Consider the following 57,082-nt stretch of genomic DNA (forward strand, 5'->3'; position numbering starts at 1 on the left):
GGCTGGCTCCCATCGCGCTTGCGCAGTTCCGCGGCCACGTCCTGCAACTGCTGCACCGCGCCGTCGGCGCTGCGGAACAGGCGTTCGCCTTCGGGCGTGAACGCCACGCCGCGATGCTGGCGCACGAACAGGCGTACCTGGAGCTGGTCTTCCAGCGCGCGGATCTGGCGGCTGACGGCCGACTGGGTCAGGCACAGGTCGTCGGCGGCCTGGGTGATGCTCATGCGCCGGCCCACGGCCACGAAGCCCTTGAGCAGATCGAGCGGAAACAGGCGGACGAGCGGGACGGACATGGCAAAGCCTCACGGGGGCGCTGGCGAGCCCCATTACAGCACGGAAATCCGCCCTGCTGCCATGCGCGGATGGCATGGCAGAACGCCTGAAATCTCGTTTGAACCGGCGCCCGGAATCGCTTGAAATAAAGCCGATCCGAACCGCCGCCACTGGAGCCCGCCATGTCGCTTCGCCAGTCTTCGCATGATGTCCGTGCATTGCAACCGGACGCGGCGCCGCCCTGGTGGCGCGGCACCGCCTTTCTGCTGCTGGCGGCCGGGCTCGTGATGGGCCTGGCGCTGGGGGTGCGCCACGTGCAGGGCCTGTTCCTGCTGCCGGTGATCGCCGAACGGGGCTGGACCCGCGAGACTTTCGGCTTTGCGATGGCCGTGCAGAACCTGGTGTGGGGCATCGCCCAGCCGCTGACCGGCATGGTGGCCGACCGCTTCGGGTCGTGGAAGGTGATGCTGGCCGGGCTGTTGCTGTACGCGGCCGGACTGTGGGGCATGGCGCTGGCGCCGTCGTCGATGGCATTCGCGCTGGCGGGCGGCATCTGTATCGGCATCGCGCAGTCCGGGACGACGTTCGGCGTGGTCTATGGCGCGCTGAGCCGCATGGTGCCGCCGGCGCAGCGCAGCCGCACGCTGGGCATTGCCGGGGCGTGCGGGGGCATCGGGCAGTTCCTGATGGTGCCGTCGGCGCAGGCGCTGCTGTCGGTGGCGGGGTGGCAGCTGACGTTGATGATCTTTGCCGGGGCGGCCCTGCTGCTGGTGCCGTTGGCGCTGCCGTTCCAGGATCGTGCGACGGGCGGCGATGCCAGGGGCGACCAGCCTTCGATGCGGGCCGCCATCGGCGAGGCCTTTGGGCATCGGGGGTTCTGGCTGCTCAACCTGGGCTTTCTGGCATGCGGCTTCCAGCTGGCGTTCATCGCCAACCATCTGCCGGCCTACCTGCGCGACCAGGGCATGCAGCCGGCCAGCGCGATGATTGCGCTGGCCCTGATCGCACTGGCAAATATCGCGGGCACCTACGCCTTCGGCTGGCTGGGCGGGCGGCACGTGAAGAAGTACCTGCTGGCCGGCATCTACCTGACGCGCACGTCGGCGATGGCGCTGTTCCTGCTGCTGCCGCTCAGCCCGCTGACGCTATACGGGTTTGCGGCCGTGATGGGCTTCCTGTGGCTGGGCACGGTGCCACTGACCAGCGGCATCGTCTCGCAGGTGTTTGGCGTGCGGTACATCACCACGCTGTTTGGCTTTGTGTTCCTTGGTCACCAGCTGGGGTCTTTCCTGGGGGTGTGGCTGGGCGGGCTGGTGTTCGAACTGACGCATTCCTATGATCTGGTGTGGATGGGTGCGATGGCGCTGGGCGTGATCGCGGCGGCGTTGCATTGGCCCATCGACGACCGCGAGATCGTGCGCGCGCCATGGCAGGGGCTGCGGCCTTGAGCGCCCTGCATGGAATAAAGGGCTGGCCTGGCGTGTTTACGCATCAGGCAGGCTGCGTGCCGGGCGCGGGAGGTGGAGTATGCTTGGCACGCACGTCCTGTCATTCCCGTATCCGGAGGCCGCCATGCCGTTTCGTTTTTCCCTTTGGACGGGTGCCGTCGCGGCAGCCCTTGTGCTGAGCGCATGCGCATCGCTGCAGCCGGTGGAGACCGGCCAAAAGCTGATCGGCAGCCCGCAGGCCGCCGTGCAACAGGCGTTCGGCGCCCCCACCGATACGTTCCAGATGGCCAACGGCACCCAGAGGTGGATCTATTCCAAACAGCCGTACGGCTACGAAATCTACGCGGCCGACTTCGATGCCAGCGGCAAGCTGACGAATTTCCGCCAGACGCTGACCGAAAACGAGATCTACACCGCCCGGCCCGGCCAGTGGACCAAGCAGGATGTGCTGGAACGCTGGGGCAAGCCCAAGGAGCCGATCCAGTACTACGCGCTGATGAAGCGCGAGGCGTGGTCGTACCGGATGTACCTGCCCGGCTACCTGCCGGCGCACTTCAGCGCCTACTTTGACGACAACGGCGTGCTGGACCGGACGATGATCATTCAGGACTCGCGCGGCGGCGAACGCAGCCGGAGATAGCCGAACGGCTATTAACGGCGGGCCGGGTGGGGCGCCCGGCCCTCCGCATGGCGCCCCGCGGGGCGCCCCGAGTGGCGCCATTGCAACAATCCACATTGAAGACGCAACGAATTCCCGGGTGAATCGCTCGTCCGTTGTATAAACACGAATTATTCGCATTACTATTCGTGTTGATGTGCGGCCCACGCCGCCTCGTGCACGTCGAGCCAGCACACCGCCCATAACAGTCCCGGGAATTCCGATGCTCTTGCACCGTCCGTCCAACGGGCGCGCCAGCCTGCGCTTGCGCGTTTCTGTCCGTTCTCCGCTGCCAGCCACCGCGCTGTCGCCTGTTGCCGCCGCAGTGCTGGGCCTGTCGTTGTCGCTGTCCGCGCCCGCCCATGCGCAGGTCCCGGCCCAGCCGGCCGAGCAGGGCGCCACCGCCACGCTGCCCACGGCCACCGTGGTGGCCGACCGGTCCGGCGAGGCGGTCAAGGTCGAGCGCGTGAGCAGCGGTGCGCTGGGCGACCGCAAGGCCGTGGATACGCCGTTCTCGGTCAACGCGGTGTCCAGTGACGAGATCCAGCAGCGCATGGCACAGACCGCCAACGATGTGTTCAGGTACGACCCCGCCGTGCAGGTGCTGGGCGACAACGCACGCACCGAGAACTCGTACTTCTCCGTGCGCGGCATTCGCGTGGACATGCTCAACGGCACGAAGGTGGATGGCCAGAACTTCGTCACGTGGGACGCCGACATCCCGCTGGAGCCGTTCGAGCAGGTGGAGCTGCTCAAGGGCCTGTCTGGCTTCATGTACGGCTTTGGCTCGCCGGGCGGCATCATCAACTACGTGGCCAAGCGGCCCACCAACACGCCGCTGCGCGAGGTGACCCTCGGCTACCAGACCAACAACGTCTGGAGCGAGAAGGTCGACGTGGGCGGCCGCTTCGGCAACGACGACCGCTTCGGCTACCGCATCAACGCCGTGAACGAGGACGGCAACACCAGCGAACAGGGCGTGCACGTGCGCCGCCAGACGTTTTCGCTGGCCACCGACTTCCGCATCACGCCGGACCTGACGTGGAATGCCGACATCATGTACTGGAAGCGCAAGTCGCAGGGCACGATCTTCGGGCTGTCGTTCGGCACGGACACCATCCCCGCCGCCAGCAGCGTGGCGCGCAACCTGGCCCAGCCGTGGTCGTCGCACGAGACCGACACGCTGACCGTGGGCACCGGCGTGGACTACCGCATCAACAGCGACTGGAAGACCAGCTTCAAGTACCGCTTCGCGCGCCAGAACCGCCTGAATGCCGACAGCTTCCTGTTTGTCACCGACGACGCAGGGAACTACTCGGACACCAACTACCGCTGGAAAACCGCCTACTACTATCAGGCGTACGACGCGATGGTGCAGGGCAAGTTCGACACGGGGGGCCTCAAGCACGAGATCGTGGCGGGCCTGGGCTACCTCTCGCAGGTGCGCGAGCTGGACAGCGGGCTGGGCGGCAACGGCATCTTCATGGGGATGAACAACCTGTACAACCCCATCGCGCTGGACGAGCAGGCCGGCGTGGGCAAGGACTACATTCCGTACCGCGACTACAAGATCCAGCAGAAATCGGTCTACCTGAGCGACACGGTGCAGATCACGCCGCGCCTGTCGGTCCTGGCCGGCCTGCGCTACAACATGTTCTCGCAAGACAACTACAGCCCCGAAGCGGTCCGGACGTCGCGCTACAGCGCCAACCCGATCACGCCCACCGCGGCGGTGATGTTCAAGACGGACGATTTTTCGACCGCCTACGTGAGCTACGTGGAGTCGCTGGAACCGGGCGGATCGGCCGGCCCGACCGCCGCGAACTTTGGCGAAACCTTCGGCCCGCTCAAGAGCCGCCAGTACGAGGTGGGCTTCAAGACCGACCGCGACAAGTGGGGCGCCAACCTGGCCCTGTTCCGCGTGGACAAGGGCTACGAGTACACCAACACGTCGAACGTCTTCGTGCAGAACGGCAAGCAGCAGTTCACGGGCGTGGATACCAGCGGCTGGTGGCGCGTGGCGCGTGACGTGCGCCTGATGGGCGGCGTGCTGTGGCTGCACACCAAGACCACGGACGTCGACGATCCGCAGGTCAACGGCAACCGGGTCTTCGCCACGCCGAACTACATCGTGACCGGCCGCGTCGAGTACGACACGCCGTTCGTCCCCGGCCTGACGCTGTGGACCGGCGCCAAGGTGACCGGCTCGATGTACGTGAACTCGGCCAATACGCAGCAGATTCCGTCGTACACCACGGCCGACATCGGCGCGCGCTACACCACCCGTATGGCCGGCAAGCCGGTGACCGTGCGCGCCGTGCTGAACAACGTGTTCAACCGCCGCTACTGGACCACCACCTATGACGGCTTCGTGCTGCCGGCGGCCACGCGCACGTTCCTGATGAACGCCTCGCTGCAGTTCTGATGGATTGAAATGCAGGCGGCCGGCAGGGGCCGCCGTTCTCAGCCCCGGCGCACCGCCGTGACCTTGCCGCCCATCACGTCGAGGGTGCGCCGCTGCGGGTTGTAGTCCATCGTGCCCGGCATATGCTGGCCTTCGCGATTGCCGAAGCGCCATGCGCAGCCTTCGAGCAGTTTGGCCGCTTCGGCTTCGGTCTTGCCGATCAGCGCGTTGTCGCCGAGCTTGTCGGCCTGGCAGCCCTCGGGCGTGCCACGGCCGCCTTGGGGCCCCGGATTGGCCACGCCGGCAATTGGCAGCTGCGGCGGCTGCGGCTGCGCGGCGCAGCCCGCCATCATCGTGGCCATTGCCATGGCGCCCGTGAGGGCCATCCCTTTCCAGTTCGGTGCAGTCATGCAGAGGCTCCTTGGCCGTATGAGGGAGCCCCGATTCTAGCGGACCCTGCGTTCAGGGCGACTTGCGCGCCGTGGCGCGTCCGCGCCCGCGCGGTGCGGGGGCCGCGAACATCGACATGTCGCGCACGATGCAGCCCAGCAGCGTGTCGGCGGCCACGCCCAGCGGCCGGCCCGCCTTGACCAGCAACCGCGCCTTGGCCGCCTCGAACAGCGGGTGGGCGATCGGCAGGGTCACCAGTTCGCCCGAACCCAGTTCCCGATAGGCCGCAAACGCGCCGATCAGCGTGATGCCGTGGTGGCGCTTGACGAAGTGCCGCAGCACGGCCAGCGAATTGGTGGTCAGCGTGGGACGGATCTGGATGTTCTCGGCGTACGCCAGCATCTGCACGATCTGCCCGAGCCCGAACGCCGGCGGCATCATCGCCAGCGGGTAGTCGGCAAGCTCGCGCACATCCACGGTGGTGCCGCGCAGCGCCAGGGGGTGCCCGGCATGCACCAGCAGCACCACCGGCTGGGACGACGTGGCCACCCAGCGCACATCGGCATGCGACGGCGGGTTGTAGGCCAGGCCGATATGGGCGCGGCTTTCGGCCACCTCCTGCAGCACGTTGTTGACGGGCAGGATGTCCACCGTGACGTCGAGCCGGGGGTATTGCGCGCAGAAGTCGGTGAGCACCTCGTCCATCAGGCCATCGACATAGCCCTCGCTGGTGGCAATGCGGATCTGGCCGTGCTGCAAGCCACGCAGCGCCTGCAGGCGGTCTTCGAACAGCTCCTGCTGCGCCCGGCAGCCCTGCCAGTATTCCAGCAGGTGCAGCGCCACTTCGGTGGGCTGCACGCCGCGCGCGTGGCGGTCGAACAGCGGCGCGCCGACTTCGTCCTCCAGCAGGCGGATCTGGCGCGTGATGACCGATGGCGATGTGTTGATGCTGTCGGCCGCGCCCCGGATCGATCCGTGCGTGAGCACCTCGTGGAAATAGCGCAGCCTGCGCTGGTTCAGTTCTCGCATGTCGAAAGCCGAGCTGTTGCCGATTGGGCAACGATAGCCGACTTAAGTTGCTCTTGCTCTGCTTTTTCATCTGACCGACGATCCTTCGACAACAAGAAAAAGCGACAGCACAACGTTCATCGCATCCAAAGGACGACCACGGGAGAGACCGCATGTCCACCACACTGCCCCCACGCACCACGCCGGCGCACGACCGCGCCGCGCAACAGGCGCTGTACCGCAAACTGAACTGGCGCCTGCTGCCCTTCCTGCTGCTCTGCTATACGTTCGCCTACCTGGACCGCGTCAATATCGGCTTCGCCAAGCTGCAGATGCAGAGCGACCTGGGCTTCTCCGACGCTGTGTACGGCCTGGGTGCCGGCATCTTCTTCTTCGGCTATGTGCTGTTCGAGATCCCCAGCAACCTGCTGCTGCCCCGCATCGGGGCACGCAAGACCATCAGCCGCATTCTGGTGCTGTGGGGCCTGACGTCGGCCGGCATGATGTTCGTGCGCGACGAAACCACGTTCTATGTGATGCGCTTCCTGCTCGGCGTGTTCGAGGCGGGTTTTGCGCCGGGCATGATCTTCTACCTGACGTACTGGTACGGCCAGCAGCGCATGGCGCGCGTGATGGCCGTGGTGATGCTGGCGGGCCCGCTCGGCGGCATCTTCGGCTCGCCGCTGTCCACGTGGCTGATGACTGGCCTGTCGGGCACGCATGGCCTGGCAGGCTGGCAGTGGATGTTCCTGGTGGAAGGCCTGCCGTGCGTGCTGCTGGGCGTGCTGGCGCTGCGTGTGCTGGCGGACCGGCCGGCCGATGCAACGTGGCTGACCGATACCGAAAAGCGCATGATTGCCGCCGAACTGCACACGCCCGGCGCGGGCCACCATTCGTTCGGCCAGGTGGCGCGCGATCCGCGCGTGTACCTGCTGGCCTTCGCCTACTTCACGATGATCTGCGGCATCTATGCGGTCAGCTTCTGGCTGCCGTCGATCATCAAGGCCGATGGCGTGACCGACACCATGCAGATCGGCCTGTATTCGATGATCCCGTATATCGCGGCCGCCATTGCGATGGTCGTGATCGGCCGGCGCTCGGACCGGCGCGGCGAGCGGCGCCTGCATAGCGCCGTGCCCGCCTTCATCGGGGCCGTGGCGCTGGCGGTGGCCACGCTGTCCAGCGGCAACCTGGCGGTGTCGCTGTTGTGCATGACGATCGCCACGGCGATGATGTGGACGGCCTACACGGTGTTCTGGGCCATACCGTCGCAATACCTGAAGGGCGATGCCGCCGCGGGCGGTATCGCGCTGATCAACACGATCGGCCTGGTCGGCGGCTTCCTGAGCCCGACCATCATCGGCTGGGTGCGCACGGCCACCGGCAGCATGCAGGCCGGCCTGCTGGTGATGGTGGCGCTGCTGGTGGCCGGCGCGGTGACGCTGGTGGCCAACCGCATGCCCGCGCCGCAAGGCAGTCCGGCCACGGTTTGACGACAACATGAACATGGAGAACCCTTTGGCACCCCGAATCCTGATCGCCGGTTTCCAGCACGAAACCAATACGTTTGCGCCATCCAAGGCCACCTACGCCAGTTTCGAACGCGGCGAGGGCTTCCCGGCCATGGCGCGCGGCGACGATGTGCTGGCGCTGCGCGATGTGAATATCCCCGTGGGCGGATTCATCCAGGCCGCGCAGCGCAACGGCTGGGCCCTGCGCCCGGTGATCTGGGCCGGCGCCAGCCCGTCGGCGCATGTGACCGAGGATGCGTTCGAGCGCATCGCCGGCGAAATCGTCGCGGCGGCACGCGCGGGTGGGTTCGATGCCATCTACCTGGACCTGCACGGCGCGATGGTGGCCGAGCATGCAGACGATGGCGAGGGCGAATTGCTGGCCCGCCTGCGCGAGGTGATCGGCCCGGCGGTGCCGCTGGTGGCGTCGCTGGACCTCCACGCCAATGTCACGCAGCGCATGCTCGACGCTGCCGATGCGCTGGTGGCGTATCGCACCTATCCGCACGTCGACATGGCCGAAACCGGCGTGCGCGCCGCCGAACTGCTGCAGCCGCTGCTGGCCGGCCCGCGCCGCTGGCGTGCCGCGGCCCGCCGCCTGCCGTTCCTGATTCCGATCAACGGCATGTGCACGATGCTGGAGCCCGCGCGCGGCCAGTACGCGGCGCTGGCCGAGCTGGAGGCGGGCGGGGTGGTGTCGCTGTCATTCGCGCCGGGCTTCCCGGCCGCCGACTTTCCCGAGTGCGGGCCGGTGATCTGGGGCTATGGCGACGATGACGCCGCCGCCGAAGCCGCCGTGCAGGCACTCTACGACCGGATGCTGGCCGAGGAGGCCGCGTGGGAGGTGCCGTTCCTGTCCCCCGATGACGCGGTGCGCCAAGCCATGCGGATGGCCGAAGGCGCCACGCGTCCGGTGGTCATCGCGGATACGCAGGACAACCCCGGTGCCGGCGGCGACTCGAACACGATGGGCATGCTGCGCGCGCTGCTGCGCAACGGCGCGCAGGGCGCGGCCATCGGCCTGATCTGGGACCCGGCCGTGGCGGCCGCCGCGCATCGCGCCGGGGTGGGCGCGGTGATCGACGTGGCGCTGGGCGGCGTGTCGGGCGTGCCCGGCGACGAGCCGCTGCAGGGGCGCTTCGAGGTGCTCAGGCTATCGGACGGCGTCTGCCGCTTTGGCGGCCCGATGATGCACGGCATGCTGGCCGATGTGGGGCCCGTGGCGCTGCTGGGTATCGGCGGCGTGCAGGTGGTGGTCAGCGGCGGCAAGGCGCAGATGCTGGATCGCAACCTGTATCGCGTGGGCGGGGTCGAGCCCGAGGCGATGAAGATCCTGGTGAACAAGAGCTCGGTGCATTTTCGCGCGGACTTCCAGGGCATCGCCCACGCCGTGCTGGTGGCCAAGGCGCCGGGGCCGATGACGGCCGACCCGGCCGACCTGCCGTGGACGCGCCTGGCGCCCGGCATCCGCCTGAAGCCGATGGGCGAGCCGTTCCGCGCCTGAAGCCCGTTCCGCGCCTGAAGCCGGAAGCCTGACGCCGGGCGATCACGCGCCGGCGCTCAGAGCTTCTGCAATGCGGCCAGCCGGAAGATCTTCGCCCACAGGTTGGCGGCGTCCCGGTCGGCTACCGGTATCACCCATTCGCCCTGCTTGCCGTGGCGCACGCCGACGACCACATACCAGCGGCCCTGGCGCGCCTCGGGCCGGGCGGCCTCGATGTCCGCGAAGATCAGCACCTGGCGCTGGCCGTTCATCTCCAGCACGCAGTTCTTGCGTTCGGCGTCGACCTTGAGCGCCCCCCATTCGCCGCGCAGGGCCAGGATGCGTTCGCCCTTGACGCGCCGGCCATGGATGGCCCGGTAGCGGCGCAGCGCCGCCACGCACAGCGCCGCCAGTATCGCCAGTATCAGAATGTCGGCGGCGGCGCCGGCCAGCATGCCGGAAGCGGCCGTCACGAGCTGGTAGAGCCGGACCAGGCCATAAACGAAGGCAACGAGGATCGCGATGCCTAGGAGGATGAAGGGCACGTCGTGATTCCTGAAGGGTGGCGGGTAGGGTGTATGCGGGCAGCGTCGGGGTATGCCCCGGCGCCAGTGTCGGACCGTGCGGGCCTATAATGGTTCGCCCCGCATCGCCGGACGGGGTTTGCCATCCGGTTCGGCCCATCGTCAATGCCATCGTATCCTCTCGTCCTTTGCCTGACCATTGCCGTGGTGTGCAGTGTGGGCATGGCCGTCGCGGCCTGGCCGCGCCGCGATGACCCCACCGTCCGTGCATTCCTGGTGCTGGCGGCGGGCGTCACGATCTGGAGCGGCGGCCGGTTGCTGGAAATCAGCGAGACGGCGCTGCCAGGCCGGATCTTCTGGGCCAAGTTCCAGTATGCGGGCATCGTGGCGGTGCCGATCGGCTGGCTGGTGGCGATGGTTCACCTGAGCCGGCCACGCTTTGTCGTGCCGTGGTCGATGCTCTGGGTGCCGGTGTTCTTCGCGGTGCTGACGCTGGCGCTGGTATTCACCAACGAACGCCACCACCTGATCTGGACGTCGATCGAACTGATGCCGCCGGGCGTGTCGCCGGGCGCGGTGTTTCGCCACGGCATCGGCTACACCGCGGTGGCCGCCTGGACCTACGCGATGCTGGGCCTCAGCATGTATTTCCTGGCCACCGCCGAGGTGCCGAACGCGGCGCTGTCGGTGCGCGGCCGCAACGTGCTGATGGCGGGGCTGCTCCTGCCGCTGGTGACGCACATCGCCTACCTGTACCGCTGGACCGGCCCGCTGGGCGGCGACCTGACGCCGGCCACCTTTTCGCTGATGACCCTGCTGGTGTGGGTCTGCGCGCTGCGCAAGCACCTGGACGATACCGGCCACTACGCGCGGCTGCGCGTGTTCGACACGATCCGCGAGGGCTGCGCGATCCTGGGCGCGGACGGACGCATCGTCGAGTTCAATCCCGCCGCTGCCCGGCTGGTGCCCGACCTGCGCCGTGGCCAGATGCCGCCGCCGGCGTGGCACCACGCGCTGAGCGACCCCGACGAGCTGGCGCCCTTCATTCCCGATGGCCTGGGCTACGAACTGACGGTGGAGCCCGTGTGCCGGATGGACGGCAAGCAGATCGGCCTGCTGGTGTTCATGCGCGACATCAGCCGCTACCAGTCGCGCGAACAGGCGCTGGCCACGCAGCTTGGCGAAACGGCGGAGCAGCTGTCGCGCGTGCAGGCCGACCTCGATATCGACGCGCTGACCGGCATTCCAAACCGGCGTTACTTCCAGCGCGAATCGCTGGCCGCCGTGGCGCGCGCGCATGAGCGCGACAAGGAAATCGGCCTGCTGATCCTGGACGTCGACCTGTTCAAGCAATTCAACGACCTGTACGGGCACCCCTGCGGCGACGACTGCCTGCGCCAGGTGGCCGAAGCCCTGACCGGCGTGCTGCGGGGCCCGCAGTTCTGCGCCCGGCTGGGCGGCGAGGAATTCGCGGTGGTGCTGCCGGATTCGTCGGCGGACGAAACGCGCGCCATCGCCCGCAGCATGGTGGCGGTGGTGCGGGACCTGGCCATTCCGCACAACGGCACGCCCGTGCAGCCATACGTGACGATCAGCGTGGGCGCGGTATGCGCGGTGCCCGAAGCCCCGCGCCTGGAGCCGCTGCTGCACCGTGCCGACAGCGCGATGTACCGCGCCAAGCGGGCGGGGCGCAACCGCTACGTGGTCGACGGCAGCCTGTACCTTGGGGTGCAGAACAGCTGATTTTGACGATCGCGTGAAAAAGGGCTTGCAAATCGCCAGAGCTTATGTAGAATTCGCGTCTCGCTTCAACGCAGCAATGCAGCGAAACGAAGCCCAGATGGCGGAATTGGTAGACGCACTAGGTTCAGGTCCTAGCGGTGGCAACACTGTGGAGGTTCGAGTCCTCTTCTGGGCACCAATTCGAAAGCCCTGCTCAACGAGCAGGGCTTTTTCATTTCCGGCCCAGAAAGGGCAGTCCCTGCGGACTGCCCGCGGGGACTCGAAAAGCTTGCGCTTGCCAGCGCAAGCCGGGGTCGCGCCTGGGTGACCGAGTCCTCTTCTGGGCACCAATTCGAAAGCCCTGCTCAACGAGCAGGGCTTTTTCATTTTGGCGAAGCGTTTGGGCTTTCGCCGGGCTGGCCCTCTCCCCCGACCCCTCTCCCGCATCGCGGGAGAGGGGAGAACACCCAAGGCATGTCGACGGCGGCGGTTTGCTCCCCTCTCCCGCACGGCGGGAGAGGGGCGGGGGAGAGGGCGGGCGTATCAAGCTGCCACGCCGCCCACACCTTGGCCCACCGCAACGCGCGCGTGCTGCGTCGCGGCCTGCCGGACCACGTCCCCCACCATCTCGGCCGTCACTGCCGATAGCGTCCAGCCCAGATGTCCGTGCCCGGTGTTGTAGAACACGTTGGCGGCGTGGCCACGGCCTACGCGCGGCATCATGTTTGGCATCATCGGACGCAGGCCGGCCCAGGGCACGACGCTGCGCGTGCTGACGCCGGGGAAGCAGGCATGCACCCAGTCGACCAGCGGACGGATGCGGTCGGCGCGAATGTCGCGGTTGATGCCGTTGAACTCGGCCGTGCCGGCCACGCGGAAGCGGTCTGTGCCCAGGCGGCTGGTCACGAGCTTGGTTTCGTCGTCGAGCAGGCTGACCGTCGGCGCGCTGGCCTGGCTTTGCGCGTCGTTCAGGTTCACCGTGATCGAATAGCCCTTCACCGGATAGATGTTGACGCGGTCGCCCAGCTGCCGGGCAAAGGCGCGGCTGGCCACGCCCGCGCACACCACCACGCCATCGAATTCGCGCGATGTGGGCAGGTTGTCTTCCGCCGACACCACGGTCGCGCGCCGGCCCGTGGTGGCCACCGACCGCACATCCTGGTTGTACAGCGTATGCACGCCCAGGCGCCGGATCGCCGCGGCCAGGCCGCTGGTGAACTTGTGGATGTCCCCCGTGGCGTCGCTCTCGGTGTAGTAGCCGCCGTAGTAGTCGCCGGCCAGCGTGGGCTCGATGTCGCGCATCTCGGCCGGCGTGACCGCGTGGCGCTCCAGCCCGCCTTCGGCCAGCAGCTTCGACACCCGGCCGGCATGCTCGAAGCCCGCCTTGTTGCGATAGATATGCAGAATGCCGCGCCGCTTCAGGTCGAAGTCGATGCCTTCGGCGTCGGCCCAGGCAAACAGGTGCTGGCGCGCGGCGATGGCCAGGCGCGCGGTCTCGACCGTGTTGGCGCGGTAATGCGGGATCGACGCCATGAACTCGGCGAACCAGCTCAGCTTGTGCCAGGTGGGGCGCGGATTCACCAGCAGCGGCGCATCGGCGCGCAGCATCCATTTGATGCCCTTGGCCAGTGTGGACCAGTGCGTCCAGACCTCGGCGTTCGAGGCCGACAACTGGCCGCCGTTGGCGAACGACGTTTCCATGGCCGCATAGCGATGCCGCTCGAACAGCGTGACGGAGAACCCGCGCCTGGCCAGCGCGTACGCGGTCGTGACGCCGGTAATACCGCCGCCGATCACTGCAATGGATTTCATGTGGAAGGTCTTTCAGGACGTCATGGGGTGGCAGTCCGCGGCGCACCATGCGCTTCTCGCGGACGCCCCCTCTGTCCTTGACCTGAGAGATTCGCGAGCCGGGGCTCGCTTGCTCCTTCGGTACCGCCGGCCGACGTACAAGCCGGGGTTCTTCAGAGTTCCATGGCGATACCGGTCCTTTTGCCTGAGAGTTTCCGGGGCGGTTGCTCCTTCGGCGCCGTACTGCCTGGCGGCAGCAACGGGCTCTCCCGATATCGCGGGGTACAACGGTGGCCACTATGCCATAGAAATTAAAGATTCGGCTATCAGGTTTGTTGCCGTCAGGCCGAAGGCACCAGGAAGCGTTGCGCCAGCCGCACCCAGGCTGCGGCGCCCAGCGGCAGCACCTGGTCGTTGAAGTCGTAGCCGGGGTTGTGGACCATGCAGCCGCCGAATTCGCCTTCGCCGTTGCCCAGGATCAGATAGCAGCCGGGCACCGCATCGAGCATCCAGGCGAAGTCCTCGCTGCCATTGAGGCCCTTGGGCGCCTGCGTGACCACGTGCTCGGCGCCCACCAGCTCCTGGCAGACCTCGGCGGCCAGCGCGGTGGGGCCGGCCGCGTTGACCATCGGCGGCGTCAGCTGGCGATAGTCGATCTGGGCCGTCACGCCGTGGGCCTGTGCGGTCAGGCTGACAATCTCGTGGATGCGGGCTTCCACCAGCGCGCGCGTTTCGGGCCGCGCCGCGCGCACATTGAGGCCGAGCTTGACCTCCTCCGGAATCACGTTGTGCGTGGCACCGGCGTGGATGAAGCCGACCGATACCACGGCGGTGTCGTCGGGCGCCACGTTGCGCGCCACCACCGTTTGCAGCGCGGTGATGATGGCGGCCGACGCGGCAATGGGGTCCTTCGAACGATGGGGCATCGCACCATGGCCGCCGACGCCGCGGATCGTGACATCGGCCACGTCCGACGACAGGCTGACCGGCCCCTCCAGCACCCGGAACGACCCGGCCGGCACGCCGGGCATGTTGTGCAGCGCGAAGACCGCATCGCACGGAAAGCGCTCGAACAGGCCGTCTTCCATCATCGCGCGCGCGCCGCACAGGTTCTCTTCGTCGGGCTGGAAGATCAGGTTCAGCGTGCCGTCGAAGCTGCGCGACCTGGCCAGCGCGTGGGCGGCGGCCAGCAGGATGGCGGTATGGCCATCGTGCCCGCAGGCGTGCATGCGGCCGGGCGTCTTGCTGGCGTAGGGCAGGCCGGTGGCCTCGACGATCGGCAGGGCGTCCATGTCGGCCCGGATGCCCAGCCGTCGTGTGCCGTTGCCGACCTTCAACTGGCCCACCACGCCGCTCTTGCCAATGCCGGTGTGCACGTCGTAGCCCCAGCTTTCCAGCAGCGTGGCCACCAGCCGGCTGGTGGCGCCAACTTCGAAGCCCAGTTCGGGCTGCGCATGGATCTGGCGGCGGATATTGACGAAGGTCTCGGTGTCGATGGCAGGCAACAGGTGCGGCAGCAGCTGAAACGGGGTCAGGGTCGGTTCTCGGGTCATGGTGGTCTCGGAAAGTCAGGCTCGCGGCGTCGCGACGGATATCGACAGGGATCAGTGTTCGCGTGTCTCGGCGATGCGCAGCACGGCCACCAGGGCCAGCACGCCGCACGCCATCATGTAGAAGGCGGGGGCCATCGGGTTGCCGGTCTTCGCGAGCAACCATGTGACGACGAACTGCGACGACCCGCCGAACACCGTCACGCCCACGCTGTAGATCACGGCCAGGCCCGTGGCGCGCACGCCGGCGGGCAGCATTTCCAGCAGCATCAGGAACAGCGGCGTGGTGCCCAGGTTGATGCTGGCGGTCAGCAGCGCGGACAGGCCCAGCACCAGCGGGACGCTCGGGTAGTGGTTCATCAGCCAGAACGCGGGATAGACGGCCATCAGGCTGAACAGCAGCGACCCGGCCACCAGCGGCTTGCGGCGGTCAAGGCGGTCCGCCAGCGTGCCGGCAATCAGCGACACCACCAGCAGCGTGACGCCCGTGACACAGCCCGACAGGAACGACAGCGACGCCGGCATATGCAGCACGCGGATCATGTACGTCGGCATGAAGAACACCACCAGGTACATCGTGGCCGTACCGGCGGTGCCCGCCAGGATGCCCAGCACCACCTTGCCGGCGTGACGGCGGAACAGTTCGCCGACCGGGCTCGGGGCATGGGCGTCGGCCTCGTGCGTCTCGTCGAGATTGGCGCGGATATAGAGACCTACCGGCGCGATCAGCAGCCCGAGCAGGAACGGCACGCGCCAGCCCCAGCTTTCCAGCGCGGCGGTGGGCAGCAAGGCATAGAGCGTGGCGCCCGTGGCGGCGCCCGCCAGCGCGGAAATGCCCTGGCTGCCGATCTGCCAGCTCACGCGCCAGCCGCGGCCCTTTACGTCGCCGCCTTCCATCAGCATCGCGGTGGAGGCGCCAATCTCGCCGCCCAGCGAAAAGCCCTGCAGCAGCCGCCCCGCCAGGATGGTCAGCGACCCGAACACGCCAGCCGTGGCGTAGGTGGGGGCCAGCGCGATGCACAGCGTGCCCAGCACCATCAGGCCGATGGTCAGCGTCATGGCGGCCTTGCGGCCATGGCGGTCGGCATAGTTGCCGATCAGCACGCCGCCCAGCGGCCGCATGACAAAGCCGATGCCGAACGTGGCCACGGCCAGCAGCAGCGACCCGTACGGGCTATCCGACGGAAAGAACAGCTTGCCGATCAGCAGCGAGAAGAAGCTGTAGACCGTGAAGTCGAACATCTCCAGCGCATTGCCGATGGAGCATGCGGCGATCAGGCGGAACTGGCTTTGCTTAGCCCTGGCCGGGGTGGCGGAAGTGGCGGGGGCGGCGACGCTGGCAGCGGAGAGCGGCGTGCCGGCGGGCAAGGTGGCGTCGTTCATGTGGGGGCTCCACGAACTGGGTTGCGGAAATCGTGGCGCCCTGGCGGGCATCCATCGCTGAAGTTGTACGTCCTTGGCGATGCAGTATTCCGGCAAACACGCCGCCCCGAAAATCATTTATTGTCATCGTGATAACGAAATGGCATCACCGGCACCATCACTGGCCACGTACCATCAGGACTAGTACCTACGCGGCGCATTCCGGTGTGCCATGCACGGCAATTGCGCAGGCGCGCACCATCGCAAGGCATCGGCGGCAAGCCGGTGGGGAGAAACCCTGATGAAGCTGCAACAACTGCGCGTGCTGCTGGCGGTGGCCCAGCACGGCAGCATCCACGAGGCCGCGCGTAGCCTGCATACGTCGCAGCCGGCGCTGTCGAAGGCCATTGCGGAGCTGGAGCGCGAACTGGGCGTGACGCTGATGTCGCGCTCGGTGCGGGGGGTGAGCCTGACGGCCTATGGGCTGGCGCTGGTACGGCGCGCCACGGTGGTGGAGCAGGAACTGCGGCACGCGCTGGAAGATATCGAGTCGATTCGCGGGCACGCCGAGGCGCAGCTGCATATCGGCTTTACCGCCGTGGCGTCGAGCGGCGCGCTGCCCGATGCGATGGCGGCGTACCGGCAGAGCTATCCGAATGTGACGCTGCGCGCGCTGGAGTTGCGACCGCAGCAGATCCTGGAAGGGTTGCGCGAGGGGCGGCTCGATCTTGGCCTGATCTCGACCAACAGCGGCCCCGGTGGCGGCGGCATGCAGTGGGAGCCGCTGTTTTCGGTCGGCATGGGCCTGGCCGTGCGGCCCGGGCATCCGCTGCGCCGTGCGCGACGCCTGCGTGCGCTGCTCGATGCGGACTGGCTGACGCTCGATCCGCTGGACGATCCCGGCAGCCCCCTGGCAAGCCTGATGCGCCTGCACCGCCTGGACATGCCCCGGCGCATCGTGCAGAGCGCGTCGAACCTGCTGGGGCTGCAGCTGGCAACGCGGACCGACCTGATCAGCGTATGGTCGAACTACGTGTTCGATGGCACGGGGCCGCTGAAGCTGGACCCCGCGGCCCTGGTGCGCTTGCCGATCGCCGACGAGCTGCCCGACTTCCAGCTTTTTCTGGTCTATCGCTCCGAGGACCTGATGACGCACGCCTGCGCGCAATTCACGCGCGAGGTGCGGCATGCGGCCAAGCCGCGCCGCGCACGCTGAGTCAGGCCGGCTCGCGCGGACGTGGCGGCCGGCGGCTACTTCTTCAGCAGTTTCAGCAGTTCGTGGGCCCCGGCCTCGGACGACGCGGGGTTCTGGCCCGTGACCAGTTGACCATCGACCACGGCGTAGCTGCCCCAGTCATCGGTGCGCGAGAACTGCCCGCCGTTTGCCTTCAGTACGTCTTCCACCAGATACGGCACCACACTGGTCAGCTGCACGGCCTCTTCTTCGGTATTGGTGAAGCCGGTGACCTTGCGGCCCTTGACCAGCGGCTCGCCGTCGGCCCGCTTCACGTGGCGCAGCACCCCCGGTGCGTGGCACACCAGGGCCATGGGTTTGCCGGCGCGGTCGAAGGCTTCGATCAGCGCGATCGACCGCTTGTCTTCGGTCAGGTCCCACAGCGGGCCGTGGCCGCCGGGATAGAAGACCGCGTCGAAGTCGTCGGCCTTGACCTGGTCCAGCGTCAGCGTGGCTGCAAGTTGCTGCTGGGCGGCCGGGTCGCCCTGGAACCGGCGCGTGGCGTCGGTCTTGAAGTCGGGTTCGTCGCTCTTGGGATCGATCGGCGGCTGGCCGCCCTTGGGTGTCGCCAGCGTGACGTCGACGCCGGCATCCTTGAACACGTAGTACGGCGCCGCGAATTCCTCGAGCCAGAAGCCGGTCTTCTTGCCCGTGTTGCCAAGCTGGTCATGCGAGGTGAGCACCATCAGGATCTTCATTGTCGTTCTCCGGGTTGGTTGGCGCCGCGGCCACGCACGCGCAGCGGCGTTGGCAACCATCGTAGGCAGCGCGTGGCAATTCCGAAAGCCCGACGTTTCCGGTTTTCAGGGCGAGGGGTCGGCGTCGCGCGGCTTGCGTCCGGTAAGCATCGCGGCGATCAGGTTCTCGCGGCCCTTGAGGCTCATCGCGATGGCCGCCGCCACATGCAGCGCAATCAGGCCGAGCAGCGTATTCGACAGCCAGCGATGAATGTCGATGGGCCAGTCCTCGCCCCAGAACGGGTCGAGCCGCGACATCCAGCCGGTGACGGCCAGCGCCAGGATCAGCGCCCACATGGCCAGCATCGTCACGGCGCCCAGCGGGGTATGGCTGACGAAGCGCGGCGCGCGGCCGCGCATCAGTGCACGGCCATAGGCGAGTACGCCGGCGGGACGCGGCAACCAGGCCCGGAAGCGCGCATGCTCGGTGCCGACGAAGCCCCAAACGATGCGGAACAGCACCAGCCCGGCGGCCACGTAGCCCAGGATGCGGTGCAACGGGTCGCCGGAGTCGTCGATCAGGTCATAGCAGACGATGGCCGCCACGCTCCAGTGCGTGAAGCGGACGGCCACGTCCCAGACGCGAATCGTGTCGCGCGGATAAACGCGATCCGCCGGGGTTGCCATGCTTACTTCCCGATTTCCGATTTGACGACGTCCAGCGTCTTGGTATCGAAGTAGATTTCGGCCTTCTTGCCGTCCTTCGTGGTGCCGTAGATCTCGTAGCAGTTGCCGTCGACCTTGAATTTCTTGATGTTGTAGCCCTGGGCCTCGATCCTGGCTTTCGCGTCGGCCTCGGGCATCCATTCGGACTTCGGATGCTTCTCGCATTTGGCGCCTGCGAACGCGGCAGTGGAAAACAGGCCGACAAAGGCTGCGGCGACGATCTTGTGCATGGCTCAACTCCTCGGACAAATAAGCCCATCTGGGCGGGTGCAGGCATCGTAGAGCCTAATGAGATCGATTCTCAATATAGGTTTTCCCGATGCCGCGTGGCTGCCATCGCACAGTCGCCAGTAACGTCACGTCGGTGTCACGTTCTCGTAATATCCCTACATTGAACGTGGACTTCATCATTGTTCGTCTTGTGGGACAATCGCGGCCCATCGGGTAAGGGTTTTCCCGGTGCCGAGCTTCGAAAGGTTTCGCATGAAAACGATTGACTGGAAGGACTGGGAAATCTTCTGCCGCGTGGTGGAAGGGGGCGGCTTCACGCAAGGGGCCGAACTGGCCGAAGTTCCGAAGTCATCGGCGAGCGCCGCCGTGGCGCGGCTGGAAGGCCAGCTTGGCGTGCGACTGTTCGAGCGCACCACGCGCCGTGTACGTGTCACCCAGCGCGGCCAGCAGCTCTATGACCGCGTGGCGCCATTGTTCGGCGCACTGCGCGAGATCAGCGCCGAGGCGGCCTCGGTCAGCGCCGAAGTGAGCGGCTCGATCCGGATCGCCACGCCCTACGAGGTGGGTTCGCAGCATCTGTCGCCGACAGTGAACCGGTTGCTCAAGCAGCACCCGTCGCTGCGCGTGCAACTGGACATGAACTGGGACCAGCCCGACCTGATCCGCCACGGCTACGACCTGGCCTTCGTGATGACCGATACGAGCCTGCATGACAGCTCGTTCGCCAGCAAGCGCGTCGTGCTGATCGAGCGCGCGTTCTATGCGGCGCCCTCGCTGATTCGTGAGCGCGGCCTGCCGCGCGCGCCGCAAGACCTGCAGGGCTGGCCGACCGTGGGCAACCTGGACGATTCGAACTGGGAATTCCTGCGCGATGGCGTGGAGACGTTCTCGCTCGATGTGGCGCCGCGCATCTGCACGCACAACGCCGAGGTGCGGCTGAAGGCGGCGGTCGATGGCCTGGGCGTCACGCGCCTGTCGCCGCGCTTTGTCCACGAGCAACTGGTGCAGGGCCAGCTGGTGCGCGTGCTGCCCGGCTATTCGTCGTCGCCGCTCAAGGTGTATGTGCTGATGCCGGCGCGCAAGCTGATGCCGGCCAGCGTGCGCGCCTTCCTGAACGCGCTGGAAGAAACGCTGGGGGTGCCGGAGAACGCGCGCCGTCCCACTTCGCGCCTGGGCGCCACCTTGCTGCCGGACACCGCCGAGGCGCCGGACGCGGACGACGCCGCGCCCACGATCCTGACGCTGGAGTGACCGGCCGGCGCCCGATTCAGTAAGGCTGGTCGCCGCTGCGCAGGTCGAAGCCGAGCGTGTCGGCAATCTCGAGCATTTCGTCGTCGTCCTCGCTGCGCGTGATCCAGCCCGCGTAGGCGTCGCCGCCGGTATCCCAGTTCCACAGCGTGTAGCCGGCCACGCGCAGCTGGTCGGTGGCCAGCTCCATCAGCTCGGGCACGCTGGTGCCCTCCAGGAAATCCTCGTCCTCGGGGTCGTCGGTGCCCCAGTTGATCTCCAGGTCGATGCGCTCGCAAAGCTGGTTGAGACAGCCGATGAAGGATTCGACATCCTTCCAGTCGACATGGAAACCCGCCTCCCAGTCGATGATCTCCTTGATCTGGAAGAGCAGCATCTCGGCGTCGGCCTCGTCTTCCTCTGCGTCGTCCAGGGCTTCCTCGAACAGCGCCAGATGCCGCGTGGTCTGCTGGGTGTCTCCCAGATTGATCAGCGCAAACAGGCGGCTTACCGCGTCCTGCGCGTCGTCGTCCAGTTCTATTGCCATCTGTGGCTCCTTTGTGGTCCGGCTGCGCCTGTCATGCGGCCACTTTCCCGATCTCGCGATGCCCCCGCGGCGTCACGCGCAATGCCCGTGACGCCTGGGTAGGCTCGATCCAGCCTTTCTCCAGCATGGTTTCCAGCAAGGCGGCACCGAGCGCGCCGCCCAGATGGGGCTTGCGCTCGCTCCAGTCGGGACAGGTGCAGGCGAACTGGCGGCGCTTGCGCCGCGTGGCAACGAGATCAATACCCAACTGCGCCATGGCCTGCGAGCCGTCGCCGGTCAGGTCGATCCGCGTGCCATCCACGGCCAGCCATCCCGCCTGCGACATTCGTTCGAACAGACCCACCGCAAGTTCCCCGGCCAGGTGGTCATAACAGGTCCGGGCCTGCCTGAGCGCCGGCGGCGTCCCGCGCGAAACGGGCACGGTCCGCATGCGCGGCGGCTGGCTGACCAGCGACGCCGTGGCCAGCGCCTCGATGGCCACACCGATTTCCGGCGCGGCAAGACGGTAGTAGCGGTTGCGCCCGCGCGATTCCACGGCCAGCAGGCCGCCTTCGGACAGCCGTGCCAGATGGCCGCTGGTGGACGACGCCGACAGCCCGGCGATCAGCGCCAGCTCGCCCGCGGGCCGGGCACTGCCATCCATCAGCGCCCACAGCATCGCCGCGCGCCCGGGATCGGCAAGCAGGCCGGCCAGCTGGCTGATGCCTGGAGCGTATTCCATAGTTCATGCATGGGTGAAGGGACTGATGCAAGTATAGGCAATTCGTGGCGCAACCGTGCGCCGTGGCCGCCGGTCAGAACAGGCGGTCCAGCCAGCCGTGCGGGTCCGCCGCGCGGCCTTGCTGCAGGTCGACCAGTGCGCCCTTCAGGCGCGTCGTGATCTCGCCCGCCCCGCCGTCGCCAATGGTGAAGTTGTACGCGCGCCCCTTCACCTTGCCAATGGGCGTCACCACCGCCGCGGTGCCGCACGCAAACGCTTCGCGCAGGCGCCCGCTCTGTGCATCGGCATGCCACTGGTCGATCGCGTACGGCTCTTCGCGCACGGTCAGGCCAAGGTCGCGTGCCAGGGTGATGAGCGAATCGCGCGTGATGCCGGGCAGGATCGTGCCGGTCAACGGTGGCGTCTGCAGGGTGCCGTCGTCGAAGACGAAAAAGACGTTCATGCCGCCCAGTTCCTCGATCCAGCGCCGCTCCACGGCGTCGAGGAATACCACCTGGTCGCAGCCCTCGCGGGTGGCTTCCGCCTGGGCGAGAAGGCTCGCGGCATAGTTGCCGCCACACTTGGCCTCGCCGGTGCCACCGGGCGCGGCGCGCGTGTAGGTGTCCGACACCCACAAGGTGACCGCCGCCGAGGCGCCGCCCTTGAAGTACGCGCCCACCGGGCAGGCGACCACGCAATACAGGTATTCGGCGGCAGGCTTGACGCCCAGCACCACTTCGGTGGCGATCATGAACGGGCGCAGGTACAGCGCCGAGCCTTGCCCGGAGGGAATCCACGCACGGTCCAGGCGGACCAGTTCCCGCACCGATTCCAGGAACAACTCTTCGGGCAGCGCAGGCATGGCCAGGCGGCGGGCCGAGTTCTGGAACCGGCGTGCATTCGCATCGGGACGGAACAGCGCGCCGCCGCCGTCCGGCAGCCGGTACGCCTTCAGCCCTTCAAAGATCTCCTGCGCGTAATGGAACACCAGGGTGGACGGATCGAACTGGATGGGGCCGTGCGGTCCGATCTTCGCGTCGTGCCAGCCCTTGCCCTCGGTGTAGCGGATGGTGGCCATGTGGTCGGTGAAGACGCGGCCAAACGCCGGGCTCTCCAGCAGGCGCTCGCGCTCGGCCGCCGGCAGGGGGCTCGCGCTCGGCGCAATCGACAGGTTGGATCCGACAGCGGTATTCATACAGTCTCCTAGGGGTGCAGGGGGGGCGCCACGCGCCCAGACCCCGAATTTTGCGCCATGCGCGGTGTTTTGTGGTGAGAAACGACCATGTTACTGGCCCTTGTCCATGGGCGCGACGTAGGCAATCCGCTCTTCCTCGTAAAGCCGATAAATCATTTCGAGCATTTCCTTGATGTCCCGGGATTCGTCCATGGCGCGCATGCTCATGATGATGGGCGACGTTAGCGTCGTGTCATCCAGCGCCATATAGCTCACGTCATCGCGCTTCAGCCCATAGACGCTGCTCGGCACGACCGAGATGCCTTCTCCGGCGGCCACGAGTCCCAAGGCGATCTGCAACTCGCGCACCTCGTAGATACGGCGCGGCGTGAGGGCGCGTTCCTGAAACGCCGATAGCACCTGGTCGGCATAGCTGGGTCGGGGCGCTTTGGGGAAGACGATCAGCGTTTCGTAGATCAGGTCCCGCAGCGAAAGCACCGGTTTCGATACCGATAGCGAATGGCCGACTGGCAGCGCGACAATCATCTTCTCTTCGCGAAGCACGACGCGGCGGATGTTGGGATCTTCATGCCGGATCCGGCCGAATCCGACATCGATGCGGCCGTCCTTCAGCGCGCGAAGCTGATCCATGGTGGACATCTCGTGCAGGCTCAGTTCGACCGACTTGTTCTCGTCCCGGAACCGCCGGATGATCTTCGGCAGCATGCCGTAGAGCGTGGAGCCCACAAAGCCGACCGAAAGGCTGCGCTCGATGTTTCCCACGCGCCGTGTCATCGATTCCAGCTCGTTCGTCTGGGCAATCAGATGCACCGCGTGGGAGTAGAAGAACTTGCCCGTCTCGGTGAGCTTGAGCGGCCGGGAGTTCCGCTCGAACAACTGCACGCCCAGGGCTTCTTCGAGCTGCTGGATCTGGCGGCTGAGCGGCGGCTGCGCAATATGGAGCCGGCGTGCCGCGCGCGTGAAGTTCCGTTCTTCGGCCACCGCTACGAAATAGCGAAGATGCCGTAGCTCCATACAATACCTCCAGGATATAGCCCGATACTAAAACGGTGTTGGACTCCCCCGTTTCGCGCCTCTATTCTGCTTTTACGCTCGGTTTCGCCGCCAGATTATACCTTTCGAGTAGCTTTGGATCGGCTTGAAACGAGGGTTAACCCCACCAGAAAAGACAAAAGTCAGGAGCAGACATGAGTCCCAAAGTATTCGACACCAAGGAAGTGCAGGACCTGCTGAAGGCCGCTGCCAATCTGGGAAGCGACGCGGGCAATGCGCGCGCCAGGCAGATCACGCACCGTCTGCTGAGCGACCTTTTCAAGGCCATCGACGACCTCGACATGACGCCCGACGAGATCTGGGCCGGCGTGAACTACTTCAACAAGCTTGGCAAGGACGGCGAGGCGGCGCTCCTGGCTGCCGGGCTTGGTCTCGAAAAGTATCTCGACATCCGCATGGATGCAGCGGACCGCGCGGCCGACATCCATGGCGGCACGCCGCGCACCATCGAAGGCCCGCTGTATGTCGCCGGTGCCCCGGTGCGCGACGGCGTCTCGCGGATCGACATCAATGCCGATGAAGCGGCGGGGCCGCTCGTCATCCGGGGCACGGTATCCGGCCCGGACGGCAAGCCCGTGGCCAATGCCGTGGTCGAATGCTGGCACGCCAACTCCAAGGGCTTCTATTCGCACTTCGATCCGACCGGCGCCCAGGACGACTTCAACCTTCGCGGCGCAGTGAGAACGGGCGTTGACGGCAAGTACGAATTCCGCACGCTGATGCCTGTCGGCTACGGCTGTCCGCCGCAAGGCGCGACGCAGCAACTGCTTGATGCGCTGGGCCGCCACGGCAACCGCCCGGCACACGTGCACTTCTTCGTGACCAGCGACAAGTCGCGCAAGCTGACGACGCAGATCAACATCGAAGGCGATCCGCTGATCTGGGACGATTTTGCGTATGCAACACGTGAAGAGCTAGTGCCGCACGGCGTCGAAAAGACCGGCGGCGTTGCGCTGGGCCTCAAGGCCGACGCGTACAAGGAAATCGCGTTCGACATTGCGCTGACGCCGCTGGTGCAAGGCAAGGACAACCAGCTCGTCAACCGCCTGCGTGCCGCCGCCACGGCGTAACCCCGCGCTGCGGCCTGGCTGAACCAGGCCGCTCCCCCTTCCGCACGAATCCTCTGCACCAATGCCACGGCTTCGCCACGAAGCCGGCATAGGGAGACAACGCATGTCCGCAACCCTCGACAAGACCCGACAACTGGACGATCTGCTGAGCAACGCCGTCCAGGATGACAAGGAAAACGGCGTGTTCCGCTGCCGCCGCGACATCTTCACCAACGCTGATCTGTACGTACTCGAGATGAAGCACATCTTCGAGGGCAACTGGGTGTACCTGGCCCACGAAAGCCAGATCCCCAATATCAACGACTACTACACCACCTGGATCGGCCGCCAGCCCATCGTCATCACGCGCGACAAGGCTGGGGAACTGCACGCGGTCATCAATGCCTGCGCGCACAAGGGCGCCATGCTCTGCCGGCGCAAGCACGGCAACAAGGGCAGCTTCACGTGTCCGTTTCACGGGTGGACATTTTCCAACGCGGGCAAGCTGCTGAAAGTGAAGGACGAGAAAACCACCGAGTATCCGGTGCAGTTCAACAAGGACGGCTCGCACGACCTGCGGAAGGTTGCGCGCTTCCAGAACTATCGTGGCTTCCTGTTCGGCAGCCTCAGCGCCGACGTGATGCCGCTGGAGGATTACCTTGGCGAGACCAGGGTCATCATCGACCAGATCGTCTCGCAGGCACCAGAAGGGCTGGAAGTGCTGCGCGGCAATTCCTCCTACATCTACGACGGCAACTGGAAGATGCAGATGGAGAACGGTTGCGACGGCTATCACGTCAGCACCGTGCACTGGAACTACGCCGCAACGATGGGCCGGCGCAGGGTCGAGGGCACCAAGGCCGTGGATGCGAACGGCTGGAGCAAATCGGTCGCGGGCGTGTATGGCTTCGAACATGGCCACATCCTGCTGTGGACCAACACGATGAACCCGGAAGTCCGGCCGGTCCATCAGCATCGCGAAGAGATTGCGGCGCGCGTTGGCGAGGACAAGGCGCACTACATCGTCAACCAGACGCGGAACCTGTGCCTGTATCCGAACGTGTTCCTGATGGATCAGTTCAGCACCCAGATTCGCGTCGTCCGTCCGCTTGGCGTCGACAAGACCGAAGTCAGCATTTTCTGCTTCGCGCCGAAGGGCGAGAGCGCCGAAAGCCGCGCCATCCGCATTCGCCAGTACGAGGACTTCTTCAACGTGTCGGGCATGGGCACCAGCGATGACCTCGAAGAGTTCCGCGCCTGCCAGGCCGGTTACGCTGGCACGACGTCGATGTGGAACGACATGTCGCGTGGTGCGCCGTTGTGGGTCAACGGACCGGACGCGAACGCGAAGGGCATGGGGCTGAATCCGCTCATCTCGGGCGAGCGAAGCGAGGACGAAGGTCTCTTCGTGGTGCAGCATGAATACTGGATGCGGGTGATGCGCGAAGCCCTGCGCAAGGAACAGGCAGAGGCAGCGGTATGACCATCGACCATCAAACCATCTGCAATGCCCTGTACCAGGAGGCGCGCTTTCTGGATGACCGTCAGTGGGATGAATGGCTGGCGTGCTACGCGGACGACGTCACGTACTGGATGCCCGCCTGGGATGACGATGACAAGCTCACCGAAGACCCCCAGCGCGAGATTTCCCTCATGTACTACGCGGACCGTGGCGGCCTGGAAGACCGGGTGTTCCGTATCCGGACCGAGCGCAGCAGCGCATCGATGCCGGAGCCGCGCACCAGCCACAACGTCACCAACGTCGAAGTGCTGGCCGAACGCGATGGCGAAATCGACGTTCGCTACAACTTCCACACGCTGAGCCACCGCTACAAGGTGACGAACCAGTATTTCGGCACGGTCTACCTCACCTTCCGCAAGGTGGGCGATCGCCTGCTGATTTCCAGCAAGAAGATCGCGCTCAAGAATGACTATATCCGCCAGGTGCTCGACGTCTACCACGTCTGAGCGCGTGGATCGGATCGAGACAGGACGCAGGAGGCAACATGTCCAGCTACAACATTGCACTGAATTTTGAAGACGGTGTCACCCGCTTCGTCGAATGCAAGGCCGGCGAAAAGGTCCTCGATGCCGCATTTCGCGCCAGGATCAATCTGCCGATGGATTGCTCCGACGGCGTGTGTGGCACCTGCAAGTGCCGCGCAGAAAGCGGCAGCTACGACCTGGGCGACGAATACATCGAAGATGCGCTGAGCGACGACGAGAAGGCGGGCGGGCTGGTCCTGACATGCCAGATGGTGCCGCAGAGCGACTGCGTCATCGCCGTCCCGGCATCGTCGGCGATGTGCAAGACCGGGCAAAGCAAATTCGCCGCGACGGTCACGAAGCTCGAACAGCACAACGACGCAGCCGTGGTGCTGGAACTGGACGTGGACAGCATTCCCCCGGTCTTCCTGGCTGGCCAGTACGTCAACATCGATGTACCCGGTAGCGGCCAGCATCGGTCGTATTCGTTCTCGTCCCCACCAGGCGCATCGAAGGTCAGCTTCCTGATCAAGAAGATACCCGGCGGCGTGATGAGCACCTGGCTGGAATCGGCCCGCCCCGGGCACAAGGTGCAACTGACCGGCCCCCTTGGCAGTTTCTATCTCCGGGCCGTGGAACGTCCCTTGCTGTTTCTGGCGGGCGGCACGGGCCTGGCCCCTTTCCTGTCGATGCTCGAAGTGCTGGTTCGCGCGAACTCGCAGCAGAAGGTGCATCTGATCTACGGCGTGACGCGAGATCTCGATCTGGTGCAGGTGGAGGCGATCGAATCCTACATCGCCAGGTTGCCCAATTTCACGTTCAGCACCGTGGTTGCGGATGGCCAATCGAACCACCCGCGCAAGGGCTGGGTGACGCAGCATATGCCGGCGGAATGCCTGAACGGCGGCGACGTTGACGTGTACCTGTGCGGCCCCCCGCCGATGGTCGATGCCGTGCGCAAGTTCTTCGACGACAACGGCGTGAAGCCCGCCAGCTTCCATTACGAGAAATTCACGCCCAACGCGGCGCCGGTGACGCCATGAGCGCCCGTCGATTCGAAGGCAAGGTGATGGTGGTCACCGGGGCTGCCCAGGGCATCGGGCGGGGCGTGGCACTGCGCGCCGCGGCGGAAGGTGCGAAGGTCCTGCTGGTTGACCGCGCCGACTTCGTCCCGGAGGTCGCGGCCGAGGCGGCGGGGGCTGACACGGCCGCCTTCATGGCCGACCTGGAGACCTACGAGGGGGCAGCCGCTGCGATGGAGTTCGCGATAAAGGTATTCGGTCGCATCGACATCCTGGTCAACGGCGTGGGCGGGGCGATCCGGATGCGGCCGTTCGCGCAATTCGAGCCCGCACAGATCGATGCGGAGATTCGCCGTTCGCTCATGCCCACCCTGTACGGCTGCCACGCAGTCCTGCCGCATATGCTCGCGCAAGGCGGCGGCACGATCGTGAACGTCTCGTCGAACGCCACCCGTGGTATCCGCCGCGTGCCGTACTCGGCGGCGAAGGGTGGGGTGAATGCCCTGACACAGTCACTGGCCATGGAGTATGGCGAACACAATATTCGCGTGGTCGCGGCAGCGCCGGGGGGCACCCAGGCCCCGCCGCGACGCGTCCCCCGCAATGCGGCAGGAGACACCGAGCAAGAGCGGCGCTGGATGGGCGAGGCGGTCAAGCAGGTTACCGAGTCGACGTTCTTCCGGCGATACGCAACGCTCGACGAACAGATCGCGCCGATTCTCTTCCTCGCGTCCGACGAAGCCGGCTACATCACCGGTGCCGTGCTGCCGGTGGCAGGCGGCGACAACGGCTAGCACCCGCCCGGATCAAAAAATGGTCATTGGCGTGGTGCCGCGCCTGTCCCCGCCGTGCCGTCGGCCGGCAGACTGAATCCGAATACCGCTCCCTTCGGACGGTTCGGCCATGCCTGCAATTTGCCGCCGTGGGCTTCCAGGATCGTGCGGCAGATCGACAGGCCCATGCCCATGCCTTCGGGCTTGGTCGTGTAAAACGCCTCGAACAGTTCGTCGGGATCGGCCGGCAGGCCCACGCCGACGTCATGCACGGTCACCAGCACCTCACCCGCCGGGTTGACCGACGAACGTACCGTCAGCTCGCGCGCATGCGCATCGATGCCGCGCATGGCCTCGATGGCATTGACGGCCAGGTTCAGGAACACCTGCTGAAGCTGAACGTTGTCGGCGGACACCATTGGCAGCGCCGGCAGCAGTTCGGTCCTGAGCATGACCCTGTGACGCGTCAGCTCGCCGGCCAGAAGCGGCAGTGTCTCGGCGATCATCGCATTGAGGTCGATCCGTTGCGCCTGTGGGCCGGCCTTGCGCAACATGGCCCGCATGCCGACGATGACATCGCGCGCGCGCTGACCCTGCTGGACGATGCTGTGGAGCGATTCCACGGCCTCGGCGACGTTGGGGGTCTCGCGTTTGAGCCAGCGCAGGGCGACATTGGCTTCGATCGTCAGCGCGGCCACAGGCTGGCTCACCTCGTGTGCGATGGACGCCGTCAACGCGCTGAGCGTCATGACGCGGCTGACGTGCGCCAGCTCCGCCTGGGCCCGGTGCAACGCTTCGTCGGCTTCCCGGCGCTGCTCGCCAAGCCGGCTGTTCTCGATGGCGCTGGCCGCCTGGAACGCCAGCAGCTTGATCACCTCGATCCGTGCCGGCACGAACGCGCCCGGCGCCAGCCCGTTTTCCAGATACAGCACGCCAGTCAGCTTGCCCTGGTTCAGCAGCGGCAGGCACAGCATGGAGCGCGTCCGGCGCTGGCGTATGTAAGGGTCGGCCGAAAAGGAGGGCTGGGCCGCGGCATCGTCGATCACCACATGCTCGTGGCACTCCAGCACATGCCGGACGATGGACAGCGGTATCTCCGCGGCCTCGAGCGGCAAGTCGGTCAGCGCCACGGCGGTGGTGTCGTCGCGAACGGCAGCTTCGGCTGCCACGCGATGCGCCGTGCCGTGCGGCAGGATCAGCAGCCCGCGTGATGCCCCCGCGTGCGCGATGGCCGTGCGCATCAGCGTGGCCAGCAACCGATCGAGGCGGGTCTCGCCGGACACCGCCTCGGAGATCGCCATGACCGTGGCCAGGTCCAGGTGTTGAAGCGGCGCACCGATGGTGCCCATCAACGGCGTCGAAGCGGGAACGGCACTGGCGTCGGCAGCCAGGGCGGGATGCTGCCGGTCGAGCTGCCAGACCTTGGCGTCGGCGCCCCAGTGCAGGTAGCCATGGCGAGCCTGTCGCAGATAGACCAGCGCCACGTTGTCGAGCCGCCTGCTGAGGTAGAAACGTGCCGCAAGCTCGTTGGCCAGCGCCTGCATGTGGATGAGGTCGCTGTCCCGGGCGGCGCCGATGGCCGCTTCGAAGCCACGCATCGCGTCGATGTCGCGCCCCTCCAGCCTGGCGATTTCCGCCTCGACCAGCAGGGCCCGGTGCGCGAACGTGGCCGGACAGCGCCGGGCCCACTGGGCCAGCTGCCGATGGTGGCTGGCCAGCAAGGGAAGGTGCGTGGCCAGATCGTCCGCGACGGCGGGATTGCAGCATGCCGCACGCGCCAGCGCCGCGTAGAAGTGATACTCGGCCTGCTCGAAATAGGCGGGAGACGTCCACAGCAGCGCGCGGGCCCGTTCGGCCGCATCCAGCGCCTGCGTGGCTTCGCCCGCCAGATAGCGCGCCTGCAGCTTGCGGATCCAGTACCAGCACGACGCAAGGCGCAGCCCCACGTCGCTGTCGAGCCGCGCCTCGAACGCTGCCTCGCTGAAATCCCTCGTATCGAAGCGTCCGAACACGGGGGTCAGCCCGCGCAAGGTCCGCACGAGCTGGCGCTGCGCGGCAAGGCGGTCCGCCACCAGCGCGAAGCGCGGTCCCCACGCGAACACGCTGCCCGTATCCGCATCGTGCTGCACGCGCCCCAGCGGGTCGCCAACGGCCAGCGCGTGGGTCATCAGGTTGCTGCGAATGTAGGCGGCGTAGGTGAGGTCGCCGATCTGCGCGGTCAGCGCCAGCGCCTGGCGCAACAGGGCGCGTGCCACGCGCAGCGGTTGCGTCCAGTGCAGCAGGTTGCCGCCCGCAACCTGGTACACGCGGGCGCGCACCCGCTCGACGCCTTGCTGCTCGGCCACGGTCAGTGCCAGGCGCTGAAACGCGATGCCGGCCGACTCGTCCGGTGCCGCCGCCGTGCGCAGCATCGCCAGCCATGCATAGGCCAGACACGATTCCTCGCTGTTCCCCAGCGAGATGCTTAGGTTGACCATGCGCAGGATGACCAGCGTGCGCAGGTGATCGTCGGTGTACCAGGCCGGCTGCAACAGCGCCGTGAGCACGCGCATCGTGGCAAGTCCGCCCGCGTCCGTCATGGGCGGCAATGTGCTGAGGCTGGCGATGTCCCGGCCATCGAGCAGGCCGGTCAGCAGCGCCTCTTCCTGCGCCACGACCGACGCAGCGGGCTGGGCGGTCCAGTCGATACCGGCGCGGCGCAGGTAGGCCAGGCCAATCGTCACGGCTTCCACGCGCCGCCCGCCCGTCAGCAGCAAGCCAAGCTGGAGTTGCGTGACAACCCCTAGCGCGGTCAGTGACGATGTGCGTGCCGCCAGCGCCGCCAGCCGGGGTTCGGCACGCGCGGAATCCCCGGTCAGGAATTCGCATTCGGCCATATGCCGCGTCAGCGAGAACGCGAGGGCCTCGCATCGCGCAAAGGCGTCGTCGCCAAGCAAGGCGAGACCGGTTGAAAGATAGTGAAGCGCGGCGGTGTTGGCACAGGTGGACTTGGCGCGCAGCCCGGCGGCCAGGTTCAGTTCCGCGAGCCTGTCGCGTTCGTCCTGCGTGTCGATCTGGCTGGCCGCCCGGTTCCACTGCCCGACGATCGTAAAGACGTTGGCATCGACCTCTTCCGTTGGCGTGCGGTCCAGCAGCAGGCGGCCAAGGTGCAGATGGAACGCCTGCCGCTCCGGCTCGGGAATGCGGGCATAGGCGGCTTCGAGGATGCGGTCGTGGCGGAAGCGCAGCACGTGATCCTTGCGCGAAACCAGGCCCGCATGCACGGCTTCGCGGATCGCCGGGTCCAGTTCGCCGGGCTCGCGCGTCCAGGCGCGCGCCAGTGTTTCGACCGGGGTGTCGTTGCCCAGGCAGGCGAGCAGCTTCAGCGCCGCACGGGTCCGGGCGGATAGCCGGCCAATCCGCCCGACCATCAGTGCCACGACATTGTCGGTAAAACCCTTTGCCGCGATCTGGTCAAGGTCCCAGGTCCAGCGCGCTGCGCTGTGGTCGAAGCGCAGCAGGCCTTCGGTGGCCAGTTCGCTCAGGAACTGCGTGGCGAAGAACGGGTTGCCAGCCGTCTTCTCCATCACCAGGCGTGCCAGCGGCGCACTGGCCGTGGCGTCGCAATGGAGTGTTTCGGCGACGAGCCGATGCAGGTCCGACGCATCGAGACAGCCCAGTTCGATATGGGCCACGCTGGCACCATCCGCGCGCAACGCCGCGACGCAGTGCGTGACCGTATGGCCATCGTCCACTTCCTGGCTGCGATAGGCGCAGACCACCAGCAGGTGCGACGTGGCCGGATCGGCCAGTAACCGGTGCAGCAGTGCCGTGGTTTCATTGTCGAGCCACTGGATGTCGTCGAAGCACAGCGTCAGCGGCCCGGCGGCACGTGCCAGGGCCGCCGTGAGGCAGTGCAAGGCGAGCTGGAGCCGTGGCCCAGCCTCACGCGACTGGGTGTCGGGCACCCAAGGCACCGGACCCAGCATGGTTGCGAGTTCGGGCAGCAGCGATACCAGCAGCCCGGCGTTCGGCCCGAGGGCTTCGGTAATGACGGTGCGCCATGACGCCACGTCGGCCGGGTCGCGGGCCAGCCGTTCCCGGAGCAGGCCCCGCAGCGCCTGCGCCAGCGTGGCATAGGGCAGCCGCGCGCCGGCATCGGCCGGGCCTTCGGTCGAGGCATCGGCCGGGGCATCCGACTTGCCGGTGGCGCAAAGGCCGCCACGCCCGGCGACGGTTCGCGCGAACGCCTGCATGACCGACGTCTTGCCGACGCCCGAATGCCCGGACACCATCACGATTTCGCTGCAGCCCGTGGCGGCAACGCGGTCGAAGGTATCCACCAGCGTTGCCACGGTCTGCTCGCGGCCATAGAGGTGTTCGCGCAGCGCGAAGACGTCCGAATGGTCGCCCTGGCCAAGCCCGAACGGCACGATGTCGCCGTGCGCCTGCAGTGTCTGGCGACAGTGCCGCAGGTCGCGCAGCAGGCCGGCCGCTGTCTGGTAGCGTTCCCCGGGCGCCTTTGCCAGAAGCTTCATGACCAGATCCGACAGGATCGCGGGCACCGTGGCCACGCGGCTGGCCGGTGGCGCCGGCAAGCGCGCCAGGTGGGCGTGGACCCAGTCGATGGGGTCCGAGCCGGCGAAGGGAAGCGCCCCGGTCAGCATCTGGTAGAAAGTGATGCCGAGCGAATACAGGTCGCTGCGCGCGTCGATGGCCCGGTTCATCCGGCCCGTTTGCTCGGGCGCCATATAGGCCAGCGTGCCGGCGATTTCGCTGGCCTCAGGCAGCGGCTCGACACCGCGTGACGCCCGCGACGCGATGCCAAAGCCGATCAGCCAGGCGCGGGCGCGGTCCGCCGCCACCAGGAAGTGGGCCGGCTTCAGATCCTTGTGAATCAGGCCGCGCTGATGGAGCTTGCCGACGGCGCTGGCCATGGCGATGGCGATATCAAGGAACGCCGCCGCGGCCATCGGCGCGCCCAGCAGCGGGGCGAGGGGCTCGCCGCCCGGGTCGTCGAGCAGCAGCACGGCGGCATCGCGCTCGCGCAGCAAGGTCAGCGGGCGGGCGGCCCAGTCCGCGTCGATGTCGTCGCGCAGCGCGTATTCATGAACCAGGCGGTCGAGGGTGGCGGGTGTGCGATGCCCGTCGGCGGCCCAGACGCCGAGCGCGGGTGTCTTGCCGCCGTCCTCCCGCAATAGCCAGCCGCGTCCGAACCGGCGGTCGCCTGCATCCCACGTGGAATCGAAACCGAGGCCGACACCAGCCCGGGGGAAGTACATGGAAGACATCGCTATGCTGACGAAGGGGCGGAGGGAACACCCGAGGATTCAAGGGGGGCGCTGCAGGCAGGCCAGATATTATCAAATAGCCGTGGGCGGCCAGGGGTATGATCTCGTCCGGAAAACCACCCGGTCACCTGACCTTGACCCCGGCGCATCGCGCGTTCCAGCCCTTCCCAGAAAAGCATGCGATTTGAACTTCCCGCGGCCACCGGACGCATCCTCACCCGGATCAGGCGGGCAGCGCCGGCCGGGCTGCAGATATGGCGTCGCACGATCACCGGCCGAGCCGGGGTGCTGCTGGCTGCGGCATTCGTCACGGTTCATCCGGCATGGGCCGCCTACCCCGAACAGCCGGTCACGATCATCGTGCCGTACCCGCCGGGCGGGCCGGCGGACCTGGTCGCGCGTCCGCTGGGCGCCGCATTGCAGAAGCGCCTTGGGACGCCAGTATTGCTGGAATACAAGCCGGGGGCAGGCGGACAGATTGCGCTGCGATATGTGCAGCGGGCCAGGAAAGACGGCCATACCCTGGTGCTTGCCCTTGCAGCCTACGCCATCGGGCCGCTCGTCAGCCCATCGGCCGGCTACGATCCCATCAAGGATTTCCAGCCGGTCTCGCTCGTGGCAAAGCAGCCGCTGGTGCTCTATGTCGGGCCGAATTCCCGGTTTCATTCGGTCGCCGACCTGATCCAGCGTGCAAAGTCGAATCCCGACAGGGTGACCGTGGCGTCGTCGGGATATGGCAATACCAGCCACCTGGCCATCGAACTGCTTTCGCAGGCGGCCGGCATCCGGGTGATGCATGTCCCGTATCACGGCGGCGTCCAGTCCGTGGCGGCCGCCATGAGTGGCGATGTGGATGCCGTGTTCGCCGGTGCGGATAGCCTGAGATACGTCAGTTCGGGCAAATTGCGCGCGCTGGCCGTGGCCGCCGATGTCCGGCTGCCCATTGCTCCTGAAACGCCCACCTTTGTCGAGGCCGGCGTGCGCAATATGTTCGTCACCGGCTGGTATGGCGTTCTGGCGCCGAAAGGCACCCCCGGGGACAGGATCGACACCCTTGACCTTGCCATCCGCCAGGCGCTCTCGGAACTGACGCTCAACGAGATGCTGGCCGGCTACGGTTTCAAGGTGCTGCATGCCGGCCCGGCGGACTTCCAGGCGTTTATCGAACAGGAACTGGCACGGTGGAAGCGGCTGATCGTGGACCGGCACATCGTCCCCGAGCCGGTCGATGCCCGCGCGGCCAGGCCCTCTGGCGGCACACGCCGGTAGCCGCGGGTGCCCCGGTCCGGCAGGCGACGGCTATCGCCTTCGTCTGCCGAACCAGTTGTTACGTCCCAGTTCCTGTTCCACCACATGCATGTGGTGGCGTCCGATGGCGAGTGCTTCGCGCAATTCCCGTAGCAGATTCACGGAATTCAGTTCGTCCCGGTGACGGTGCTGGCAGAGCCGGACAATCTCGATCTGCCGCCGCACCAGTTGCCGGCAGCGGGTGACGTGTTGACGAGCGGTAGCAAGCTCTTTGAGGATGGATGAGGGATGCTGCATGATGGCCTCTGCATTCCTAAGGGTAGGCCTGCTGCGCTGCATCGGCAAGTGCTCATGATCGCCAGATACCGGCGCGCCCGGGACGCTACAATGAGCCCCGATTGTGCCTTCGGATGCCTCGTCCAGCCGCTGCGACGAGTGTGGGATGGGAGGAATCATGGCGCGGAAAAAACTCAAGGAGAAGAAGGTGGGAAATCCGGCGGGCGCGGTAAAGAGTACGTTGCGTTTCCCTGTCGTTGGCATCGGCGCTTCCGCGGGCGGCCTGAGGGCCCTGCAGGCGCTGTTCCAGCATGCGCCGGAACAGATGGACATGGCCTTCGTCGTGGTGCTGCACCTGGCGCCGGACCTCGAAAGCCAGGTCGCGGCCCTGATTCAGCGTGTCACGACCATGCCAGTCAGCGAAGTCCGTACCACGACGCCGATCCAGGAGAACCACATCTATGTGGTGGCGCCGGGCACCCATCTCGAGATGTCCGATGGCTGTCTCCGGGTCGCGGAACAGCCGAATACCTTTGGGCGGCCCTTTGCGATCGATCATTTCTTCCGCACGCTCGCCGATGCCCACGAGCGGCGGGCCATCGGCATCGTGCTGTCCGGCTCCGGATCCGATGGCACGATCGGAATGGGCCGGATTCGCGAGGTCGGCGGCCTGACGCTGGCCCAGTCGCCGGACGACGCCGAACATCCGGAGATGCCGCGCGCGGCCATCCACGCGGGCTGGGTCGATATCGTATTGCCTGCGGCCGAGATGCCGCAGCGGCTCATGGAGCTGTGGGAGAACATCCAGCGCATCGAGCCGCAGGATGCGGTGCTTGAAGACGACGACTTGCAGGAATCGGGGCAGTCGCCCAAGACGAGCGGGGAACGGGCGCTGTCCGAAATCCTGATGCATCTGCGTGTGCGCACGGGGCATGACTTCCGCTTCTACAAGCGCGCCACGGTGCTCCGTCGCATCGAGCGGCGCATGCAGTTCAATGGCCAGAGCGACCTGGCGGCCTATCGGGATTTCCTCCGGTCGACGCCGGACGAGGCCAGCGCGCTGCTGGGCGACATGCTGATCGGCGTGACGCAGTTCTTCCGGGATGGCGAGGCCTTCGAGTTTCTCGAACAGGAAATGATCCCGACGCTGTTCGACGGCAAGCTCGGCGACGACGACCAGGTGCGGGTGTGGGTGGCCGGCTGCGCCACCGGCGAGGAAGCGTATTCCATTTCGATCTTGCTGGCCCAGGCGCGCGAGACGGCGGCCTCGGCCCGGCCCATCCAGGTGTTTGCGACCGATATCGACGTGGCGGCCATCGGCCGGGCGCGCACGGGGTCGTATCCGCTGTCCATCGCCAACGATGTGCCGCCGGCTCTCCTGCAGCGTTATTTCACCCGCGAGGGCGCGCACTACGCCATCAGCAAGGCGGTGCGCGAGCGCATCCTGTTCGCGCCGCACAGTCTGCTGCGCGATCCGCCGTTCTCGCACCTGGATCTGATCTCGTGCCGAAACGTGCTCATCTATCTGGAACGTGCGGTCCAGCGGCAGATCCTGGAGCTCTTCCACTTCGCCCTGCGGCCCAACGGGCTGCTGTTCCTTGGGACGGCGGAATCGGCCGACGCGGCGGATGACCTGTTTGCGGTGGTGGACAAGAAGTGGCGGGTCTATCGCGCCCGCGCGGTGTCGCAGCGCGCCAAGCCGCCGATTGGCTTCCCGGTGCTGACGCCGGCCGACACCAGCATGGCCGACGACCGGCCGGCCGTTACCATGCCGCTGCGTACCACGACCAGTTCGCCCCAGCGCAGTTTTTCGCTGACGGAACTGCACCAGCGCGCGCTGGAGACGTATTCCCCGCCAAGCGTCATCATCGACCGCGAGTCGAACGTCGTTCACCTGTCCGACAATGCGGGCCGGTTCCTGCGGCATGTGGGCGGCGAACTGACCACGAACATCATGACGCTGGTGCTGCCCGAGTTGCGGCTCGATTTGCGCACGGCGATCTTCCGGGCGTTGCAGACCGGCACCAGCGTGGAGGCGCGCAAGGTCAAGTGGGATCATGACCCCGAAGTGTCGTGGATCAGCATGACGGTGCGGCCGTTTCACGACAAGGTTGCCAATGCCGACTTCCTGCTGGTCGTCTTCGATGAAGTGGCCGGTCACATGACCGAAGAGGAACTGGCCGCCGCTTCGGGGCAGGACCCGGTCCTGGCGCAGCTCGAGCTGGAACTGCAGCACAGCAGGGAGCAGCTGGCGACGATCATCGAGCAGTACGAGACGTCGGTGGAGGAGCTGAAGGCGTCCAACGAGGAGTTGCAGGCAATCAACGAGGAACTGCGTTCGACCAGCGAGGAGCTCGAAAGCAGCAAGGAAGAACTGCAGTCGGTCAATGAAGAGCTGACCACGGCGAATGCCGAGATGCAGGCGCGGATCGAGGATACGGCCAAGGCCAACGATGACCTGCATAACATCATTGCCTCCAGCGAGATCGCCACGGTCTTTGTCGACAAGGAAATCCGGATCAAGCGGTTTACGCCGAACGCGACCGCCATTTTCAACCTGATCGACTCCGATCTTGGCCGCTCGCTGTTCCACATCACGCATACGCTGCGCTACCCGACCCTGGTCGACGACGTGAGGCAGTCGTTCCAGTCGCTGAGGCTGACCGAGCGGGAGATCCAGAGCGAGGCGGGGCGGTGGTATCTGATGCGGCTCCTGCCCTATCGCACGGCGGACGACCATATCGACGGGGCGGTGATCACGCTGATCGATGTGACGGATCGCCATCAGGCCGAGGAAGCCGCCCGCGCGGGGGCGCAGCGACTGCGGCTGGTGGCGCAGTCCACCAAGGACTACGCCATCATCATCCAGGACCGCGAAGGGCTGATCGTCAGCTGGAACGCCGGTGCGGAGCGGATCTTCGGCTATACGGAAGACGAGCTCATCGGCAAGAGCGTGGAGGCGATATACGAGGTCAACGATCGGCAGACATCGGTGCCAGCCCATGAGCGGGACACGGCCATGAAGGAGGGCCGTGCGGACGACGAGCGGTGGTATCGCACGAAAGATGGCCGGCGGATTTACTGCAGCGGCGTGGTCACCCCCATCACGGACACATCGTTCAGCGGCTTCGCCAAGATTGTGCGCGACCTCACGACGCGCAAGCTCCATGAGGACGCGAGCCGCGACGCGCTGGCCAAGGAGCAGGCCGCGCGCGAGCAGGCGCTCAATGCCAGCCAGCTCAAGGACGAGTTCATTGCCGTGCTTTCGCATGAACTGAAGCACCCGCTCAACCTGATCGGCGTCAAGGCGGAAATGCTCCCGCGCCTTCCGGAGGTGCGCAATGTCGCCGCGGTCCGCGAAGCGGCCGGCGCCATCCGCCAGGCCGTGCGCAGCCAGGCGCAGATCATCGACGATCTGCTGGATCTTTCGCGCGTGCAGACCGGCAAGCTGGCCCTGGACGTGTCGCGCGTCGATCTGTCGGCGATGCTGGCGGACATTGCGCGGACCTGCGAGCAGGATGTCGGCGACCGCGGCATCACCATGCGGCTGGCGCTGCCGGATCGTCCGGCCATCGCCCTGGTGGACCGCGTGCGCTGCGAGCAGATCATCTGGAACCTTGTCTCCAATGCACTGAAGTTCTCGGAGGCGAATGGGCAGATCGATCTGCGGCTGTCGCGGGAAGGCGGGATGCTGCGTATCGAGGTGAGCGACAACGGTCAGGGCATCGATGCCGCCCTGCTGCCGTACGTGTTCGACATGTACCGGCAAGGCGGCCGCGACAGGGCGAAGGGCGGGCTCGGCATTGGTCTGGCGCTGGTGAAGCAGCTTGCCCGGATGCACGGCGGCAGGGTGACCGCCAGATCGGAAGGCCCCGGCCATGGTACGACCATGACGGTATGGCTGCCCGCCGCGCCTGTCGACAACGCGTCGGACCCGGATGCCGCGGACGGTATGCAGAGCATTGCCGGCCTGCGGATTCTCCTGGTGGAAGGCGACCGGGACACGTCCGCCGCACTCGCCGAGCTCCTGGAACTGGAAGGGGCCACCGTGAGCGTGGCAACGTCCGGTGCCGAAGCGCTGGAGATTCTGGCCGATGTTCCCATCGACGCCATCGTCTCGGATATCGGGCTGGCCGATATGGACGGCTACGCGCTCATGCGCAATATCCGCCAGGACGCCCGATGGGCGAATATCTGGTCAGTGGCCCTGACCGGACGCGATCACAAGGAGGATGCCAAAGCCGCCCGGGAAGCCGGATACAACAAGCATCTTGCCAAGCCGCTCGACTTCCAGGAATTGCTCGGCGCGCTGAGCGATCTGGTGCCCCGGCAGGACGGCGCCAAGCCCGATTAAGACGGCCTGCGCAAGACTTCCGCGCCTGTTGTGCCACGGGTGCGGAACTTGCTTTTCCCATAAAAAGGAAAAGCCATGCGCAGAGATATTGTCGTTGTAGCTGCATCCCGGGGCGCACTTCCGGTCCTCAAGACGCTCGTCGAAGGCTTGGCCAGGGACCTGGAGCTTGTCATGCTTGTGGTGCTGCACATTGGACGGCACCGCAGCATCCTGCCGGAACTGCTGTCGAAGTGGGGCTGCTTCCCGGCGCACCACCCCAGGCACGGCGAAGCAATTCAACACGGCAGAATTTACGTGGCGCCGCCGGATCGACACATGGTCGTGCGTGGCGACACCGTGTGCCTGCTGGAGACGGCACCGGAGAATTTCTGCCGGCCTGCCGCCGATCCGCTGTTCCGGTCGGCCAGCGCACAGTACAAGGAGCGTGTGGTCGGCATTGTGATGAGCGGCGAACTCGACGACGGTGCGGCGGGCCTTGCGGCGGTCGCGGCACGCGGCGGCTATCGAATCGTCCAGGGCCCGGACGATTGCGAGGCGCCCTCCATGCCTCGCAGCGCAATCGCCGCGGCGGGGGCCGATGCCATTGTCGGGCAGGATGGGCTCGCCGATGCGCTGCGGGCTGCCGTCAACGGGGCCGCACGGCAAAAGGAGTCAATCATGAGCAACCTGACAGACCTGGATCGCGAGGAGCGGATTGGGGACAGCGGCGTTGCGGAACCCCGGCAACTGGACGCTATCGCGGATCGCTCGGCACTGACTTGCCCGACGTGTCACGGTGTGCTGTGGCGGCTGCGGGACGATCGGCCATTGCGATACCGCTGTCACACGGGCCACGCCTTCTCCGCGCTGTCGCTCGACGCCGCGAATGCCCAGGAGACTGCCGATGCCATCTGGGGGGCGCTTCGTGCCGTCCACGAACGGATCATATTCGCCCAGGAGCGGCAGCAATGGGCCAGGCGCGTCGGCAACCACACCGACGTGGCGATCGAACAGTCACGCATAGACGAGAACGAGAAACTCGCCGACCTGTTGCGCGCGGCCACGGGCACGCCCATGCGCTGAACGCGACACGCGACACGCGTCACGCGTCACGCGTCAGCGGCATGGGGCCGGCGTCCCGGCGCACACACGCTGCGCTATTGCTGATAGGACGGCGCGACGAATCCCGCAAAACGCTGCTGCGTCACGGCCTTGAAGTCGGCGGACCGGTAGGCATCGCGAATGTCGGACACGAACGGCTTGTTCAGGTCCTCGGTCCTGACAGCCACCAGGTTCATGTAGTAGTCGGGAATCTTCTCCAGCGCCAGTGACGACGTCAGCTTGAGCCCGGCCGCGAGCGCGAAATTGCCATTCACGAAGGCATAGTCCACGTCATCCAGCGAGCGGGGCAACTGCGCGGCCTCCAGCTGGATCAGCTTGAGCCTGTGCGGATTGCCGTCGATGTCGCGCTCGCTTGCCCGCACGGCATCGGTGCCGGGCTTGAGCGTGACCCAGCCGATCTGCTGAAGGATGGCAATGGCGCGCGCCAGATTGGTCGGATCGTTGGGCAGCGATACGGTGGCGCCGGGCTTCACGTCGCCCAGCGTCTTGTGCTTGTGGCTGTAAATGCCGATCGGCGCCGTGGGCACCTGGATCAGCGCCGACAGTTGCAGCTTACGGTCCGCCGAGAACTTCTTCAGATACACCACGTGCTGGAAGGCGTTGGCGTCGATGGCGCCGTCGGCCAGCGCGAGATTCGGCTGCACGTAGTCGCTGAACTCGACAATCGTCACCTTGTAGCCGCGCTTTTCCAGAATCGGCTTGATGCCGTAGCGTACCTGGTCCGCGTAAGGCCCTGCGGTGGCGCCGAAGCGGATTTCCTTCCTGTCGGCGTCTGCGGCCTGCGATCCCTGCACGATACCGAACGCCAGCAACGCGGCGACCAGCTTGACCCCGGTCTTGATGAACATGTGGCTCCTTTTCTCTTGTGATATCAGAACTGGCGGAACGCGGCGGCGGCATGCCGTTGGGGCAGCCGGTCGCCGCTGGAAAACAGCTTGTGCCGTAGCGAACCCTCGGCATACGCGGTCTTGTAACGGCCCCGATCCTGCAGCGCGGGAACGACCAGGTCCACAAAGTCCTCGTGGCTTTCGGGCGCCACCGTGCGGCTTAGATTGAAGCCGTCGATGCCGGTCTCGTCGACCCATTCGGCAAGCGTGTCCGCTACCTGCGACGCGTCACCGACGATGGCCGGATAACGTCCGCCCAGCGTGAACAGGTCAAGCAGCTTGCGGCGCGTCCAGCCGTGCTGCGCGGCGGTGCGGGTGGCCGATTCGATGGCGTTGCCGCCGCCGTAGTCAACCGGATCGTCGAGGCCATAGCGGCCAAAGTCCACGCCGGTGCTGGCGGCAAAGTGGGCGAGCCCGGCTTCGCGGCTGGCGTAGTCGCGGTATTCGGCATGTTTTTCGCGGGCTTCCGCCTCGGTGCGGCCGGTGACCACGGCCGCGCCCATGAATACCTTCACGTCGTCCGGATGGCGCCCGGCAGCTACAAGCTGCTCGCGCAACGCGGTCACCGTCTTGCGCGCGGCGTCCTTGCTGGGCGGCGAGATGAAGACGCATTCCGCATGGCGTGCCGCAAATCGCTGCCCCCGGCCCGAGCTGCCGGCCTGGAACAGTACCGGCGTGCGCTGTGGCGACGGCTCGGACAGGTGGTAGCCGTCCACCTTGTAGTACCGGCCGTGGTGGCTCACCTTGCGCACCCTGGCCGGATCGGCGAAGACGCGTGCGGCCTTGTCGCGCCGCACGGCGTCGTCCTGCCAGCTGCCTTCCCAGAGCTTGTAGAGCACCTCCAGATATTCGTCGGCGCGGTCGTAGCGTTCGTCATGGGCAAGCTGCGCGTCCAGACCCATCGCGCGCGCGGCGCTGTCGAGGTAGCCCGTCACGATATTCCAGCCCACGCGGCCACGCGTGAGGTGATCCAGCGTCGAGAACCGGCGCGCCAGCAGGTACGGCTGCTCGTATGTCAGGTTCACCGTGACCCCAAAGCCAAGATGCCGCGTGGCCGCGGCCATGGCCGGCACGATCAGCAGCGGGTCGTTCACGGGCAGCTGCACCGATTCCTGCAGCGTCACATCGACGTTGTTGCGATAAACGTCATACACGCCAACGATATCGGCGATAAACAGGCCGTCGAACAGGCCACGCTCCAGCGTACGCGCGTGGTCGATCCAGTATTCGAGCGTGTTGTAGTCGGTGGACCGGTCCCGCGGATGCGTCCACAGGCCATGGTTGATATGCCCGACACAGTTCATGTCGAAGGCATTGAGCAGGATGTGCCGCCGTTGCGCACCATCGTCCATCACCATCAGATGGCTCCATGCCGGGGCGGCAACGTGTCGTTCAGGTGGAAGTTGCCGATGGCGTGGTACTTCCAGCGTACCGGGTCGTGCAGCGTATGCGTGCGGGCGTTGCGCCAGAAGCGGTCCAGCCCCTGGTTGTCGAGGGTGGCCGATGTGCCGCCGAGCTCGAACAGCCGCGTGCCCGCCAGCAGCGACGCGGTGGTGGTCGATGCGCGGGCGGCAGCCACCGCCAGCGATGCCTGCGCCACGCTTTGCTCGCCGGGCGCCGCCTGGGCGGCATCGGTCGCGCGGCCGGCCCGGCGCACCAGGGCTTCGGCGGCCCGCAGCCTGACGTGGACGTCGCCAACATGATGGATGGTCAGCGGGTCCTGCGATGCACTCGCCACGGCCGCATCGATCCACGGCCGCGCGTGGTCGCGCACATACGGCAGCGTGGCAGCAAACGCGCCCCGTCCGATACCGAGATCGATGGCCGCATGCAGCAGCTGGGCGAACGGGCCAATCGTCGTGGGCCGCTCGAACGAGGCGAGAAAGGGCACCACCCAGTCGCCGTCGATCCGCACATTGTCGAAGGTGACCGAGCCGCTGCCGGTCACGCGCTGGCCGAAGCCGTCCCAATCGTCGGTGATGCTGACGCCCTCGGCCGTGCGGGGAACGAAGGCCAGCCATGTCACGTCGCGGCCGTCTTCCTGGGTCACCACCAGCGTGGGAATCCAGTGCGCATACAGTGCGCCGGTGCAGTAGAACTTCTGGCCGTCCACCCGGAAGCCGTCGCCATCGCGCGTCAGCCGGGTGCGTCGCCTGAAATCCTTGTGGCCGATCTCGGCCAGTGCGTTGCCGAAACGGTCGCCCGCCAGCGCGCGCTGGTAAAAGAAGGCCTGCTGGGCAGGCGTGCCGCCTACACGCAATACCTCCAGCGCGTAGAAATGGTTCTGCGGGATCTGCCCGAGCGATCCGTCCGCCGCGGCGATGATGGCAATGACCTCCGCCAGCGTCACACTGGAAACCCCTGCGCCGCCGTGCTCGCGGGGCACGGTGATGCCCCACAGGCCGCTGGCGCTGAAGGCGTCCAGTTCATCCCACGGCAACAGGCGCTCGCGGTCCCGTCTGGCGGCGCCGGGCGCGAATTGCGCGGCCAGCCGGTGCGCGATCGCAATGGCCTCGGCATCGTCCGCGACGACATGGGGCGCGGCAGTGGGCGCGGCGGCGGGTTCCACCCGGCCATCGGCAGGGGGCGGCGTCAGTAGCAACGACATGTCAGTTCCAGGAATGCCGCTTGGGCAGCGCGTTGTTCAGGAGATAGTTGCCGATCAGATGCAGCTTCCAGCGCACCGGGTCGTGCAGCGTGTGAGTGCGGGCATTGCGCCAGTGGCGGTCGAGGTTATGCCTGGCCCGCGTGGCCGACGAACCGGCCAGCTCGAACAGCTTCTCGCTCGCATGCAGTGCGGCCTCGGTGGTCAGAACCTTGGCTTCGGCCACGGCAACCGACGCGCGGGCGCTCGATGCGTCGGTGAGCGGCTGTGCGGCGATCTCGTCCAGCGTCAGCCCGGCTTCGCGCAGCACGGCGCGGGCGGCTTCGATGTCGATGGCCAGCCGGCCGACGTCTGCGATCAGATGGGGATCATCGCTGGCGCGTGCCACGCCGGCATCGACCCAGGGGCGGGCGTGTTCGCGCACGAAGGCCACCGCATCGTCAAATGCGGCCTGGGCGATACCCAGATCGATGGCGGCCTGGATCAGTTGCGAGTTGGGGCCATAGAGCCCGGGCTTGCCGGCAAGCTGCCAGAGCGGGATCACGTCATCGGGCGCGATGGATACCTGGTCGAAAACCACGGTGCCGCTGGCGGTGGTGCGCTGGCCGAAGGATGACCAGTCGTCGATCACGGTCAGGCCGGCGGCGTCGCGCGGCACCCAGACCTGCACGGGGCGATCATCGTCGTCCAGCGCGCGCGTCGGCACGCGATGCGCGTACAACGCCCCCGTCGAGTAGTAACGCTTGCCGCTGAGCCGCAACCCCTGGGCCGTCCGCTGCAGGCGCGTGGTGCCGTCGAGGATCGTGAGGCTGCCCGCCGAACGCCGCTCGGGGCCGGCATTGCCAAGCCGCTGGCCGGCCAGTACTTCGGCATAAAAGCGTCGCTGCTGTGCATCGGTCCCGGCTTCGCGCAGTACGCCAAGCAGGCCAAAGTGGTTTTGCGGAATCTGGCCCAGCGACGCGTCGGCGGCGCTGAGGATTGCGAAGACCTCGGCCAGCGTCGCGAACGACACGTCGGCGCCGCCATGGGCCTTGGGCACCGTGATGCCGCCCAGACCGCTTTCGGACCACAGATCCAGCTCGTCCCACGGCAGCACACGTTCGCGATCGCGGGCCGATGCGCCCTGGCGATAGATGCCGGCCAGCGTATGCGCGGCGTCGATGGCTTCGGCGTCGGTGCGGATGCGGCGCACGCGGGACGGGTCGGGCAGCCGCGGCTCGCGCCGGCCTGTGGTGGCGGGCGCCGCCGCGTGAATGTCGGAAAGGTCGGTCATGGCGTATCGATGGATTGCGCGGCGTGGGCTGGCGGACCGCCCGCCCTGTGCGGTGTCATCAGCCAAGGCCCCGGCGCGGCATGGTTCCGACACCATACTGCGGCGGGTCCGGTACACGAACGACGCGTTTTTTCTATCCAAACGCGACCGGAGCGCATAAGGCCATGCGTATTCCGTCGATCGGCGGCATGCCGCGCTAGCCCTTGCGCCGGCGGCCTGGCGCATCCACGCGATACTGGCCGGGCATGCCCTTCCAGGCGCAGCGGTCGCCACCGCCGCCCAGCTCGCACGCCAGCGCCGACAGCATCATGGTGGCCAGTATCAGCAATCGATGCAGCATGGTGGTCGGGCCCGGTTACTTGCGGTCGATGTCGAGCACGGCCTGCGCAAACGCCGTGGGCGCTTCCTGCGGCAGGTTGTGGCCGATGCCGCCCGTGATGTCGCGATGCTCGTAGCGGCCCGTGAACTTGCTCTTGTAGGCGCTGGGCGTCGGGTGCGGCGCACCGTTGGCGTCGCCTTCCATCGTGATGGTGGGCACGCTGATGGTGGGCCCCGTGGCCAGCTTCTTCTCGATGTCGTCGAACTTCGACTCGCCCTCGACCAGGCCCATGCGCCAGCGGTAGTTGTGGATCGTGATGGCCACGTGGTCGGCGTTGTCCAGCGACACGGCGCTGCGCGCGAACGTGGCGTCGTCGAACTTCCACTGCGGCGAGGCGAGCTTCCAGATCAGCCTGGCAAAGTCATGCGTGTTCTTCGTGTAGCCCGCCGCGCCGCGGTCCGTGGCGAAGTAGAACTGATACCACCATTGCAGTTCGGCCTCGGGCGGCAGTGGCAGCTTGCCGGCCGCCTGGCTGCCGATCAGGTAGCCGCTGACCGAGACCAGGCCCCGGCAGCGGTCGGGCCACAGCGCGGCCATGATGTCGGCGGTGCGGGCGCCCCAGTCGAAGCCGGCCACGACCGCGGTGCGGATCTTGAGCGCGTCCATCAGCGCGATCATGTCGACGGCGATGGCGGACGGCTGGCCGTTGCGCTTGGTCTCCGGCGACAGGAACGTGGTCGTGCCGTAGCCGCGCAGGTGCGGGATGATCACGCGGTAGCCACGCTGTGCCAGCAGGGGCGCGACATCGACGAAGGCGTGAATGTCGTACGGCCAGCCGTGCAGGAGCAGGGCCACCGGGCCGTCGGCCGGGCCCAGTTCGGCATAGCCGACGTCGAGCACGCCGGCGTTGACCTGCTTGATGGTGGCGAACGACGTATGCGTGCCGGGCGTGACCGGCGCCAGGGGCGCGGCCTTCGACACGCCCGACTGCGCGTGCGCGGAACCGATCACGCCAAGCTGGGCGGCAGCCAGCGCCAGGCCGGCGGTGCCAAGAAAGTTGCGGCGCGGCAAATCGATGGTCTTGCTCATGTTTTCTCCTTTGCGTCTGACGCGAGTGTTCTACTTCGAAGGTGGCTTGTATTTCGCTTCTATCGGGCCGAAGTGCCCTCCCACAGCCCGTTGCCGAAGGGCTCGGTAGGGCCTTCGACGCACGGCCCGGGCTGGAGGGTTGGCACGAGTCTAGGGAGCCGCCGCAAGCCCCGTGTGTGGGTCTGCCCCGGTTTTGTATCGCTGTGTATGCAGACCCGGGCGGCCCGATATACGGATACAAATCCGCCGCCCAAATCCGCCGCCCAATTCCGCGCCCATACGTCTTTGGTATGACCCCGGCATGCCGATGCGCTACGGCTGTCGGACCAACGGGCAATGCACACCGGGGCCGGGCATGCCTACCATGTGCGCACGGGGCACGCGGTGTTGGCCCAGGGGAGAAACATCATGGATCAAGCCAATGGGCTCGAACTGGTCCGGGTGCGCGCGGCGGCGTCCGCACTGAGCCAGGACGCGCGGCTGTGGCGCTGGTTTTCCGACCAGATGGAAGAGCACCGGCTCATTTGCGAGCGCAACCGGGACTGGTGGCATATCACCGTTGCCGGGCGTGAACTGGCCTGCGACCGATCCTTCGATGTCGCCGTGCGCGCGGCCTACGCGCTGAGCCGCGCGCTGGAAGCCGTGTAGCCGTCGTGGCAGAGGCGCCATGGGGCTCCTCTGCGGCGCCAGCACCACACAGTCGTTTGCAATTTCATCGAAAGCGTCGATAATTCCGCTTCGCGTTGGGCGGGCCGACGTCGATATCGCGCCGTTTTCCGGCAATTTCATCGAATCCTTGTGCATCTTCGGTCATCCGGCTGAGGCGCGGTCCGCTATGCTGCGTCAGGCGCAGCGCCTGGGGCCGCCCCCGCAAGCCCCGGGCAGAACGTCCATGCATAGTGAGAACCACGATGAACAGCATTGCCGCCTTGTTGCGGGAATCGACCGACGACGGTGTCGTACTGGTCGTCGATGACGACCTCGACGTGCGGCGCGCCCTGTCGGGGCTGTTCCGCTCGGTCGGGCTCGCCAGCGAGTCCTTTAGCTCGGGCGAGGAACTGCTGGCCCACGAATTTCCGGACCAGCCCACCTGCATCGTGCTCGATGTGCGCCTGCGCGGCGCCAGCGGGCTGGACCTGCAGGGTCATCTCAACCGCGCCGGCAAGAGCGCGTCGATCGTGTTCATCTCGGGCTACGGCGACGTGCCGATGACCGTGGCCGCCATGAAGGCGGGCGCCGTCAATTTCATTGCCAAGCCGTTCCGCGAACAGGATCTGCTCGATGCCGTCAACGAGGCATTGCAGCGCGACCGCGACCGCCGCCAGGCCAGCTCGCAGACCCAGTTGCTGCGCGAGCGCCTCGATACCCTGACCGGCCGCGAGCGCGAAGTCATGAAGCTGCTGGTCCACGGGCTGATGAACAAGGAAGTGGCGGACGAACTCGGCATCAGCCAGGCCACCGTCAAGATCTACCGCGGGCAGGCCATGCGCAAGATGCAGGCGCGAACCTTTGCCGAACTGATTCTCATGGCCCAGGCACTGGGCATGGTGACGCCGGGCACAGGCCCCGGCGGCGACGGCGGCCCGGACGCCGACGCGGACTGACGCGCGAGCCATGGCGGCCGGCACCGTTCAGGCAGGCTGCGCCGCGCCCATGATGCGCTGACCCAGTGCGATCCCCCACTTGACCAGGCGCCGGTCGGCCGGCAGCTGGTCCTGTTCCCACGCAGCCAGCGCCGGGTCGATACCGCCCGCACCGTCCGCCTTGTCAACGGCGCGCCCCCGCAGCGCCCGCGCCAGCGCCACGGCGTTGGCGGCGGCCTTGCCGGCCCCGGCGCCGGTGTGCGGGCGCGCCACGAACGCCGCGTCGCCCAGCAGCACCACGCGCCCAAACACCATGCGCGGGGCCTCGTAGTCGTGAATCAGCTGCAGGAACGGATCGGGCGTGGCGGTGACCAGCCCCGCCAGCGCGGGCGCCAGCACATCGAGCGCGCCCATCTGGAGGTTGCGTATCTCGGCGTCGCGCATGGCGCCGGGCGGCAGGGAATAGTGGTGGCGGTGGCCCACGCGGTCTTGCAGCAGCGCATCGAGTTCCGGCCCCTGCGCGATCTTGCGATACCAGACCCAGTTCTGCCGGCGCTCGCCGGGCCGCACGCTGCCGTCTTCGCCCGGAATCCGGTACGACAGGAACTGGTGCGCCCGGCCGTCCTGGAACACGAAGCTGTTGCGCAGCAACGGCTCGCTGACGCTCGGGAGCGCCGTTTCGGGCAGAACGCCGCGCCACGCCGCATATCCGGCGTAGGTGGGCCGGGCACCGGGCAGCAGCTGCGCGCGCACCGCCGACAGCGGGCCGTCGGCGCCTATCAGCAGGTCGCCTTCTTCGGCGTGGCCCGACGCAAAGCGCGCCGTTACCCGGCTGCCATGCTGTTCGAATGCCGTGAAGGTTTCGCCGGCACGCAGCGTGGCCGGGTCCACGGCGCGGCGCAAGCGCAGGTAGAGGCCGTTCCAGGCGATCTGGGTCTGCGGCATGTACGCGCGTCGCTCGGCGCCGTTTCGGTCCACGAACACGCGGTCGCGCGACGGCACGCCGAAATCGGCGCCCGGGTCGATGCCGGCGAAGTCGAGCGCGTCGATGACCGCCGGCTGCAGCACCAGGCCGCCGCCACGGCTGTCCAGCTCCTGGGGAGAACGTTCGAAGACGACGACGTCCCAGCCGGCTGCCCGCAGGCAGACGGCGCTGAACAGGCCGCCAAGCGAGCCGCCGATGACGATGGCGCGGGGGCGTGGTGGTGTGCGCATGGTTGACTCCGGGTGGAAACGAGACATGGGAAATGGGGAATGGGGGATGGGGGATGGGGGACCGGAAGGCGGCTCAGGGCGCAATCAGGTGGCGCAGCCGCTCGCCGGCCAGCGGCATGTCGCGCAGGCGCTGGCCCGTGGCATCGAACAGCGCATTGCCGATGGCACCGGCGGTCGGGCCCATGGCCGCTTCGGCCACGCCCAGGAACGGGGCGCCGGGGCGATCCACCAGATGCACGCGCACCTGCGCGGGTACCGCGGAAAAGCGCAGGATCGGATAGCTGCCCCAGTCGAAGCTGCGCACGCCATTGGCGTCGAAGCGCAGTTGCTCGTAGAGCGTCCAGCTGGCCGATTGCAGGATGCCGCCCTCGATCTGGTTGCGCACGCCATCGGGATTGACGATCTGCCCGCAGTCCACCGCCACGTCGGCACGTGTCAGCCGAACCTGGCCCGTATCGCGCTCCACGGCTACCTCGACCGCCATCGCCACGTAGGCCATCAGGTTCTTGTACTTGCCGAAGGCGAACCCCACGCCGTGTCCGGGCTTGCGCTGCCGGCGCGGCCAACCGAACCGCTGTGCCGCCAGACGGATCACGTCTAGCGCGCGGGGGTCGTCCATGTGGCGGATGCGGAATGCCACCGGGTCGGTGTCCGCCGCACGTGCCAGGTCGTCCATGAAGGTCTCGATGGTGAACACGTTCATGTGCGCGCCCAGCGACCGCATGGCCGACGTGCGTAGCGGCATGGTCGGCGAGAAGTTGTTGACGATATGGCTGGTGGGCAGCCGGTAGAGCGGAATCGCGTTGCGGTCGCCGCCGCCCTCGGGTTGCAGCATCGGCGTGGACGGCGCCGGCTTGAACGGCCGCGCCAGCTGCGTGGCAGGCAGCAGCCGGCCGGCGTTGACCACCCGTTCGTTGTGGGAACTGCTCCACAGCGCATAGTCCCAAGCGACAATCGTGCCGTCGGCCGACAGCGATGCCTTGACGTGCGTGACCATGGCCGGCGTGAAGTGGTCCCACATGTGTTCCTGGTCGCGCATCCATTGCACACGCACCGGGCGCCCCGGCAGGGCGCGGGCCAGCAGCGCGGCGTGCGCGGCCACGTCGTCGGCGCCGTTGTGGCCGTAGCAGCCCGAGCCTTCCACATGCACGCAGCGGACGGCATCCTTGGGCAGCGAGAGCATCTCGGCCAGGCCGTCGCGCAGCGGGTAGACCCCTTGCGAATGGGTCCAGACGGTCAGCTTGCCGTCCTGCAGATGCCCCACCGCGCACGACGGGCCAATCGATCCGTGCATCAGGTAGCGTTTCGTGCAGGTGGCCTCCAGTGTCTTCGCCGCCGGCGGCATCGGCGCCCTGGTGTCCGCAATCACGATGCGCTCCGTGGCGATCTGGCGCAACTGCGCCGCCACCTGGTCTGGCTGGGGCAGGGCGCGGCCCTTGCCCCAGCGGCAACCGGCCGACAGCGCGCGCTGGGCCTGCACCGCCTGCCATTCGCGCCGGGCCACCACGGCCAGCATGCTGCCGTCGCGCACGATGGCGATAAAGCCGGGCGTCGCACGCGCGCCGGCTTCGTCCACGGACAGCAGCGGCGCATCGTAGGCCGGCGGCAGGACCACGCGGGCATGCACCATGCCGGGCATCTTCAGGTCCTGAACGTAGCTGGGTCCACCGGTTACCTTGCCGGGGATATCCAGGCGCGGCATGGCGGTGCCGATCACCGTGAACGATGCCGGATCGCGCAGCGGCGACGTCGGCGTGGCCATCGTGTGCAGGTTCACATGCGGCAGCATTTCGGCAAACGTGACCGAACGGCCATCGCGGGCCGCGATGCACGCGTCGCGCGCGGTCAGCGTGGCCGGGTCCGCGCGCAGCACGCGCGCGGCGGCATCGGTCATCAGGCCGCGTACCTGGGCGGCGGCATGCAGCAGCGCGCTGCCGCTGTCGGCCATCGTGTGGCTGCCGGCGGTCAGTCCTTCGTCGGGCAGCCGCACGGTGTCGGCCGTCAGGAACGTGATGCGGCGCGGATCGATCTGCAGTTCCTCGGCGGCCACCTGCAGCAGCGCCGTGCGAATGCCGGTACCGAGTTCGACCTTGCCCGTATGGACGGTGACGGTGTTGTCGGGCGCCACGCGGATCCAGGCGTCCAGATATGGATTGGTCTTCAGGCTGCCGGGCAGCTTTTCGAGCCCCTTGCCCACGTGAATGGCCGCGCCTTCGTCGGCCAGCACCATCTGCGCCAGCGCCTGCCTGCCCGGCAGCAGCGAGAAGCCCACCAGCAGCGAGCCGGACACCATGAAGGCGCGCCGGCCGGGATTGGCCACGTTCGCGATGTCGTCTACGGGGTCCATCACGCGGCCTCCGTGGCGGGTTGGATGCCGGTCTTGCCGGCATCCGCCACTGCGCGGATGGCTGCGAGGATGCGCATATGCGTGCCGCAACGGCACAGGTTGGGCTCCATGTGCGCGCGGATCTCGGCATCGTCCGGATGCGGGTGGCGATCGAGCAGCGCCTGGGCGCGCATGATCATGCCGGCGATGCAGTAGCCGCATTGCGCCGCCTGGTGATCGATGAAGGCCTGCTGCAGCGCGCCGGGCTTGCGCGCGGTGCCAAGACCCTCGATGGTACGCACCGGGCGCTTGCCTACGGCCGACACCGGCAGCAGGCACGAAAACGTCGGCTGGCCATCGACGATCACGGTACAGGCGCCGCACTGGCCCAGGCCGCAGCCAAACTTCGCGCCGTTGAGCCCCAGGTCTTCGCGCAAGGCATAGAGCAGCGGCGTGGCGGGATCGATGTCGAGGGAATGGGTGGTGCCGTTGACGGTGAGCTGGATCATTGCGGGGCATCTCCCTTGCGGATGTCGGTAACGGCCTGCGCAACGTCGTTCCACGGCGGCAGGCGGGAATAGGTGGCTCGCAGATAGACGGTCAGGTCGGCGATCTGGCGATCGTCCAGGGCCTGGTGGAACGCGGGCATGAAGTGCAGGGCGTCCTCGCCTTCCCATGGCACGCCTTGCAGGATCATCTGGATGGCGTTGCGCGGCGTGGCGGCATGGATGGCACTGCTGGTGGCCAGGCCGGGCCGGTCGCCGAATTGCTGCATGGGCGACCGATCGCCATGGCACGACGCACACGCGCCGGCAAACAGCACCTGGCCACGCTGGACGGCCTGCGTATCGACGGGTGCGCTGCCGGGGCCGGCCTGCCTGGGCGCGGGTTTGCGCAGGCCCAGCAGATAGGCGGCGATGGCTTCGGCATCGGCCTGCGGCACGGTGCCCAGTTCGCGGGTCAGGGGCAGCATCGGCCCGGCCGCGGCGCCATGTGCCGACGAGACACCGGTGCGCAGGTAGGTCACCAGTTCCGGCGCTGTCCACGGCACGGCGCCGCGCGCCAGTGCGGCCAGCGACGGCGCCTCCCAGCCGTCGATCACCCCGCCTTCGAACGCCTGGCTCCATTTTTCCCCGCCGATCAGGTTCAGCGGCGTGTGGCACGCAGCACAGTGGCCGGCGCCGTCAACCAGGTATCGGCCGCGGTTCCATTGGGCGCTGCGCGAGGTATCGGGCGCCTGCGGGCCGGGCCGCAGGAACAGCACGTTCCAGAACGCCACAAGCGGGCGGAAGCTCAGCGGGAACACCAGCGCGTTGGCCGGCGTGCGGGCCTGTACCGGATCGCGCCGCATCAGGTACGCGTAGGCCGCCGCGATGTCGTCGTCCGACATGCGCGTGAAGTGGATATACGGAAAGGCCGGGTACAGCTGATGCCCATCGCGGGCGATACCACGGCGCATGGCGCGCGTGAATGCCTCGGGCGACCAGTTGCCGATGCCCGTTTCCGGGTCCGGCGTGATGTTGGTGGAGTAGATCGTGCCAAACGGCGTGGCCAGCGGCAGGCCGCCTGCAAACGGCTTGCCGCCCCTGGCGGTGTGGCATACCGCGCAATCACCCTGCGCCACCACCTGGGCACCGCGCAGCACGCGTTGCCGGTCGAACGATGTTGGAGCCGGTGGGGCCACCGGTGCGATGGCCGGCTCCCACATCAGGTACGCGGCCAATGCAATGGCCGGCAGGGCGGCAATAAGGAGGACGAACAACCAACGGCGTCGCAACTGCATCTTGGGGGCTCCCGTGGATTCCTGTGTCTGGTTGACAGGCATCGTAGAAGTCAAGGCAGGTTGGCTTCAATTGCCGCGTGGTCGTTGACCGGCTAAACGAAGGTATGAGTTCTCGAAGCGTTCTGGCCGTTGTGGAGGGCGCAATGGCTGGCTCCCCTCGGCCGTGTGGGCGAGGGGAGTCAGCCAGGGCCAGGCGCGGCAGCGGGCGCCTAGCGCAGCAGGTTGGTTTTCGCCAGTTCGACCAGTTCGTCGGCGCGGCCGTTCATGACGGCTTTCAGGGCCCACAGGCTGAAACCCTTGACCTGTTCCGCCTTGAGCGCGGGCGGCATGGCCAGCTCCTGGGTGTTGGTCACGACGTCGAGCAGGGCCGGCCCATCGTGCGCCAGCATCGACGCAATGGCGTCCGGCAATAGCCGGGGGTCTTCCACGCGCTGCGCGTGCACGCCCACCGCGCGAGCCATGGCGGCGAAATCCGGGTTCTGCAGCGAGGTGCCGCTCTCCAGAAAGCCCGACGCCTTCATCTCCAGCGCCACGAAGCCCAGCACGCTGTTGTTGAAGATCACCACCTTGACCGACAGCCCTTGCTGCACGAGCGTGAGGAAGTCGCCCATCAGCATGGCAAAGCCACCGTCGCCGGACAGGCTCACCACCTGCCTGCCCGGAAAGGCGGCCTGCGCGCCGATGGCCTGCGGCAGTGCGTTGGCCATCGACCCGTGCGCCAGCGATCCGATCAGCCTGCGCCGGCCATTCATGTGCAGGTAGCGTGCCGCCCAGATGGTCGGCGTGCCCACGTCGAACGTGAAGATCGCGTCGTCGGCGGCCTGCTCGCTGATCAGCCGGGCCAGGTATTGCGGATGGATCGGGCGCCGGCCGCTGTCGCCGGTGGCCAGGTCGTCCAGCTGCTTGCGGGCGTCGCGGTAGTGGCGCACGCTCGCATCGAGGAAGGCGGTGTCGGCCTGCGGGGTCAGGCGCGGCTGCAGCGCGTCGAGCGTGGCGGCGACATCGCCCACGAGCCCGAGATCCAGCCGCGTGCGGCGCCCCAGATTCTCGGGCCGTACGTCGATCTGCACCACGCGCGCCCCTTCGGGATAGAACTGGCGATACGGGAAGTCGGTGCCCAGCATGACCAGCGTGTCGCAGTTCTGCATGGCGTGGTAGCCCGAACTGAAGCCGATCAGCCCCGTCATGCCGACGTCGTAGGGGTTGTCGTATTCGATGAACTCCTTGCCGCCCAGCGCGTGCACCACCGGCGCCTTCAGTGTCTCGGCCAGCCGCACCACCTGGTCATGCGCGCCGGCGCAACCGCGCCCGCACAGCAGCGTGGTGCGCTGGCCGCCATGCAGCAGCGCGGCCAGTGCGTCCAGCGACGCGGCGTCGGGCACCACCACGGGCGCCGGCAGTGTCATCGACGCCGGTGCGGAGATCCCTGCCGTCGCAACGGCCCGCAGCGCCACGTCACCGGGAATGACGATGACCGCCACGCCTCGACGCCCCACGGCCGCGCGAATCGCGGTCTCCAGCACGCCGGGCAGCTGCTCCACGCTGGACACCAGTTCGCAATAGTGGCTGCATTCGCGGAACAGCTGCTCGGGATGCGTTTCCTGGAAATAGTTGCGGCCGATCTCGGCGCTTGGAATATGTGCGGCAATGGCCAGCACCGGCACGCGTGAGCGATGGCAATCGAACAGCCCGTTGATCAGGTGCAGGTTGCCCGGCCCGCAGCTGCCGGCGCACACGGCAAGGTTGCCGGTCAGGTGCGCCTCCGCGCCGGCCGCGAAGGCGGCGGTTTCCTCGTGCCGGGTGTGAATCCAGTCGATGTCGCCGCGCTGGCGCAGCGATTCGGTCAGTCCGTTGAGGCTGTCGCCAACGACGCCGAAGATGCGGCGAACGCCGGCGCCGTGCAGCACCGAGGTGATCAGATCGGCGGCATTTTCCGTGGCCATGCTGTGCTCCTTGTCCGGAAGGGATGCCTGTCAGATAAGCCAGGCAGCGAAAGATTCAACCTAGCCTACGTCGGGCCGATCCGCCAGCCTTGTATTCCAGTGGCCGCACTTTTGGATTCGCACGGTGCGCCGGGGGCTACTGCTGGCGCGGAATCGAGAAGGCAAAGCGGCTGCCGTGCGGCGCCAGCGCCTCGGCGCGCAACTGGCCGCGATGCGCTTCGACAATCGACTTGCAGATGGCCAGCCCCATGCCCATGCCGTTGACCTTGGTGGTGTAGAACGGCTCGAACACCTGCTCGGCAAGGTCCGGCCCGATGCCGGTGCCGGTGTCGGCCACGCTGACTTCCAGCCACTGGTCATCGACCAGGCGCGTGGCCAGGTGCAGCAAGCGTGGCCTGTCGTGGATCTCGCCCATGGCATCGATGGCGTTGACCACCAGGTTCAGGATCACCTGCTGCAACTGGATGTCGTCGCCAAAGGCATGCGCGGGTTCGGCATCGAGCGACAGTTTCAGCGCAATCTGCCGGCGCTCGATCTCGTTGCGCGAGATCGCCAGGATATGGCGGATGGCCTGGTGCATGTCCACCTGGGCCAGCACCGGCGCGGCGTTGCGCGTCAGCGCCTGCAAGCTCCGGATCATGTCGCCGGCCCGCTGGCCTTCGCTGCGGATCGCCTCCAGCCCTTCGCGCGCATTGGCGATGTCGGGCGTGGGCCGCGCCAGCCAGCGCAGGCTGGCGCCGGCATTCGACACGATCGACATCAGCGGCTGGTTCACCTCGTGCGCGATCGACGCGGTCAGCTGGCCCACCGTGGTGGCGCGCGCCACGCGGGCCAGGTCGGCCTGGGCGCTGCGCAGCGCGTCTTCGGCCTGGCGGCGCGCGGTGATGTCCGTCACCGTGCCCACATAGTCGAGTTCGCCATCGTCGCCGGGCAACGGCTTGCCGATGGCGGCCAGGTAGCGGATCGATCCGTCGGCCCGCACGATGCGGTGCTCCACGCGGACGGTGGCCTGCCGCGCGACATGGGTCTCGGTGACGTGCCGTACCATCTCGCGGTCCTCGGGATGCATGTGCGACAGGAAGACCGCGAACGGCAGGTCGTGCTGGTCGGGGTCGAGTTCGTAGATGCGGCGCAGTTCGTCCGAGCCCGTGAAGCGGTCGCGCTTCAGGTCCCAGCGCCAGCTGCCCGTGTGGCTGACACTTTCGCCCATGGCCAGCGACGCCTCGCTGGCGCGCAGCTCGCGCTCCACCTGCTGGCGGCGTTCGT

General features: G+C 67.1%; 47 protein-coding genes, 1 tRNA gene and 1 riboswitch (2 of these 49 only partly in view). Of the genes, 19 read left to right on the forward strand and 29 right to left on the reverse strand.

The window, feature by feature from the left end:
• Positions 1–293, reverse strand: partial view of a LysR substrate-binding domain-containing protein gene (locus tag AC24R4_RS07870; protein ID WP_487522663.1) — the beginning only. 649 nt of this gene lie to the left of the window's left edge; the window shows 293 of its 942 coding nt (coding positions 1–293); its start codon is at positions 291–293; its stop codon lies off the left edge, out of view.
• A 162-nt stretch (positions 294–455) separates the two neighbouring features.
• Here AC24R4_RS07870 and AC24R4_RS07875 point away from each other — a divergent pair, with 162 nt between their 5' ends.
• The 3 genes from AC24R4_RS07875 (at position 456) to AC24R4_RS07885 (ending at position 4,804) form a co-directional block, all read left to right on the forward strand.
• Positions 456–1,721 (forward strand): MFS transporter, encoded by a 1,266-nt coding sequence (locus AC24R4_RS07875; protein ID WP_400396482.1) that lies wholly within the window; start codon positions 456–458, stop codon positions 1,719–1,721.
• A 124-nt stretch (positions 1,722–1,845) separates the two neighbouring features.
• Positions 1,846–2,361, forward strand: a complete 516-nt coding sequence (locus AC24R4_RS07880; RefSeq protein ID WP_487522664.1) for a hypothetical protein — start codon at positions 1,846–1,848, stop codon at positions 2,359–2,361.
• 241 nt (positions 2,362–2,602) lie between these two features.
• Positions 2,603–4,804 carry a TonB-dependent siderophore receptor gene (locus AC24R4_RS07885; RefSeq protein WP_487522665.1) on the forward strand — a complete coding sequence of 734 codons (2,202 nt, stop codon included), beginning with the start codon at positions 2,603–2,605 and terminating at the stop codon, positions 4,802–4,804.
• Between the two features lie 38 nt (positions 4,805–4,842).
• On the opposite strand, the gene AC24R4_RS07890 is transcribed toward AC24R4_RS07885, so the two are convergent.
• Positions 4,843–5,193: a hypothetical protein gene (locus tag AC24R4_RS07890; RefSeq protein WP_487522666.1), complete on the reverse strand. Its 351-nt coding sequence runs from the start codon at positions 5,191–5,193 to the stop codon at positions 4,843–4,845.
• Positions 5,194–5,245: 52 nt separating this feature from the next.
• A complete protein-coding gene (locus AC24R4_RS07895) occupies positions 5,246–6,202 on the reverse strand; it encodes a LysR family transcriptional regulator (protein WP_487522667.1) in 957 nt (318 codons plus the stop codon).
• Between the two features lie 152 nt (positions 6,203–6,354).
• Between AC24R4_RS07895 and AC24R4_RS07900 the strand changes: the two genes are divergently transcribed.
• Complete coding sequence (locus AC24R4_RS07900) at positions 6,355–7,674, forward strand: MFS transporter (RefSeq protein WP_400395682.1); 1,320 nt, start codon at positions 6,355–6,357, stop codon at positions 7,672–7,674.
• Between the two features lie 25 nt (positions 7,675–7,699).
• Complete coding sequence (locus AC24R4_RS07905) at positions 7,700–9,196, forward strand: M81 family metallopeptidase (RefSeq protein WP_400395680.1); 1,497 nt, start codon at positions 7,700–7,702, stop codon at positions 9,194–9,196.
• A gap of 56 nt (positions 9,197–9,252) precedes the next feature.
• Here the strand turns inward: AC24R4_RS07905 and AC24R4_RS07910 are convergent, their stop codons facing one another.
• A complete protein-coding gene (locus AC24R4_RS07910) occupies positions 9,253–9,720 on the reverse strand; it encodes a hypothetical protein (protein ID WP_487522668.1) in 468 nt (155 codons plus the stop codon).
• 144 nt (positions 9,721–9,864) lie between these two features.
• Between AC24R4_RS07910 and AC24R4_RS07915 the strand changes: the two genes are divergently transcribed.
• A complete protein-coding gene (locus AC24R4_RS07915) occupies positions 9,865–11,442 on the forward strand; it encodes a diguanylate cyclase domain-containing protein (protein ID WP_400396762.1) in 1,578 nt (525 codons plus the stop codon).
• A 91-nt stretch (positions 11,443–11,533) separates the two neighbouring features.
• Positions 11,534–11,620 (forward strand) — tRNA-Leu (locus AC24R4_RS07920).
• 344 nt (positions 11,621–11,964) lie between these two features.
• On the opposite strand, the gene AC24R4_RS07925 is transcribed toward AC24R4_RS07920, so the two are convergent.
• From AC24R4_RS07925 to AC24R4_RS07935, 3 genes are all read right to left on the reverse strand, one after another.
• Positions 11,965–13,233 carry a D-amino acid dehydrogenase gene (locus AC24R4_RS07925; RefSeq protein WP_487522669.1) on the reverse strand — a complete coding sequence of 423 codons (1,269 nt, stop codon included), beginning with the start codon at positions 13,231–13,233 and terminating at the stop codon, positions 11,965–11,967.
• 162 nt (positions 13,234–13,395) lie between these two features.
• Positions 13,396–13,494, reverse strand: a riboswitch (glycine riboswitch).
• 59 nt (positions 13,495–13,553) lie between these two features.
• Entirely contained in the window at positions 13,554–14,765 is a 1,212-nt protein-coding gene (locus AC24R4_RS07930; RefSeq protein ID WP_487522670.1) for a M20 aminoacylase family protein, read from the reverse strand.
• A gap of 51 nt (positions 14,766–14,816) precedes the next feature.
• Positions 14,817–16,145 (reverse strand): MFS transporter, encoded by a 1,329-nt coding sequence (locus tag AC24R4_RS07935; RefSeq protein WP_487522671.1) that lies wholly within the window; start codon positions 16,143–16,145, stop codon positions 14,817–14,819.
• Between the two features lie 280 nt (positions 16,146–16,425).
• Here AC24R4_RS07935 and AC24R4_RS07940 point away from each other — a divergent pair, with 280 nt between their 5' ends.
• Positions 16,426–17,340: a LysR family transcriptional regulator gene (locus AC24R4_RS07940; RefSeq protein WP_487522672.1), complete on the forward strand. Its 915-nt coding sequence runs from the start codon at positions 16,426–16,428 to the stop codon at positions 17,338–17,340.
• Positions 17,341–17,375: 35 nt separating this feature from the next.
• On the opposite strand, the gene AC24R4_RS07945 is transcribed toward AC24R4_RS07940, so the two are convergent.
• From AC24R4_RS07945 to AC24R4_RS07955, 3 genes are all read right to left on the reverse strand, one after another.
• On the reverse strand, positions 17,376–18,056 hold the full coding sequence (locus AC24R4_RS07945) for a type 1 glutamine amidotransferase domain-containing protein (protein WP_487522673.1): 681 nt from the start codon (positions 18,054–18,056) through the stop codon (positions 17,376–17,378).
• A 105-nt stretch (positions 18,057–18,161) separates the two neighbouring features.
• Positions 18,162–18,722, reverse strand: coding sequence for a cytochrome b/b6 domain-containing protein (locus tag AC24R4_RS07950; RefSeq protein ID WP_487522674.1), 561 nt, complete (start codon positions 18,720–18,722; stop codon positions 18,162–18,164).
• Positions 18,723–18,724: 2 nt separating this feature from the next.
• Positions 18,725–18,991 carry a PepSY domain-containing protein gene (locus tag AC24R4_RS07955; RefSeq protein ID WP_487522675.1) on the reverse strand — a complete coding sequence of 89 codons (267 nt, stop codon included), beginning with the start codon at positions 18,989–18,991 and terminating at the stop codon, positions 18,725–18,727.
• A 253-nt stretch (positions 18,992–19,244) separates the two neighbouring features.
• Between AC24R4_RS07955 and AC24R4_RS07960 the strand changes: the two genes are divergently transcribed.
• Complete coding sequence (locus tag AC24R4_RS07960) at positions 19,245–20,243, forward strand: LysR family transcriptional regulator (RefSeq protein WP_400396323.1); 999 nt, start codon at positions 19,245–19,247, stop codon at positions 20,241–20,243.
• 16 nt (positions 20,244–20,259) lie between these two features.
• Here AC24R4_RS07960 and AC24R4_RS07965 read toward each other — a convergent pair whose 3' ends face one another.
• The 4 genes from AC24R4_RS07965 to AC24R4_RS07980 form a co-directional block, all read right to left on the reverse strand.
• The gene (locus tag AC24R4_RS07965; RefSeq protein ID WP_400396325.1) at positions 20,260–20,766 is read right to left on the reverse strand and encodes a DUF6630 family protein; all 507 of its coding nucleotides are present in this window, start codon (positions 20,764–20,766) and stop codon (positions 20,260–20,262) included.
• A 31-nt stretch (positions 20,767–20,797) separates the two neighbouring features.
• Complete coding sequence (locus AC24R4_RS07970) at positions 20,798–21,487, reverse strand: ArsR/SmtB family transcription factor (protein WP_400396326.1); 690 nt, start codon at positions 21,485–21,487, stop codon at positions 20,798–20,800.
• A gap of 73 nt (positions 21,488–21,560) precedes the next feature.
• On the reverse strand, positions 21,561–22,661 hold the full coding sequence (locus AC24R4_RS07975; RefSeq protein ID WP_487522676.1) for a branched-chain amino acid aminotransferase: 1,101 nt from the start codon (positions 22,659–22,661) through the stop codon (positions 21,561–21,563).
• 90 nt (positions 22,662–22,751) lie between these two features.
• Positions 22,752–23,675, reverse strand: coding sequence for a LysR family transcriptional regulator (locus tag AC24R4_RS07980; RefSeq protein WP_487522677.1), 924 nt, complete (start codon positions 23,673–23,675; stop codon positions 22,752–22,754).
• Positions 23,676–23,848: 173 nt separating this feature from the next.
• Between AC24R4_RS07980 and catA the strand changes: the two genes are divergently transcribed.
• The 5 genes from catA (at position 23,849) to benD (ending at position 28,565) form a co-directional block, all read left to right on the forward strand.
• Entirely contained in the window at positions 23,849–24,784 is a 936-nt protein-coding gene (gene catA, locus AC24R4_RS07985) for a catechol 1,2-dioxygenase (RefSeq protein ID WP_487522678.1), read from the forward strand.
• A gap of 103 nt (positions 24,785–24,887) precedes the next feature.
• Entirely contained in the window at positions 24,888–26,246 is a 1,359-nt protein-coding gene (locus AC24R4_RS07990) for an SRPBCC family protein (protein ID WP_487522679.1), read from the forward strand.
• Positions 26,243–26,731 (forward strand): benzoate 1,2-dioxygenase small subunit, encoded by a 489-nt coding sequence (gene benB, locus AC24R4_RS07995; protein ID WP_487522680.1) that lies wholly within the window; start codon positions 26,243–26,245, stop codon positions 26,729–26,731. The genes AC24R4_RS07990 and benB overlap by 4 nt, the downstream gene beginning before the upstream one ends.
• Positions 26,732–26,769: 38 nt before the next feature.
• Entirely contained in the window at positions 26,770–27,792 is a 1,023-nt protein-coding gene (gene benC, locus AC24R4_RS08000) for a benzoate 1,2-dioxygenase electron transfer component BenC (RefSeq protein WP_487522681.1), read from the forward strand.
• The gene (benD, locus tag AC24R4_RS08005) at positions 27,789–28,565 is read left to right on the forward strand and encodes a benzoate diol dehydrogenase BenD (protein WP_487522682.1); all 777 of its coding nucleotides are present in this window, start codon (positions 27,789–27,791) and stop codon (positions 28,563–28,565) included. Before benC ends, benD begins: the two co-directional genes overlap by 4 nt.
• Before the next feature lie 23 nt (positions 28,566–28,588).
• Here the strand turns inward: benD and AC24R4_RS08010 are convergent, their stop codons facing one another.
• Positions 28,589–33,805: a trifunctional serine/threonine-protein kinase/ATP-binding protein/sensor histidine kinase gene (locus AC24R4_RS08010; RefSeq protein ID WP_487522683.1), complete on the reverse strand. Its 5,217-nt coding sequence runs from the start codon at positions 33,803–33,805 to the stop codon at positions 28,589–28,591.
• Positions 33,806–33,991: 186 nt separating this feature from the next.
• Between AC24R4_RS08010 and AC24R4_RS08015 the strand changes: the two genes are divergently transcribed.
• A complete protein-coding gene (locus tag AC24R4_RS08015) occupies positions 33,992–35,083 on the forward strand; it encodes a Bug family tripartite tricarboxylate transporter substrate binding protein (protein ID WP_487522684.1) in 1,092 nt (363 codons plus the stop codon).
• Positions 35,084–35,113: 30 nt separating this feature from the next.
• Here AC24R4_RS08015 and AC24R4_RS08020 read toward each other — a convergent pair whose 3' ends face one another.
• Positions 35,114–35,359, reverse strand: a complete 246-nt coding sequence (locus AC24R4_RS08020; protein WP_487522685.1) for a hypothetical protein — start codon at positions 35,357–35,359, stop codon at positions 35,114–35,116.
• Positions 35,360–35,516: 157 nt separating this feature from the next.
• Between AC24R4_RS08020 and AC24R4_RS08025 the strand changes: the two genes are divergently transcribed.
• Positions 35,517–39,692, forward strand: coding sequence for a chemotaxis protein CheB (locus AC24R4_RS08025; RefSeq protein WP_487522686.1), 4,176 nt, complete (start codon positions 35,517–35,519; stop codon positions 39,690–39,692).
• 75 nt (positions 39,693–39,767) lie between these two features.
• Positions 39,768–40,754: a chemotaxis protein CheB gene (locus tag AC24R4_RS08030; protein WP_487522687.1), complete on the forward strand. Its 987-nt coding sequence runs from the start codon at positions 39,768–39,770 to the stop codon at positions 40,752–40,754.
• A 74-nt stretch (positions 40,755–40,828) separates the two neighbouring features.
• Here the strand turns inward: AC24R4_RS08030 and AC24R4_RS08035 are convergent, their stop codons facing one another.
• The 6 genes from AC24R4_RS08035 to AC24R4_RS08060 all read right to left on the reverse strand — a co-directional run bounded on the left by AC24R4_RS08035 (position 40,829) and on the right by AC24R4_RS08060 (position 46,966).
• Positions 40,829–41,641, reverse strand: coding sequence for a MetQ/NlpA family ABC transporter substrate-binding protein (locus tag AC24R4_RS08035; RefSeq protein WP_153947025.1), 813 nt, complete (start codon positions 41,639–41,641; stop codon positions 40,829–40,831).
• Positions 41,642–41,664: 23 nt separating this feature from the next.
• Positions 41,665–43,032, reverse strand: coding sequence for an LLM class flavin-dependent oxidoreductase (locus AC24R4_RS08040; RefSeq protein ID WP_487522998.1), 1,368 nt, complete (start codon positions 43,030–43,032; stop codon positions 41,665–41,667).
• Positions 43,033–43,037: 5 nt separating this feature from the next.
• Positions 43,038–44,288 carry an SfnB family sulfur acquisition oxidoreductase gene (locus tag AC24R4_RS08045; RefSeq protein WP_400396057.1) on the reverse strand — a complete coding sequence of 417 codons (1,251 nt, stop codon included), beginning with the start codon at positions 44,286–44,288 and terminating at the stop codon, positions 43,038–43,040.
• Between the two features lies 1 nt (position 44,289).
• Positions 44,290–45,558 (reverse strand): SfnB family sulfur acquisition oxidoreductase, encoded by a 1,269-nt coding sequence (locus tag AC24R4_RS08050; RefSeq protein ID WP_487522688.1) that lies wholly within the window; start codon positions 45,556–45,558, stop codon positions 44,290–44,292.
• Positions 45,559–45,754: 196 nt separating this feature from the next.
• Positions 45,755–45,898 carry a MarR family transcriptional regulator gene (locus AC24R4_RS08055; protein WP_228770844.1) on the reverse strand — a complete coding sequence of 48 codons (144 nt, stop codon included), beginning with the start codon at positions 45,896–45,898 and terminating at the stop codon, positions 45,755–45,757.
• 15 nt (positions 45,899–45,913) lie between these two features.
• The gene (locus AC24R4_RS08060; RefSeq protein WP_487522689.1) at positions 45,914–46,966 is read right to left on the reverse strand and encodes an alpha/beta fold hydrolase; all 1,053 of its coding nucleotides are present in this window, start codon (positions 46,964–46,966) and stop codon (positions 45,914–45,916) included.
• Positions 46,967–47,374: 408 nt separating this feature from the next.
• Between AC24R4_RS08060 and AC24R4_RS08065 the strand changes: the two genes are divergently transcribed.
• Positions 47,375–47,614 (forward strand): hypothetical protein, encoded by a 240-nt coding sequence (locus AC24R4_RS08065; protein ID WP_487522690.1) that lies wholly within the window; start codon positions 47,375–47,377, stop codon positions 47,612–47,614.
• Between the two features lie 64 nt (positions 47,615–47,678).
• On the opposite strand, the gene AC24R4_RS08070 is transcribed toward AC24R4_RS08065, so the two are convergent.
• Positions 47,679–47,888, reverse strand: coding sequence for a hypothetical protein (locus AC24R4_RS08070; RefSeq protein ID WP_487522691.1), 210 nt, complete (start codon positions 47,886–47,888; stop codon positions 47,679–47,681).
• On the opposite strand from AC24R4_RS08070, the gene AC24R4_RS08075 reads away from it, so the two are divergent.
• Complete coding sequence (locus tag AC24R4_RS08075) at positions 47,878–48,570, forward strand: response regulator transcription factor (RefSeq protein ID WP_487522692.1); 693 nt, start codon at positions 47,878–47,880, stop codon at positions 48,568–48,570. The genes AC24R4_RS08070 and AC24R4_RS08075 overlap by 11 nt on opposite strands.
• Positions 48,571–48,597: 27 nt before the next feature.
• Here the strand turns inward: AC24R4_RS08075 and AC24R4_RS08080 are convergent, their stop codons facing one another.
• The 6 genes from AC24R4_RS08080 to AC24R4_RS08105 form a co-directional block, all read right to left on the reverse strand.
• The gene (locus AC24R4_RS08080; RefSeq protein WP_487522693.1) at positions 48,598–49,764 is read right to left on the reverse strand and encodes an FAD binding domain-containing protein; all 1,167 of its coding nucleotides are present in this window, start codon (positions 49,762–49,764) and stop codon (positions 48,598–48,600) included.
• Between the two features lie 73 nt (positions 49,765–49,837).
• Entirely contained in the window at positions 49,838–52,111 is a 2,274-nt protein-coding gene (locus AC24R4_RS08085; RefSeq protein ID WP_487522694.1) for a xanthine dehydrogenase family protein molybdopterin-binding subunit, read from the reverse strand.
• Positions 52,111–52,599: a (2Fe-2S)-binding protein gene (locus AC24R4_RS08090; RefSeq protein ID WP_487522695.1), complete on the reverse strand. Its 489-nt coding sequence runs from the start codon at positions 52,597–52,599 to the stop codon at positions 52,111–52,113. Before AC24R4_RS08090 ends, AC24R4_RS08085 begins: the two co-directional genes overlap by 1 nt.
• On the reverse strand, positions 52,596–53,873 hold the full coding sequence (locus tag AC24R4_RS08095) for a cytochrome c (protein ID WP_487522696.1): 1,278 nt from the start codon (positions 53,871–53,873) through the stop codon (positions 52,596–52,598). The genes AC24R4_RS08090 and AC24R4_RS08095 overlap by 4 nt, the downstream gene beginning before the upstream one ends.
• A gap of 209 nt (positions 53,874–54,082) precedes the next feature.
• Positions 54,083–55,816 carry a ubiquinone-dependent pyruvate dehydrogenase gene (poxB, locus tag AC24R4_RS08100; protein ID WP_400396383.1) on the reverse strand — a complete coding sequence of 578 codons (1,734 nt, stop codon included), beginning with the start codon at positions 55,814–55,816 and terminating at the stop codon, positions 54,083–54,085.
• Positions 55,817–55,952: 136 nt separating this feature from the next.
• Positions 55,953–57,082 carry the end of an AAA family ATPase gene (locus AC24R4_RS08105; protein ID WP_487522697.1) on the reverse strand. 4,453 nt of this gene lie beyond the right edge of the window, so the window shows 1,130 of its 5,583 coding nt (coding positions 4,454–5,583); the start codon falls outside the window, past its right edge; the stop codon is at positions 55,953–55,955.

It is taken from the genome of Cupriavidus sp. CER-90, from assembly GCF_057652055.1.

What these genes read in the sequence shown, in the direction of transcription:
- AC24R4_RS07970 (WP_400396326.1), bottom strand. Translation starts at nt 21,487, where the DNA reads ATGGAATACGCTCCAGGCATCAGCCAGCTGGCCGGCCTGCTTGCCGAT.
- AC24R4_RS08055 (WP_228770844.1), bottom strand. Translation starts at nt 45,898, where the DNA reads ATGCTGCATCGATTGCTGATACTGGCCACCATGATGCTGTCGGCGCTG.
- AC24R4_RS08095 (WP_487522696.1), bottom strand. Translation starts at nt 53,873, where the DNA reads ATGCAGTTGCGACGCCGTTGGTTGTTCGTCCTCCTTATTGCCGCCCTG.
- AC24R4_RS07875 (WP_400396482.1), top strand. Translation starts at nt 456, where the DNA reads ATGTCGCTTCGCCAGTCTTCGCATGATGTCCGTGCATTGCAACCGGAC.
- AC24R4_RS07960 (WP_400396323.1), top strand. Translation starts at nt 19,245, where the DNA reads ATGAAAACGATTGACTGGAAGGACTGGGAAATCTTCTGCCGCGTGGTG.
- AC24R4_RS08040 (WP_487522998.1), bottom strand. Translation starts at nt 43,032, where the DNA reads ATGGACGATGGTGCGCAACGGCGGCACATCCTGCTCAATGCCTTCGAC.
- AC24R4_RS08015 (WP_487522684.1), top strand. Translation starts at nt 33,992, where the DNA reads ATGCGATTTGAACTTCCCGCGGCCACCGGACGCATCCTCACCCGGATC.
- catA (WP_487522678.1), top strand. Translation starts at nt 23,849, where the DNA reads ATGAGTCCCAAAGTATTCGACACCAAGGAAGTGCAGGACCTGCTGAAG.
- AC24R4_RS07950 (WP_487522674.1), bottom strand. Translation starts at nt 18,722, where the DNA reads ATGGCAACCCCGGCGGATCGCGTTTATCCGCGCGACACGATTCGCGTC.
- AC24R4_RS07880 (WP_487522664.1), top strand. Translation starts at nt 1,846, where the DNA reads ATGCCGTTTCGTTTTTCCCTTTGGACGGGTGCCGTCGCGGCAGCCCTT.
- AC24R4_RS08010 (WP_487522683.1), bottom strand. Translation starts at nt 33,805, where the DNA reads ATGTACTTCCCCCGGGCTGGTGTCGGCCTCGGTTTCGATTCCACGTGG.
- AC24R4_RS08080 (WP_487522693.1), bottom strand. Translation starts at nt 49,764, where the DNA reads ATGCGCACACCACCACGCCCCCGCGCCATCGTCATCGGCGGCTCGCTT.
- AC24R4_RS07935 (WP_487522671.1), bottom strand. Translation starts at nt 16,145, where the DNA reads ATGAACGACGCCACCTTGCCCGCCGGCACGCCGCTCTCCGCTGCCAGC.
- AC24R4_RS07945 (WP_487522673.1), bottom strand. Translation starts at nt 18,056, where the DNA reads ATGAAGATCCTGATGGTGCTCACCTCGCATGACCAGCTTGGCAACACG.
- AC24R4_RS07965 (WP_400396325.1), bottom strand. Translation starts at nt 20,766, where the DNA reads ATGGCAATAGAACTGGACGACGACGCGCAGGACGCGGTAAGCCGCCTG.
- poxB (WP_400396383.1), bottom strand. Translation starts at nt 55,816, where the DNA reads ATGGCCACGGAAAATGCCGCCGATCTGATCACCTCGGTGCTGCACGGC.
- AC24R4_RS07980 (WP_487522677.1), bottom strand. Translation starts at nt 23,675, where the DNA reads ATGGAGCTACGGCATCTTCGCTATTTCGTAGCGGTGGCCGAAGAACGG.
- benD (WP_487522682.1), top strand. Translation starts at nt 27,789, where the DNA reads ATGAGCGCCCGTCGATTCGAAGGCAAGGTGATGGTGGTCACCGGGGCT.
- AC24R4_RS08030 (WP_487522687.1), top strand. Translation starts at nt 39,768, where the DNA reads ATGCGCAGAGATATTGTCGTTGTAGCTGCATCCCGGGGCGCACTTCCG.
- AC24R4_RS08050 (WP_487522688.1), bottom strand. Translation starts at nt 45,558, where the DNA reads ATGACCGACCTTTCCGACATTCACGCGGCGGCGCCCGCCACCACAGGC.
- benC (WP_487522681.1), top strand. Translation starts at nt 26,770, where the DNA reads ATGTCCAGCTACAACATTGCACTGAATTTTGAAGACGGTGTCACCCGC.
- AC24R4_RS07890 (WP_487522666.1), bottom strand. Translation starts at nt 5,193, where the DNA reads ATGACTGCACCGAACTGGAAAGGGATGGCCCTCACGGGCGCCATGGCA.
- benB (WP_487522680.1), top strand. Translation starts at nt 26,243, where the DNA reads ATGACCATCGACCATCAAACCATCTGCAATGCCCTGTACCAGGAGGCG.
- AC24R4_RS08045 (WP_400396057.1), bottom strand. Translation starts at nt 44,288, where the DNA reads ATGTCGTTGCTACTGACGCCGCCCCCTGCCGATGGCCGGGTGGAACCC.
- AC24R4_RS08090 (WP_487522695.1), bottom strand. Translation starts at nt 52,599, where the DNA reads ATGATCCAGCTCACCGTCAACGGCACCACCCATTCCCTCGACATCGAT.
- AC24R4_RS08020 (WP_487522685.1), bottom strand. Translation starts at nt 35,359, where the DNA reads ATGCAGCATCCCTCATCCATCCTCAAAGAGCTTGCTACCGCTCGTCAA.
- AC24R4_RS08085 (WP_487522694.1), bottom strand. Translation starts at nt 52,111, where the DNA reads ATGGACCCCGTAGACGACATCGCGAACGTGGCCAATCCCGGCCGGCGC.
- AC24R4_RS08060 (WP_487522689.1), bottom strand. Translation starts at nt 46,966, where the DNA reads ATGAGCAAGACCATCGATTTGCCGCGCCGCAACTTTCTTGGCACCGCC.
- AC24R4_RS08070 (WP_487522691.1), bottom strand. Translation starts at nt 47,888, where the DNA reads ATGCTGTTCATCGTGGTTCTCACTATGCATGGACGTTCTGCCCGGGGC.
- AC24R4_RS07900 (WP_400395682.1), top strand. Translation starts at nt 6,355, where the DNA reads ATGTCCACCACACTGCCCCCACGCACCACGCCGGCGCACGACCGCGCC.
- AC24R4_RS07975 (WP_487522676.1), bottom strand. Translation starts at nt 22,661, where the DNA reads ATGAATACCGCTGTCGGATCCAACCTGTCGATTGCGCCGAGCGCGAGC.
- AC24R4_RS07930 (WP_487522670.1), bottom strand. Translation starts at nt 14,765, where the DNA reads ATGACCCGAGAACCGACCCTGACCCCGTTTCAGCTGCTGCCGCACCTG.
- AC24R4_RS07955 (WP_487522675.1), bottom strand. Translation starts at nt 18,991, where the DNA reads ATGCACAAGATCGTCGCCGCAGCCTTTGTCGGCCTGTTTTCCACTGCC.
- AC24R4_RS07925 (WP_487522669.1), bottom strand. Translation starts at nt 13,233, where the DNA reads ATGAAATCCATTGCAGTGATCGGCGGCGGTATTACCGGCGTCACGACC.
- AC24R4_RS08025 (WP_487522686.1), top strand. Translation starts at nt 35,517, where the DNA reads ATGGCGCGGAAAAAACTCAAGGAGAAGAAGGTGGGAAATCCGGCGGGC.
- AC24R4_RS07885 (WP_487522665.1), top strand. Translation starts at nt 2,603, where the DNA reads ATGCTCTTGCACCGTCCGTCCAACGGGCGCGCCAGCCTGCGCTTGCGC.
- AC24R4_RS07895 (WP_487522667.1), bottom strand. Translation starts at nt 6,202, where the DNA reads ATGCGAGAACTGAACCAGCGCAGGCTGCGCTATTTCCACGAGGTGCTC.
- AC24R4_RS08075 (WP_487522692.1), top strand. Translation starts at nt 47,878, where the DNA reads ATGAACAGCATTGCCGCCTTGTTGCGGGAATCGACCGACGACGGTGTC.
- AC24R4_RS08035 (WP_153947025.1), bottom strand. Translation starts at nt 41,641, where the DNA reads ATGTTCATCAAGACCGGGGTCAAGCTGGTCGCCGCGTTGCTGGCGTTC.
- AC24R4_RS07915 (WP_400396762.1), top strand. Translation starts at nt 9,865, where the DNA reads ATGCCATCGTATCCTCTCGTCCTTTGCCTGACCATTGCCGTGGTGTGC.
- AC24R4_RS08065 (WP_487522690.1), top strand. Translation starts at nt 47,375, where the DNA reads ATGGATCAAGCCAATGGGCTCGAACTGGTCCGGGTGCGCGCGGCGGCG.
- AC24R4_RS07940 (WP_487522672.1), top strand. Translation starts at nt 16,426, where the DNA reads ATGAAGCTGCAACAACTGCGCGTGCTGCTGGCGGTGGCCCAGCACGGC.
- AC24R4_RS07990 (WP_487522679.1), top strand. Translation starts at nt 24,888, where the DNA reads ATGTCCGCAACCCTCGACAAGACCCGACAACTGGACGATCTGCTGAGC.